This is a genomic window from Chitinophagales bacterium, from assembly GCA_041392475.1.
Classification (GTDB): Bacteria; Bacteroidota; Bacteroidia; order Chitinophagales; family UBA2359; genus JAUHXA01.
In genome coordinates this window covers 438,185-495,855 of sequence record JAWKLZ010000003.1, presented here as the reverse complement: position 1 = coordinate 495,855, position 57,671 = coordinate 438,185, and the positions used below count along the sequence as shown (strand labels likewise).

51 protein-coding genes (2 of these 51 running past the window's edge) are annotated in these 57,671 nt (G+C 37.5%); 31 read left to right on the top strand and 20 right to left on the bottom strand.

What is annotated here, in order from left to right:
• The 8 genes from R3E32_24995 to R3E32_24960 form a co-directional block, all read left to right on the top strand.
• A protein-coding gene (locus R3E32_24995; GenBank protein ID MEZ4888010.1) for a hypothetical protein crosses the window boundary here: on the top strand, positions 1 to 361 show its 3' portion. Its footprint begins 509 nt before the window's first position; 361 of the gene's 870 nt are visible here — the last part of the coding sequence; its start codon lies off the left edge, out of view; it ends in the stop codon at positions 359 to 361.
• Between the two features lie 770 nt (positions 362 to 1,131).
• The gene (locus R3E32_24990) at positions 1,132 to 1,338 is read left to right on the top strand and encodes a hypothetical protein (GenBank protein ID MEZ4888009.1); all 207 of its coding nucleotides are present in this window, start codon (positions 1,132 to 1,134) and stop codon (positions 1,336 to 1,338) included.
• Positions 1,323 to 2,468: a hypothetical protein gene (locus tag R3E32_24985; protein ID MEZ4888008.1), complete on the top strand. Its 1,146-nt coding sequence runs from the start codon at positions 1,323 to 1,325 to the stop codon at positions 2,466 to 2,468. The genes R3E32_24990 and R3E32_24985 overlap by 16 nt, the downstream gene beginning before the upstream one ends.
• A 459-nt stretch (positions 2,469 to 2,927) precedes the next feature.
• Positions 2,928 to 5,087 (top strand): S41 family peptidase, encoded by a 2,160-nt coding sequence (locus tag R3E32_24980; protein MEZ4888007.1) that lies wholly within the window; start codon positions 2,928 to 2,930, stop codon positions 5,085 to 5,087.
• Positions 5,088 to 5,277: 190 nt separating this feature from the next.
• Positions 5,278 to 5,622 carry an SPASM domain-containing protein gene (locus R3E32_24975; GenBank protein ID MEZ4888006.1) on the top strand — a complete coding sequence of 115 codons (345 nt, stop codon included), beginning with the start codon at positions 5,278 to 5,280 and terminating at the stop codon, positions 5,620 to 5,622.
• A 145-nt stretch (positions 5,623 to 5,767) separates the two neighbouring features.
• Positions 5,768 to 8,092 (top strand): peptidase domain-containing ABC transporter, encoded by a 2,325-nt coding sequence (locus tag R3E32_24970; GenBank protein ID MEZ4888005.1) that lies wholly within the window; start codon positions 5,768 to 5,770, stop codon positions 8,090 to 8,092.
• A gap of 217 nt (positions 8,093 to 8,309) precedes the next feature.
• Positions 8,310 to 8,939: a Uma2 family endonuclease gene (locus tag R3E32_24965; GenBank protein MEZ4888004.1), complete on the top strand. Its 630-nt coding sequence runs from the start codon at positions 8,310 to 8,312 to the stop codon at positions 8,937 to 8,939.
• A gap of 83 nt (positions 8,940 to 9,022) precedes the next feature.
• Entirely contained in the window at positions 9,023 to 10,318 is a 1,296-nt protein-coding gene (locus tag R3E32_24960; GenBank protein MEZ4888003.1) for an HlyD family efflux transporter periplasmic adaptor subunit, read from the top strand.
• Between the two features lie 72 nt (positions 10,319 to 10,390).
• Here R3E32_24960 and R3E32_24955 read toward each other — a convergent pair whose 3' ends face one another.
• The 3 genes from R3E32_24955 to R3E32_24945 all read right to left on the bottom strand — a co-directional run bounded on the left by R3E32_24955 (position 10,391) and on the right by R3E32_24945 (position 14,041).
• Positions 10,391 to 11,509 (bottom strand): tetratricopeptide repeat protein, encoded by a 1,119-nt coding sequence (locus R3E32_24955; protein MEZ4888002.1) that lies wholly within the window; start codon positions 11,507 to 11,509, stop codon positions 10,391 to 10,393.
• A 138-nt stretch (positions 11,510 to 11,647) separates the two neighbouring features.
• Positions 11,648 to 13,633, bottom strand: coding sequence for a glycosyltransferase (locus R3E32_24950; protein MEZ4888001.1), 1,986 nt, complete (start codon positions 13,631 to 13,633; stop codon positions 11,648 to 11,650).
• A 129-nt stretch (positions 13,634 to 13,762) separates the two neighbouring features.
• The gene (locus tag R3E32_24945) at positions 13,763 to 14,041 is read right to left on the bottom strand and encodes a hypothetical protein (GenBank protein ID MEZ4888000.1); all 279 of its coding nucleotides are present in this window, start codon (positions 14,039 to 14,041) and stop codon (positions 13,763 to 13,765) included.
• Positions 14,042 to 14,257: 216 nt separating this feature from the next.
• Between R3E32_24945 and R3E32_24940 the strand changes: the two genes are divergently transcribed.
• Both R3E32_24940 and R3E32_24935 read left to right on the top strand, forming a co-directional pair.
• Complete coding sequence (locus R3E32_24940; protein ID MEZ4887999.1) at positions 14,258 to 14,818, top strand: sigma-70 family RNA polymerase sigma factor; 561 nt, start codon at positions 14,258 to 14,260, stop codon at positions 14,816 to 14,818.
• Between the two features lie 51 nt (positions 14,819 to 14,869).
• Positions 14,870 to 15,490, top strand: a complete 621-nt coding sequence (locus R3E32_24935) for a hypothetical protein (protein MEZ4887998.1) — start codon at positions 14,870 to 14,872, stop codon at positions 15,488 to 15,490.
• A gap of 116 nt (positions 15,491 to 15,606) precedes the next feature.
• On the opposite strand, the gene R3E32_24930 is transcribed toward R3E32_24935, so the two are convergent.
• Positions 15,607 to 15,732: a hypothetical protein gene (locus tag R3E32_24930; GenBank protein ID MEZ4887997.1), complete on the bottom strand. Its 126-nt coding sequence runs from the start codon at positions 15,730 to 15,732 to the stop codon at positions 15,607 to 15,609.
• 329 nt (positions 15,733 to 16,061) lie between these two features.
• The gene (locus R3E32_24925) at positions 16,062 to 17,513 is read right to left on the bottom strand and encodes a VWA domain-containing protein (protein ID MEZ4887996.1); all 1,452 of its coding nucleotides are present in this window, start codon (positions 17,511 to 17,513) and stop codon (positions 16,062 to 16,064) included.
• 257 nt (positions 17,514 to 17,770) lie between these two features.
• Here R3E32_24925 and R3E32_24920 point away from each other — a divergent pair, with 257 nt between their 5' ends.
• The 6 genes from R3E32_24920 (at position 17,771) to R3E32_24895 (ending at position 25,225) form a co-directional block, all read left to right on the top strand.
• Positions 17,771 to 19,333, top strand: coding sequence for an alpha-L-arabinofuranosidase C-terminal domain-containing protein (locus R3E32_24920; GenBank protein ID MEZ4887995.1), 1,563 nt, complete (start codon positions 17,771 to 17,773; stop codon positions 19,331 to 19,333).
• A 28-nt stretch (positions 19,334 to 19,361) separates the two neighbouring features.
• Positions 19,362 to 20,348 (top strand): aldo/keto reductase, encoded by a 987-nt coding sequence (locus R3E32_24915; GenBank protein MEZ4887994.1) that lies wholly within the window; start codon positions 19,362 to 19,364, stop codon positions 20,346 to 20,348.
• A 57-nt stretch (positions 20,349 to 20,405) separates the two neighbouring features.
• Entirely contained in the window at positions 20,406 to 21,548 is a 1,143-nt protein-coding gene (locus R3E32_24910) for an endo-1,4-beta-xylanase (GenBank protein ID MEZ4887993.1), read from the top strand.
• 73 nt (positions 21,549 to 21,621) lie between these two features.
• Positions 21,622 to 23,088 carry a glycoside-pentoside-hexuronide (GPH):cation symporter gene (locus tag R3E32_24905; protein ID MEZ4887992.1) on the top strand — a complete coding sequence of 489 codons (1,467 nt, stop codon included), beginning with the start codon at positions 21,622 to 21,624 and terminating at the stop codon, positions 23,086 to 23,088.
• A 22-nt stretch (positions 23,089 to 23,110) separates the two neighbouring features.
• The gene (locus tag R3E32_24900) at positions 23,111 to 24,127 is read left to right on the top strand and encodes a glycoside hydrolase family 43 protein (GenBank protein MEZ4887991.1); all 1,017 of its coding nucleotides are present in this window, start codon (positions 23,111 to 23,113) and stop codon (positions 24,125 to 24,127) included.
• 552 nt (positions 24,128 to 24,679) lie between these two features.
• Positions 24,680 to 25,225 (top strand): DUF3124 domain-containing protein, encoded by a 546-nt coding sequence (locus R3E32_24895; GenBank protein ID MEZ4887990.1) that lies wholly within the window; start codon positions 24,680 to 24,682, stop codon positions 25,223 to 25,225.
• Between the two features lie 7 nt (positions 25,226 to 25,232).
• Here the strand turns inward: R3E32_24895 and R3E32_24890 are convergent, their stop codons facing one another.
• Positions 25,233 to 25,640, bottom strand: a complete 408-nt coding sequence (locus R3E32_24890; protein ID MEZ4887989.1) for a VOC family protein — start codon at positions 25,638 to 25,640, stop codon at positions 25,233 to 25,235.
• 131 nt (positions 25,641 to 25,771) lie between these two features.
• Between R3E32_24890 and R3E32_24885 the strand changes: the two genes are divergently transcribed.
• Positions 25,772 to 26,128 (top strand): hypothetical protein, encoded by a 357-nt coding sequence (locus tag R3E32_24885; GenBank protein MEZ4887988.1) that lies wholly within the window; start codon positions 25,772 to 25,774, stop codon positions 26,126 to 26,128.
• 93 nt (positions 26,129 to 26,221) lie between these two features.
• Entirely contained in the window at positions 26,222 to 27,013 is a 792-nt protein-coding gene (locus R3E32_24880; protein MEZ4887987.1) for a hypothetical protein, read from the top strand.
• A gap of 6 nt (positions 27,014 to 27,019) precedes the next feature.
• Here the strand turns inward: R3E32_24880 and R3E32_24875 are convergent, their stop codons facing one another.
• From R3E32_24875 to trmD, 4 genes are all read right to left on the bottom strand, one after another.
• Positions 27,020 to 28,078, bottom strand: a complete 1,059-nt coding sequence (locus R3E32_24875) for a nucleoid-associated protein (GenBank protein ID MEZ4887986.1) — start codon at positions 28,076 to 28,078, stop codon at positions 27,020 to 27,022.
• A 38-nt stretch (positions 28,079 to 28,116) separates the two neighbouring features.
• Positions 28,117 to 29,157 (bottom strand): cytochrome c, encoded by a 1,041-nt coding sequence (locus tag R3E32_24870; protein ID MEZ4887985.1) that lies wholly within the window; start codon positions 29,155 to 29,157, stop codon positions 28,117 to 28,119.
• 113 nt (positions 29,158 to 29,270) lie between these two features.
• Entirely contained in the window at positions 29,271 to 30,368 is a 1,098-nt protein-coding gene (locus tag R3E32_24865; GenBank protein ID MEZ4887984.1) for a M42 family metallopeptidase, read from the bottom strand.
• Positions 30,369 to 30,653: 285 nt separating this feature from the next.
• Positions 30,654 to 31,343 (bottom strand): tRNA (guanosine(37)-N1)-methyltransferase TrmD, encoded by a 690-nt coding sequence (gene trmD, locus R3E32_24860; protein ID MEZ4887983.1) that lies wholly within the window; start codon positions 31,341 to 31,343, stop codon positions 30,654 to 30,656.
• A 167-nt stretch (positions 31,344 to 31,510) separates the two neighbouring features.
• Here trmD and R3E32_24855 point away from each other — a divergent pair, with 167 nt between their 5' ends.
• The 4 genes from R3E32_24855 to R3E32_24840 all read left to right on the top strand — a co-directional run bounded on the left by R3E32_24855 (position 31,511) and on the right by R3E32_24840 (position 34,288).
• The gene (locus R3E32_24855) at positions 31,511 to 32,242 is read left to right on the top strand and encodes a nucleotidyltransferase family protein (protein MEZ4887982.1); all 732 of its coding nucleotides are present in this window, start codon (positions 31,511 to 31,513) and stop codon (positions 32,240 to 32,242) included.
• Between the two features lie 85 nt (positions 32,243 to 32,327).
• Positions 32,328 to 32,921, top strand: a complete 594-nt coding sequence (locus tag R3E32_24850) for a sigma-70 family RNA polymerase sigma factor (protein MEZ4887981.1) — start codon at positions 32,328 to 32,330, stop codon at positions 32,919 to 32,921.
• Between the two features lie 11 nt (positions 32,922 to 32,932).
• Positions 32,933 to 33,481 (top strand): hypothetical protein, encoded by a 549-nt coding sequence (locus R3E32_24845; GenBank protein ID MEZ4887980.1) that lies wholly within the window; start codon positions 32,933 to 32,935, stop codon positions 33,479 to 33,481.
• Between the two features lie 549 nt (positions 33,482 to 34,030).
• The gene (locus R3E32_24840) at positions 34,031 to 34,288 is read left to right on the top strand and encodes an antibiotic biosynthesis monooxygenase (GenBank protein MEZ4887979.1); all 258 of its coding nucleotides are present in this window, start codon (positions 34,031 to 34,033) and stop codon (positions 34,286 to 34,288) included.
• Positions 34,289 to 34,423: 135 nt separating this feature from the next.
• Here R3E32_24840 and R3E32_24835 read toward each other — a convergent pair whose 3' ends face one another.
• Entirely contained in the window at positions 34,424 to 35,251 is an 828-nt protein-coding gene (locus R3E32_24835; GenBank protein ID MEZ4887978.1) for a tetratricopeptide repeat protein, read from the bottom strand.
• A 152-nt stretch (positions 35,252 to 35,403) separates the two neighbouring features.
• On the opposite strand from R3E32_24835, the gene R3E32_24830 reads away from it, so the two are divergent.
• Entirely contained in the window at positions 35,404 to 35,838 is a 435-nt protein-coding gene (locus tag R3E32_24830; GenBank protein ID MEZ4887977.1) for a MarR family transcriptional regulator, read from the top strand.
• 54 nt (positions 35,839 to 35,892) lie between these two features.
• Positions 35,893 to 36,396, top strand: a complete 504-nt coding sequence (locus R3E32_24825; protein ID MEZ4887976.1) for a DOMON domain-containing protein — start codon at positions 35,893 to 35,895, stop codon at positions 36,394 to 36,396.
• A gap of 256 nt (positions 36,397 to 36,652) precedes the next feature.
• On the opposite strand, the gene R3E32_24820 is transcribed toward R3E32_24825, so the two are convergent.
• The 3 genes from R3E32_24820 to R3E32_24810 all read right to left on the bottom strand — a co-directional run bounded on the left by R3E32_24820 (position 36,653) and on the right by R3E32_24810 (position 42,346).
• The gene (locus R3E32_24820) at positions 36,653 to 39,157 is read right to left on the bottom strand and encodes a transglycosylase domain-containing protein (protein MEZ4887975.1); all 2,505 of its coding nucleotides are present in this window, start codon (positions 39,155 to 39,157) and stop codon (positions 36,653 to 36,655) included.
• A 191-nt stretch (positions 39,158 to 39,348) separates the two neighbouring features.
• Positions 39,349 to 41,925 carry a transglycosylase domain-containing protein gene (locus R3E32_24815; GenBank protein MEZ4887974.1) on the bottom strand — a complete coding sequence of 859 codons (2,577 nt, stop codon included), beginning with the start codon at positions 41,923 to 41,925 and terminating at the stop codon, positions 39,349 to 39,351.
• 91 nt (positions 41,926 to 42,016) lie between these two features.
• A complete protein-coding gene (locus tag R3E32_24810; protein ID MEZ4887973.1) occupies positions 42,017 to 42,346 on the bottom strand; it encodes a cupin domain-containing protein in 330 nt (109 codons plus the stop codon).
• Between the two features lie 143 nt (positions 42,347 to 42,489).
• On the opposite strand from R3E32_24810, the gene R3E32_24805 reads away from it, so the two are divergent.
• A complete protein-coding gene (locus R3E32_24805) occupies positions 42,490 to 43,410 on the top strand; it encodes a M48 family metallopeptidase (GenBank protein MEZ4887972.1) in 921 nt (306 codons plus the stop codon).
• A 126-nt stretch (positions 43,411 to 43,536) separates the two neighbouring features.
• On the opposite strand, the gene mtnC is transcribed toward R3E32_24805, so the two are convergent.
• Positions 43,537 to 44,259 carry an acireductone synthase gene (gene mtnC / locus R3E32_24800; protein ID MEZ4887971.1) on the bottom strand — a complete coding sequence of 241 codons (723 nt, stop codon included), beginning with the start codon at positions 44,257 to 44,259 and terminating at the stop codon, positions 43,537 to 43,539.
• 812 nt (positions 44,260 to 45,071) lie between these two features.
• Between mtnC and dcd the strand changes: the two genes are divergently transcribed.
• Both dcd and R3E32_24790 read left to right on the top strand, forming a co-directional pair.
• On the top strand, positions 45,072 to 45,611 hold the full coding sequence (dcd, locus tag R3E32_24795) for a dCTP deaminase (GenBank protein MEZ4887970.1): 540 nt from the start codon (positions 45,072 to 45,074) through the stop codon (positions 45,609 to 45,611).
• 71 nt (positions 45,612 to 45,682) lie between these two features.
• On the top strand, positions 45,683 to 47,293 hold the full coding sequence (locus R3E32_24790) for a S41 family peptidase (GenBank protein ID MEZ4887969.1): 1,611 nt from the start codon (positions 45,683 to 45,685) through the stop codon (positions 47,291 to 47,293).
• Between the two features lie 484 nt (positions 47,294 to 47,777).
• Here the strand turns inward: R3E32_24790 and R3E32_24785 are convergent, their stop codons facing one another.
• The 3 genes from R3E32_24785 to R3E32_24775 all read right to left on the bottom strand — a co-directional run bounded on the left by R3E32_24785 (position 47,778) and on the right by R3E32_24775 (position 51,083).
• Positions 47,778 to 48,893 carry a transporter gene (locus R3E32_24785; GenBank protein MEZ4887968.1) on the bottom strand — a complete coding sequence of 372 codons (1,116 nt, stop codon included), beginning with the start codon at positions 48,891 to 48,893 and terminating at the stop codon, positions 47,778 to 47,780.
• Positions 48,894 to 49,207: 314 nt separating this feature from the next.
• Complete coding sequence (locus tag R3E32_24780) at positions 49,208 to 50,140, bottom strand: DMT family transporter (GenBank protein ID MEZ4887967.1); 933 nt, start codon at positions 50,138 to 50,140, stop codon at positions 49,208 to 49,210.
• Positions 50,141 to 50,174: 34 nt separating this feature from the next.
• Positions 50,175 to 51,083, bottom strand: coding sequence for a type IX secretion system membrane protein PorP/SprF (locus tag R3E32_24775; GenBank protein ID MEZ4887966.1), 909 nt, complete (start codon positions 51,081 to 51,083; stop codon positions 50,175 to 50,177).
• 139 nt (positions 51,084 to 51,222) lie between these two features.
• Between R3E32_24775 and rpsT the strand changes: the two genes are divergently transcribed.
• Positions 51,223 to 51,477 carry a 30S ribosomal protein S20 gene (rpsT, locus tag R3E32_24770; GenBank protein MEZ4887965.1) on the top strand — a complete coding sequence of 85 codons (255 nt, stop codon included), beginning with the start codon at positions 51,223 to 51,225 and terminating at the stop codon, positions 51,475 to 51,477.
• An 83-nt stretch (positions 51,478 to 51,560) separates the two neighbouring features.
• Positions 51,561 to 52,262: a DNA repair protein RadC gene (radC, locus tag R3E32_24765; GenBank protein ID MEZ4887964.1), complete on the top strand. Its 702-nt coding sequence runs from the start codon at positions 51,561 to 51,563 to the stop codon at positions 52,260 to 52,262.
• 13 nt (positions 52,263 to 52,275) lie between these two features.
• Here the strand turns inward: radC and R3E32_24760 are convergent, their stop codons facing one another.
• Complete coding sequence (locus R3E32_24760; GenBank protein MEZ4887963.1) at positions 52,276 to 54,699, bottom strand: thiamine pyrophosphate-dependent enzyme; 2,424 nt, start codon at positions 54,697 to 54,699, stop codon at positions 52,276 to 52,278.
• Positions 54,700 to 54,925: 226 nt separating this feature from the next.
• Here R3E32_24760 and R3E32_24755 point away from each other — a divergent pair, with 226 nt between their 5' ends.
• Together R3E32_24755 and R3E32_24750 are read left to right on the top strand one after the other, a co-directional pair.
• Positions 54,926 to 55,573 (top strand): 7-carboxy-7-deazaguanine synthase QueE, encoded by a 648-nt coding sequence (locus tag R3E32_24755; protein MEZ4887962.1) that lies wholly within the window; start codon positions 54,926 to 54,928, stop codon positions 55,571 to 55,573.
• On the top strand, positions 55,528 to 57,507 hold the full coding sequence (locus R3E32_24750; protein MEZ4887961.1) for an OmpA family protein: 1,980 nt from the start codon (positions 55,528 to 55,530) through the stop codon (positions 57,505 to 57,507). Before R3E32_24755 ends, R3E32_24750 begins: the two co-directional genes overlap by 46 nt.
• A gap of 7 nt (positions 57,508 to 57,514) precedes the next feature.
• Here R3E32_24750 and R3E32_24745 read toward each other — a convergent pair whose 3' ends face one another.
• Positions 57,515 to 57,671, bottom strand: partial view of a PD-(D/E)XK nuclease domain-containing protein gene (locus R3E32_24745; GenBank protein ID MEZ4887960.1) — the 3' end only. The gene runs 269 nt beyond the window's last position; the window shows 157 of its 426 coding nt (coding positions 270-426); its start codon lies off the right edge, out of view; it ends in the stop codon at positions 57,515 to 57,517.

Sequence of the window (57,671 nt, the reverse complement as noted above, 5' to 3'; positions counted from 1 at the left end):
TGCAGATGGAAGACTCTTTATTTATAGAGAAGATTGGGCAATTTTTTACAATTTGATTGCAGGTTATCAAAAATTGATTTTTTTAGTTTTAACAGGAATAAATCACATATACTTTCCTTTATTTAAGAATATGAATAAGACTATTGAAAGAATGGATATTAAACCTGAAAACACAATAGCCCTGTATAAAAATATCTATACATTTTCACCTGTTGAAATATGGAATAATATAGTCGATTTAAAAATTAATACTCTTAAATTAGTTGAAACATATTATCCAAATATTTCAACATCTCAAATTTACAAACAAAAGTCTTATATGAGAAGAAAACATGCTCACCCTCCAGTTGTGCTAATTTAAATCTCCAAGAATACAGATTATTCGCATTTTTTCATTAAAATACTTGCACGATTTGAGTTATGAAATAGTTAAATAAAAGGGCAGATGTTCCCAAAGAATCCCAAACAAATTCCTTACATGGCACTTAAAAAACGGAAGTTTTGGAAACTTCCGTTTTCTGTTTATATCCCAAAAATTCCCTGCCTTTATCCTACCACCAAATCATCCAAAATTTTGGTATCAAAATTGAGTACTCAGCCTTGAACACAGCAATCTAAAAAATGCCCCAAAAATTCCCATTCTATAAACAACTCCATGCAATGGACTGCGAATGATTGCCAAATACTACGGCAATCACTATTCGCTGCAAACCTTAGCCCTTCGATTGGACTTCAAATAAGCTCCTCAATACATTCTCTCCAACACTAAACCATAGATTCCCAAACAGCCCCCTTCCTTTTATCAAAAAACACATACCTTTTAGCTGAAATTCATTTTTTAAGCAAAAAACTAAATAATTTAATAACAATACTATTTAGTGTTACAACATTGAATAATCGGTTGTTACTGCAATTGTAGGTTTTTGTTAATTGGAGGTTTTTGGGGTAATTGATATGATTTTGGAGTATATTTGTAATGATTTTGTCATTTTTTGATAAAAACGCTGTTTTTTTAAGTAGCTGATACACAGTGTTTTTTTTGATAAATTTTTGTTATATTTGAAGCGAGTTCAAAAGAATGATTGCTAATATTTTTTTGAACAATTTTTTAACCTTTTAAAATTATGTTTTATGGAATCTTTAACATTAAAAAAGTTTCAAGATTTTGAGATAGAAAAAATTAAATTAACAAAAATTGTTGGAGGCGAATGCACTGGTGGAGGTTTCACTTGCATTGCAAGAGATCAAGATACAGCTATATGGTTTACTTGGGGGAGAGATGATGGTACAGCTACGTATGAGGAAGACTATGAAAAAACTAATTGGGAACAGGTTTAAGTATGAAAACTAAATCGCTTTATAAAAACTCAATCAGCAAACTTGTTTTTTTGCTTATATATACGAACTTATTAATTAGAAACATTTCAAAAAAAATAACCAATAATAAGTTTAACTTATTATTGATTATTTTTTTTAGTGAAACAGCTTGTGATAGAATGCCTATAAGAAACTATTCTACTTATTATAACTTTATTCACATAGCAGAAAATGAAATATTATTAAAAAAATATGAATCATCTCTTAGTAATTATAAAGAAGCATTTAAGTCTGTTGAAACCCCTTTTGCAATTGACTACTATAATGCTGCTATTTGTGCAATCCATACCAATAGTATTGATTTATCCTATAAATACATGGATAAATTAGTTCAGAAGGGCTGCAATATTAACTTTTTCAATCAAAAAGTATTTGATACTTTACGAAAAAATAGCAAAGGGTGGCAACAATTTAAGTCGAATTATAATAGAAACAAACATATTTTTGAACAAAAAATAAACTTAGAATTACGAGAGCAAGTAATTAATTTGGTTAAGAGAGATCAGCAACAATACTGCAAACCTAATCGAGCACTTCACATAGACAGTATTCACTATGTAAATGAAGTTGTTAAAAATGAATTTAACGAATTGATACAACAAAAAGGATTTCCAAGTGAGCACCTAATAGGATTGGAAATTATAAATGATACTATAATTAGTACCTCTATGACTCATGTTCTTTTATTACATCAATACCAAGATGGAGATTTTGAAATGAATAAAGATTTGAGACAGTATATATTAGATGGTAAAATTAGAAATAGGGAAGCTGCAGCAATATATGAATTTTTTGATGAGAGAGCATTTGGAACTCAAGTTTTACAAGAGTGGGATAATATTTTATATGAGCGAACTTGTTCTTCTCAAGAAAAAGATAGGATTGATTTTAATCGAGAATATTTCCTAATGGAAAGTTACGAATCATATAAAAAAAAGGTTTATTATCAATATGTGAGTGGTAATTCGCTCCAGTTTGATTTTGGTTTTTATTGGGCAAAAATGAAAGCTGACAATAGTCCGCCCAAAGATATTTTACAGTATCTAACTGAGAATAACTTTTATATTGAAGTAAAAAATTGTGATAAATAAATTATGATTATTATACTTAGTTCAAGTTATGACCAAACTACAAATGAAGTAATTGATTGGCTTAACTTCATAAATGTTAATTATTTGCGAATAAACAAGGAAGATAATATTTTAAAAATAAAAATTGTACTCAATAATGAAGAAGTTGATTTTGAAATAGTGTTTGAAGGATACTCTAACCCTTTATAGAAACACGAGGTTATTTTTTTAACCTCGTGTTTTTTATACATTATTTAAAATAAATTATCATGCTAAAGCAAAAAATCAAATTTAAAAATTCATAGTTTTATGTCAAATGAAGATATAAAAAAATGGAAACTATTAAGGGAAGAAAGGAACAACTTATAAGTCACGAAATGGAATCAGTGATTGATAGTTGTTATTTCTAAAATCCTTATCAAAACACATAGCTAAAGAAATTTAACCTCGGGTCTTAATCACTAAAATTTTAATTTAAAATTGAAATTAAATTCAAATATATTCATTATATCTAAAATATATGGGTATGTAAAATATTTTTATCCTTCTTCGAAAGTACAAGATGTATGTTGGCACAAAATTCTCATTTATGCTTTAGATAAATATTCTGAAGTCAATGATACTGATGCTTTGATAAAGTCAATTTTGGAGTTTTTCTCTCCTGTAGCTCCGCTTATGTTAATTAAAAAAAATGAACATTTATCTAAATATTCCAACACAAAAAAAATAAATAGTTTAACACCTATATACTGGCAACATAAAGGTGTACAATCATGCATTCGTAAAGAATTGTATAGGAGTCTATTGATAGAAAATTTGAATCCGAATGATTTTTCTTTGAACTTGAGTTATCCTTTTCGAAATATTGAGAAGGCAAAAAGAATTAAGATTTCATTAAAAATAATGAACATCGATATTCAAGAGGGAATGCTGAATGTTAATTGCTATATATATCAAGGAATAAACAAAAAAGAGCTTCATAAAAAAAATATAGTTTTAAATAAAGAAAATAGTCAAACACTAACAAATATAGAATCTAAAATTTACTTAAAAGAGTATTATCCTCATCTATTTTTTGAAATTAGTATTAGAGGAGCTGTAAGTATTGTTATTGAAAACATTAATCTTTATTATTTGCAAGATAAAAGTAATGTTTGGGAAGAAGTCACACGGGTAAGTACAGATTTTAAAGAAATGGAAAGCGGCAATTCTCCTGCCGTTTGGCTGCTTTCAGGTGATTATAATAGCTATACATATGGATTTAGGACAACGCCAAAAGATTCAAATGTCTTCCTCATTGAATTCAATAATTATTTGCAGTTATTTGAGAATACCTTAATATCTAATAGGCATTTCACTTCTAAACTTACTGATGAGTTGGCAATTACATTCCCTTTATTAGTAGAAAATAATGAACTGGAAAATGAAATAGAATTCAAAAAATTCAAAACTAAAATAGATAGAGTAGAAATCTCAAAGACAATAGAAAACGAAATAAATCAAATCGCAAGTATCATCATTCTATGGAATATTTTGCAACATTTTTTTCCTTATCGGGAGGTCATGAACAAGTGGAACAAACACTTAAAAAAATATATAAATATATTATTAGGAAAAAAGTATAACAGTGATGAATTTTATTTTTTATTAAGATCTTTTATTGGTGTTTTAGAGGATGGTCATAGTTATGTCGTTTACCCTAATAAACCTAAAATAGGTAAGAAATTACCTATTCAAGTTGGAAAAATAGAGGAAGATGTAATAGTATTGGCTTCAAAAGATAATAGCCCTTTTAAAAAAGGAGATAAGATATTAAAAATGGAAGAAGAAGACATTAATATATATGTAGAGAATAATTATAGAAACTATACCTTTGGAAGAAAAGAAAGGAGGATAAATGAATTTTTGAAGTATAACTTTAGTATGGGGGAAAAAGATAGTCTTGTAAAAGTGCTTATAGAGCGTGAAAACCGCCAAATAAATATTACCACTTATAGAAGTATGAGTGTAATGGAGGGAGTTCACCTTACAGAATGGAATTATGATTCAATTGCACTCTTAGAAAATAATATTTATTATGTCAATTTGACAAAAGTCTATATGGAAGATATTACCAAAAAAATTGATGATTTGGTTAATGCTAGAGGTGTCGTTTTTGATTTAAGAGGGTATCCTAAAGACAACTTTTCAAAACTATTAAGGCACTTATTACATAAAAAGGATACTGTGGATTGGATGCATATTCCTTGCATCAGTAACCCTAATTTTCAAAATGTGCAATTTGAAAAGTCAGGATGGAAACTATTGCCCTGTGCTCCAACTTTTAAAAATAAAATAGTGTTTTTATCAAATAGCAGAGCTATTAGTGCTGCTGAGTCTGTATTAGGTATTGTCAAACACTATAAATTGGGAACAATAATAGGTACTAATACTGCGGGAACTAATGGCAATGTTAATTGCATTGATTTAATTAATTCTATCCAAGTTTATTTCACTGGAATGAAAGTAACAGATTTGGAAGGGGATTCTTACTATAGAATTGGTATTCAACCTGATTTATATATAGAGCGAAGTATTGAAGGAGTATTGAGAGGGGAAGACGAATATTTGATGGCAGCTATTGAATTTATTAGTGTCTGAACGGAATCTTGCAAGGAGTTCACAATCAAACTATTGGATGCAAAAAATCATTTGAACTTTTTTGGATTTTCAAGAATACCAATAAATTCCTAATGAATTAGGAACAAGTTATTACAAGAATATAGAATCTTCGTGAAATATAGGCAAAAAGTTCGCTTGTTTAAACAATTAGTTATGTTTTGATAGTCAAATGATTGAGAGTTTCCGTTCAGGCACTACCTACTTCAATCGAAAAATCAGCATCGACACCGAAGGAAACATCAAAAACTGCCCATCCTTAGACCGTTCCTTTGGCAATATCAAAAATACTACTCTACAAGAAGCCATCGACAAACCAGGATTCAAAGACCTTTGGTTTGTCCGAAAAGACGATACCCGAATTTGCCGAGATTGTGAATTTCGCTATATGTGTGTAGATTCCAGAGAACCACTTTGGGACGAAGAAAAACAAGAATGGTACCACAAGATAGCCTGCCCTTATGACCCTTATACTGCAACTTGGGCAGATATGCCTAAAGAAGCAACTGTTATGTAAGAGAAAACGGAAGTTTCCAAAACTTCCGTTTTCTGTTTATATCCCAAAAATTCCCTACCTTTATCCTACCACCAAATCCCCCCAAAAAACTTTGGTATCAAAATTGAACAGTAAGGCTTGAATACAGCAACTATCAATCTAAAAAATGCCCCAAAAATTCCCATTCTACAAACAACTCGATGCAATGGACTGCGGTCCAACCTGCCTACGGATGATAGCCAAATACTACGGCAAACACTATTCACTGCAAACACTGCGAGAAAAAAGCCACATAGATAGGGAAGGGGTGTCCTTGATGGGCATCAGCGATGCAGCCGAAAATATTGGATTGCAGACCTTAGCCGTTCGATTGAGCTTCAAACAATTGAAGGAAGAAGTACCACTTCCTTGCATTGCTCACTGGAAGCAGTTGCACTTTGTGGTCGTTTATAAAATCAAGGGCGACACCGTTTATGTAGCCGACCCCGCTTTTGGGCTGGTTCAATATAGCAAAGAAGAATTTTTGAAGGGTTGGATTTCGACCAAAGACAGCGCAAATGCTCAAGAACTTTTACCCACACTCCAAGAGTACTTCGACCAAAAAGGCATCAAATTCCCAATGAACAAAGAAAAATTGGGAAAACACCTCGACCATTTTTTCAGCAACTACAATTTTGACAACACTTCTTCCGATGCAGGGATATTGATGTTGTTGGACACAACACCCGAATTTTTCAAGGCAGATGACGAAAAAATTGACAAACAGAGTTTTGGCTTCCTATTTCGCTATCTCGGCAAATACAAAGCCTATATTCTGCAATTGGTTTTGGGGCTTTTGTTGGGGAGTTTGCTGCAATTGGTATTCCCGTTTTTGACACAGGCAGTTGTCGACATCGGTATCAACAATCAAGACATCAACTTTGTCTATCTCATCCTCATAGCCCAATTGATGCTTTTTGGAGGACGGACAGCCGTTGAGTTCATTCGCTCATGGATATTGCTGCACATCAGCACCCGCATCAACATTTCGCTGATTTCGGACTTCTTGATTAAGCTGATGAAACTCCCGATAGGTTTTTTCGATACCAAAATGATTGGCGACCTTTTGCAGCGCATCAATGACCACAAGCGCATCGAAAATTTTCTGACCAATTCTTCCCTCAACACACTTTTTTCGATGATTAACCTGATTGTCTTTGGAGTCGTTTTGGCGATTTACAACTGGGTCATTTTTGCCGTATTCTTGGGCGGCAGCATTTTGCACATTGCTTGGGTAGCCTTCTTTTTGAAAAAAAGACGGGAGTTGGATTTCAAGCGTTTCGACCAATTGGCAGCCAATCAAAGCAGCTTAATTCAGTTGGTGACGGGAATGCAGGAAATCAAATTGAACAACTACGAAAAGCAAAAACGATGGGAGTGGGAAAAAATACAAGCGGCTTTGTTTCAGGTGAATGTAAGCAGTTTGAAGTTGGAGCAGTACCAACAGATTGGGGCTTTGGTCTTCAATGAGGTCAAGAATATTCTGATTACCTTCATTGCAGCCGCAGCCGTTATTGCAGGAGACATGACCTTGGGGATGATGATGGCAGTTTCGTACATCATTGGTCAGTTGAATGCACCGATTGCCCAATTGATTCAGTTTTTGCAGTTGGGTCAAGATGCCAAAATCAGTTTGGAGCGTTTGGGCGAAATTCACAACCAAAAAGACGAAGAAGACGACGAAAACAAAGGCATTACGATTCTTCCCGAAAAAGGCGATTTGAACCTCGAAAACCTATCCTTTCAATACGGTGGACCTCAATCCGAAATGGTTTTGAAGGACATCAACCTGCAAATTCCCGAAAAGAAAATCACTGCAATTGTCGGCACAAGCGGCAGCGGCAAAACGACTTTGGTTAAATTATTGTTGAAGTTTTACGACACGACCAAAGGAAAAATTCGATTGGGCGACATTGGTTTGAACAACATCGAAAACCGTGTGTGGCGGGACAAATGTGGGGCGGTGATGCAAGATGGTTTCATCTTTTCGGACAGCATCGCCCGCAACATTGCAGTAAGTGACGAAATCATTGACAAACGCAAGTTATTGAAGGCTGTAAAAGCGGCTAATATCCAGCAGTTTATTGAAGGTTTGCCTTTGGGCTACAATACCAAAATTGGACAAGAAGGAGTAGGTTTGAGTGGCGGTCAAAAACAGCGCATTTTGATTGCCCGAGCGATTTACAAAAATCCCGACTACATTTTCTTCGATGAGGCGACAAGTGCTTTGGATGCGAAAAATGAGCGCATCATCATGGAGAATTTGGAGGAGTTTTACAAGGGCAGAACGGTGGTGATTGTGGCACACCGATTGAGTACCGTACAGAATGCCGACCAAATTGTGGTTTTGGAGGCGGGTGAATTGGTGGAGTTGGGAACGCATGAGGAACTGGTGGCGAAACGGGGAAATTATTATACGCTGGTAAAGAATCAGTTGGAGTTGGGAAATTGAAACAGGAATTGGGGTTTCGGAGGAATTTTTCTTGTATGGAGTGAAACTTTGACAACGGTTGCAAAACCTTGTCAACAGTTGAACGGAGGATGGGAACAGGAATTGGGGGGGGCGTAGGAATCTATACCTCAACTGTTGCCAAAATTGGAAATTGTTGGCAAAGTTTTCTTAAAACCATCACATTCAGTTCAATGTTAACCCCTAAAACACAAAAAATATGTCAGCAGTAAAATTAAAGGAACAATACATAAGCATTGAAGAATATTTGGCTTTTGAAGAAAAATCAGAAGCAAAGCACGAATATGAGAATGGACAAATTTTTGCCATGTCAGGAGGAACGCCTAATCACGCTTTTATAGGAAGCAGTACCGTTTCTGCCCTACGCAATGCTTTGAAAGCAAAAGGAAGCAAATGTAGAGTTTCGGGAAGTGAACTAAAAATACACATCGAAAAATACAATTCGTTTGTCTATCCCGATGCAATGGTGATTTGTGGAGAATTGGAGATGAAAGGCAAAGATGCAATCAAAAACCCTTTGTTGATTATAGAAGTTTTATCAGAAAGCACTGCATCTTACGATAGAGGAAAGAAATTCAAAAAGTACATTTCGCTGCCTTCTTTTGTGGAATATGTATTAATCGAACAAGACCAACCTGTGGTTCATGCCTATCACCGCAAAACCGAACAAGGAACAGGGCGAAAGGATTGGACGATGCGATTTGCTTATGGATTGGAGGAAAAAATTTATTTGGAGTCCATTGATTGTGAAATAGCTTTGGCAGATATTTACGAATATGTGGATTTTCCAGAAGGGCAAGGGATTCAAGGGGAGTTGTTTAATGGTTGAATTGTTGCATGGCTATAGTACATTAACACCCCAAAACACCAACACATCAAAACATCAACACCCCAAAACATTAACAAAAAAAAGTGAGTACAGAAGCACAAGAACTGAACCGCATACAAATTCGCAGCGACGAAGTACAAGCCATATTGAGCTACATCCCACGATGGATCATTCGATGGGGCATCACCGTCATTTTTGTGGTAGTAGCGATGTTATTTGGTATGGCAGCTTATGTCCAATACCCTGACATTGTGTATGGTCGAGCAGCTTTGACCACTCAATCCCCACCTACTGCCGTCATTGCCCGCACCAATGGCAAATTGACCAACCTAAAGATTGAAGATGGCGACGAAGTACAGAAAGACGAGGTCTTAGCGGTGATAGACAATCCCACGACTTATGAGGCTTTTTTGAAGCTGCAAAAACAGGTCAATGCTTGGGAAAAACTCAAGGTAACAGCTTTCAGTACTGCTTCAAAACCATCCATCAAAGGGTTAGGAAATCTGCAAACTACGTATTCTCAATTGTTGAAGGGCATCAGTGACTACCAAGATTGGGCGCAGCTCAAAACCAATAAGAAAAGGAAAGAAGCGATTGAAGAAGAAATTGAAAATTACAAAAAACTTCGAGATGATATGAATCGTCAATACCAATTGATTCAAGAGGACATTGCGCTTATCAAAAAAAACATGGATCGCTATGAAACGCTGGCAGACAGCGGTGATGTCTCGAAAATGGAAGCAGAAGCAGAGCGCAGTCGTTGGCTACAACAAAAGCGAATGGCAGAAAACATCAAAATGCAGCAACAGCAATACAATTCCCAAATCGCTTCGCTCGAAACCCAAATCGTCACTTATTCTTCTGATAGCGACCTCCGCAAACTGCAATTGGAATCCAATATCACCACCACACTCAATAGCCTAAAAGGTGAGCTTGAAGCATGGGAAGTCACCTTTATCGTGAAAGCCCCCGTGAGTGGAAAAGCCTCTGTACCACCTACTTCAAAGGAACAAAAAACGGTTCAATCAGGAGAAGAAATCCTCACCATCGTTCCCAAAAATGCAGGCAAAATTTTCGCTTTGGTGCATTTGGAAGCCATGGGATTGGGCAAAGTCGAAACCGACCAAGATGTGAACATCAAACTCGATGGCTACCCACACAGTAAGTTTGGTCTATTGAAGGGCAAAATTGCTACCATTGACCCCATTCCTCGTGACAATATGTACCGCACCGAAATCGAATTGTCAAAAGGATTGATTACCACCTTCAATGATACACTTGTTTTTAAACAAGATATGACAGGAACTGCCGAAATCATCACCAAAGACGCTACGGTGATGGAGCGGATTTTGGAGCAGTTTATTGAATTGACGCAGTAGATTCATTTCCATAAGTTTATCTCTACAGATTACAGAAGTTCCAAAAACTTCTGTAATCTCAGCTCTCTAATCTTATTCATACTGCACCCGATGAAACATATAATCCTCACTGATAACTATGGCATTTTCATCAAACCATTTGAAAAATTCATCAAATGCAGCCTCATTCGCTTCAAAATAAGTCTTGAACTCTTCGGGAGCACCCATTGCGAATAACCAATAATTGTAGGGTTCAAAATAACCCTCGTCCATCAGTTTTTTGTGCCAAGTAAACAGGATGTTCGTGTAGTCTTTGTGGTGTTCTTTTTCGTACCAATTGTTGATAAAACTAGTTCGATATTGATTCAATTTTTTGATAGTCAGCCCAGTAGTATCACTTTCAATACTGTCGGTAAGCGACGGCAATCCCACACTAACAGACATAATAGCACCGTATGTCAAGGGAAAAGGAAGTTTCATGTTTTCTACACTGCCCATCAAACTTTCAACAGTCATATTGATTTTCTGGACAAAACTGACAGACATAGAAGTATCTGAGGTAATGTTAATAGATTCATCATAAGCATTGAACAAATCTTCACTAAAGCTAAAAGAACGGTCAGAAATAGGCTCTAAATTTCGGAACAATTCGCCATACATCACCGCCCAAAGCCGTTCTGGGGTTTTGGCATATATTTGAGCCGTTCGGTAGTAGTTAGGGGCATACGAAGGATCAACTGCAATGCCTCGTTCCCAATATGTCAATGCTGCATCATAATCGTTTTGAAGTAGTTGCATCATACCCATTTCAACATGCAGCATCCCGCTTTTGGGAAAAATCTTCAATCCTTCTTCGTAGGTTTCGATGGCCTTTTTCGGTTGTCCGTTGTAATCATAATTGTTGCCGAGAAACTGAAAGTATTGACCAACTCTATCTTTGGCTTTGATGAGTTGTTTCCCAATTTTTATTGCTCCCTTATAGTCCTTTTGTATGGCGTGGGCATAGCCAATTTCGTAGAGGTAAGCACTGTTTTCAGGATCCAACTCAAGACATTTTTCCAACATCTCAATGGACTTTTCAATTTGACCTTCATCCATGATTTTGATGGCCTCCATACCCAATTCTCGTGCTTTTTCTTTGTCAGCAGCACTCTGGGCAAAAATGAAAGAAGAGGTGGAAAATAAAACAACAAATAAGCAAAAGTTTTTCATAAAGGAGTATTTATAAGGCTTAAAAATTTATTATGCACATTGTCTGCAATATAAATTATTTTATCTAAACTGCAAAATTTATAAGTAGCATCAACTGTGTAGATAACAGAAGTTTTGAAAATTCTGGCATCTCAACTCTTAGTTCCCTAATTTTCGTATCCCCTTCCAAAAAATCTTCCAATCCATACTTGTATGGTAATCCCTGGCGTACAACCAATTCAGGCGGTTTCGAGTAGCTTCATTGTAGGAATATGCTGGTAACAAATCGGTAGGATTCAGCACACCATTTTTGATTTTTGGAAGGCGTTTTTGGCTTTTATGCACCAACACAGGTGCATAAGCCACCCAAGAAAGGCGATTTATCAACACCCTCCACCAGTTTATCCACAGCCCTTTGCGGTTTTCCACCAAAAACAAAAACACAGGAAAACCTACCAAAACAATGATACACAACAAAATATCCAACATTCGCTTGTTGCGGCGGTAGCGGTTTTGGTGCATAAGTAGCGAAGCATCCACTGTGTATAAGTCACCCGCCGTATTTTTTGAATTGCTGCCGATGATGCTATTGCTATTAGAAGGTACAATTTTGAAGTCTTTTTCTTGTCCAAAATCCACCATCCATAGCATGATTTGTTTGGCTGAAATGCTTTTGCTGCAAAAGATAATTTCTTCAATGCCATAAATTTGCACCATTTCCTTCAATGCATCAATAGAAGATAAAAAAGGTAATTTTTCTTCAATTTGTGCCTCATCTCCTCTCCTTTTCCCTTCAATACCCACATAGCCCATCACTTCAATAGCTGCACCCACTTGCTGCAAAATTGCCTTCACCCGTTTGGCTTCTTCAAAATCTCCCACAATAACCGCCCGTTTTTCGACGGTTTCGCCCAAACGAAAATCACCCTTTCGCAAAAAATGAACCGCCAAGCGCCAACCAACCGTCGTAAAAGCCGCCCAAGCCGTTCCCAACAAAATCATCCCCCTCGAAAAACGCATTTCTTCAGGCAAAAATCCATACAAAGCTGCAATCAAAACACTGCCCACCAACACACCCCGCACAATCTTTGAAGGCTGCGTAGGTTTGTCATAACCTCCACTGAAAAAAATCGCTGCCAACCAAATAACAATATAAATCGGCACATTCACCAGCATATATTCCAATGGATAAGGATTCAAATGTATCCTTGTTTGCCAAAAATACTTCACCCAATACATTCCTCCATACATCACCACTGCATCTGCAATCGGTACGATGGCACGTCCCAAAAAATTTTGAAGCAAAGTCAAAGCAGCATGTAGATAAATCGCCACTTTGATACCTGCAATATATAGCCATGCCTTTTGAGATTTGAAATGTTTTTGGGCAAAAATAATCATGGCATTGTAAAACACCCGCACATAATTGAGGCTGCCTTTCTTGGTGCTTTCTCCTTTGTAATGAATGATTTGTGTATATGGAAAAAAGTAGTTCTTATAGCCCGCCTGCAATATGCGCCACGACAAATCAATGTCTTCGCCATACATAAAAAACGTCTCGTCCAACAAACCCACCTCGTCCAACACCGTTTTCCGCATCAACATAAACGCCCCCGCCAATACCTCCACTTCTTGTGTTTCGGTTGGGTCCAAATGCCCCAAATAGTACCAATTGAAGGTTTGGGATTTGGAAAACAGTTTGGACAGACCAAACATTTTGCAGAACGCAACACTCGGACTCGGCAAGCCTCGCTTCGATTCGGGCAAAAATTCTCCTTTCCCGTCAATCATTTTTACCCCCAAACCACCCGCATCTGCATGAGCATCCATAAATTCAATCACCTGCTCAAAGGTATCTTCCGCCACCACGGTATCAGGATTCAACAACAATATGTATTCACCTTTCGCCAATCGAATCGCTTGATTGTTGGCCATCGAAAAGCCCGTATTTTTTTGATTCGCAATTAGATGTACTTCGGGAAATTGGTTTCGGACGAGTTCTACGGAGTTGTCTTTGGAGTGATTGTCCACCACAAAAACCTCTGCCTCCCACGACTTTCCTTCAATCGCTGCTCGCACAGATAGCAATGCCTGTTCCAAAAAATAGGCAACATTGTAGCTAACGATGATGATGGAGAGTTTCATGAAACAGATTGGTGAAATGTATGATTAATTGGAACAAATTTAAGCAATTCGTTTCAGCATTTTTCACTTGAATATAGGAAAGACAAAATGTGAAAAAGTAACCCGTTTTCCTTCAAGGAAATGAATAAATCAATATTCTGCATGAATGTTTTCTTCTTTCAACAACAACTCATACCTGTTTGCGTGTCCTGTAAAGTGAAAAATGGAAATCAGTTGTTGGCTATCATTAAAAACAGCTTGTATCTTACTCACCGTTGTATCCGCCAAAGTAATCACCTCACACAATCCCGCCGCTTTCGCTTCCTGCAATGCCGCCACTATTCCGTCTTGTTCTGCGCCCAATTCTCGAAGGTGGTCGTCAGTAGTGTGGTAATCTGCGAAGGCAAGGAAAATGAGAGGTTTCGTCATAATAAAAATATACTATTGCTATTGTGAAATTCACAAGATATTTCCAGTATGACACGTTTAGCAATGATTTACTACAAAAATAACCAAATTCACCCAAAGCGACAATTATCTCTGCAAAGCACATTTTGCTTCCTTTTTCCTATCCATTTTGATTTATTTCTTATATTCGAGGCGGTAACATTCCTACTAACCTACACATTAATTGAATGAATGAAAATGGAAAACAGTTATCAAGAGCGAATGAAATTGTTGGAAGACATCAAGCAAGGCAACGAACAGTTGCTTGAAAAACTGTATGCACAGTACAGAAGTGAATTTATTATTTGGGCAGGTCGCCGTTACAACTGTTCGGATGATACCTCGGCGGAAGTCTATCAAAAGGCATTTATCATCTTGTATTACAACATCAAGGATAGCAAAATCACTGAAATGAAAAGTAGTCTAAAAACCTATTTGTTTGCCATCGCCAAAAATGTGTTTCGAGAACGATTTCGTGACAAACACCAGCAAACAACTGATATTGAAGAAGGTGCAGCTGTTCAGGAAATGGATTACAATATTGATGAAACATATAAAAAAGACCATCAAAAAAAAGTTGTTGCTGCGCTTTTGCAGCGCATTGGCGACCCTTGTAAAACCGTTTTACACCTCTTTTTCTTCAAAAGTTATTCTGTTGAAGCAATCGCTACGACGATGGGCTACAAAGATGAAAGGGTGGTCAGCAAGCGCAAAAGTGTTTGTTTGAAACAGTTGAGAGAAATGATGGCAAAATCTTAGATTCATTCACCCTTATTGAAGTTCAGCACTACTAAAAAACTTAATAACAATATGACACCACAAGAACAACACATTGACCGTATTCAAAAATACCTGCGGGGTGAATTGCCTCCCAATGAAATGATTGCTATGAAAACAAATATAGAACAAAACTCCATTTTGGCGCAAGAGGTCGCTGATTACCAATTTTTGATTGAAGGAATTGTAGCGGCAGGTGCATTTGATTTTGAAGCCAAAGTTGCATCTTGGGAACAAAAATACACTTTGGACAAAAGCGGTTTTGAAGAAAAAACAAGTCAGGACGAAACCTATACTTTGGATGATCTTTTGCTTATGTTTCAACCCGTTAGCATCTATGAAAAAAGAATTGCAAATGAGTTGGTCGGTACTCGAAGCATAGGAGGATTGAAGGTTGTTAAGCCCGAAAATGAAGTAGATTGTTTGGGGCAACTCACTTTTGAGTTGGAAAGTCCTGTTGATGATGTATTGAAGTTGACTATCGAAAATAATGAGGAAGATGAGGTTTTGCAACAAAATATTTCAGCGAATACTCTTACTTTTACTATTGATTTAAAAGAACTTAGGCCAGGTCGTTATTATTGGAAGCTTCGTTCTAAACAACATGGGATGATTCTGCGGTCGTTTTTTGTACAAAAACACCTAATGCCTTAATGCCTTAATGCCTTAATGCCTTAATGCCTTAATGCCTTAATGCCTCAAATTACCTAAAAAAGAATAGCCTCCATATAAATACATATATGGAGGCTATTGTAAAATAAGGACTCAGATTACAAGTCTACAATAATAATAAGGGCTAATTGTGTTTCATAACCTCCTTTTACTGTTGCAGATTGCTGTTTGGTAATGACAGCACTTTTAAAATCATTGATACTAATTTTCTTTTGTGTTTTCATCTGGTTTCAAAATTTATGGTTAGTAAAAACTTAATGGTAATGCAATTTACTACTATTATTTTGCATAGTCAAGTTTTTATTACAACAATTTACTAAAAAAGCATCTGTTATGGCATATTTTCTATGCAAGTTCGTTACACCAATCACTGCCCTTCGAAGCAAAGACAAACACATTAAATAGTATAGATGTTAATTTTCTGAGCGAAACACAGTTGAGAAATACATTAATTGTGATTCATCATTTTATTTAGGATCTATATTCGTATTGATTTTCGCATCAAAAACCCATAAGAATATAGATTCTACAAATTGCAAAAAAATTATCCCAACTAAAAAGTCATGGTCTTATTGACGGTCTGCCCAGCTTCAATCGTAAAATCAAGAGTTTGGTAATCCGCTTTTATCTTTACAGGTCGAACTTTTACTTGGTATTTTCCGGGGTTCAAAATGAATTTTCGAGGATTGCTGCTTTCCGAAGTATAAGTCCGAGAACCTCCAACACTTGTGCGACTTTCGAGGTGAATAACATTGGTTGTTGCATCCAACAACTCTCCATTGTGCATCACCTTGATGAAGAACACCCCTGTTTGGTAATCATGTGCTACCTTTGAAGTTTCAGAAGGTTTCACCACCACATTTTCTATTTTATGGGTGTGGTCCATACCCTCTATACTTATTCCTCTGACGGTGACATCATAAGTGCCGGGAGGTATTTCATACACAGCTGGATTACTGTTTGGACTTGTATAACTGCGCCCACCTGCTACATTTTCGCCTGTCACTACATTCACCACTTTTACGGTAGAATCCCACAAATCTCCATTATTGGTAATGCCAATCGAAATTTTACCCGTAGAAAAATCCACTTCTTTCTCTACAATACCTTCTTCAGGAATGACAATATCTGGTATTTCAATAACCACTCCACGCGCCTTGATCAGTGTAGCCTTGATTCGGTATTTACCAGGCTCCAACAAGATTTTAGTAGGATTTGAATTTTCAGAATCATACGTACGTCCACCTCCAACAGACGCGTCTTCCCCTTCTCTAAATACCTGAACCCATGTATCCACCAATTTACCATCCTGTACCCCTCGAACAGTAAGATTGTAAGCATCATTGTCCACATTTTCTTCAACAGCTGTATTCAAGGCATTGCTGAGTTCCTCGCTGTTGGTCGCATCAAAATACTGTCCTTGTCCAGCAGCAGCAGCACATTCCAAATTCGCTTTTGCTTCAGGTTCTAAGTCAAAACCAACAATATGCATTTTAAATTCAATGCCATTCTTCTGCGCTTCTGCCACCAATTCACAAAGATTCCCCTCGCAGGTTTCTATGCCATCTGTGACTAAAATAATCGTTGCTTTTGTTTTGGTGGCCATCAAATCATCAATCACCATTTTCACCGAAACTGCCAAAGGAGTTTTTCCTGTCGGGTTGATTTTATCAAGCGTATTGGTAATACTTGCCTGACTACCAGCAGTTGGTTTGACCATGTATTCCACATCTGCACAATCGCTTTTCCTTCGATGTCCATACACCACAAGTCCCAATGGTCTTTCACTCGATATATTTCCCACTAATTCTTTCATCACAGTTCGGGCAATCACAATCTTAAATTCGTCCTGAACCTTTCCCCACATGGATCCACTTCCATCTACGATAAAAATGATAGGTGTTTCGCCTTCTTGTCCTTCAATGATTGAGTTGTTGAAAGTTGTTGCTTGTAGAGATAGCTGAAAAAAAACAATGAAAAGAGTAAATACAAATTTTTGTACCATGACTTAAATTTTTTGTTATAATAAAAAGGTTAAACTACATCTAAGTTAGGAATCCTATAAAGTACGATAATTTAATGAAATAATTTGGAGAAATGTTCTTCAATTGCACAGACTGAATATTTTTGCAGAAAACAAATACAAGCCATTTTTAAAGAATTGAAATTGGAAGATGCCATAAAAGTAAATAACTTTAAGGCAAGGTAAAGACCAAGAGTCCACCCTACAACCTACTTCATCACTCTTAAACCTTCAAAAGAATGCAAAAACACTACTTACTTTCTATCCTCACACTTTTGTTAATCAGTCAATTAGGTGTCGCCCAAACCAATACAAGCACCGTCATCTATCACCTCGACTCGGCTGAACACCAAATCAGCAAACACATCTACGGCCACTTCGCCGAACACTTAGGGCGGTGTATTTACGATGGTTTTTGGGTAGAAGAAGACTCGAAAATTCCGAATCAAGGACGCATCCGAACAGATATAATCGAAGCATTGAAAGAGTTATCCATACCAAGTTTGCGTTGGCCAGGAGGTTGCTTTGCAGACACATACCATTGGAAAGATGGTATTGGCCCACGAGAAGACCGCCCAACAATGGTGAATGTCCACTGGGGAAATGTGACAGAAGACAATAGTTTCGGCACACATGAGTTTTTTGAACTTTGTGAATTATTAGACTGCGAACCAATTATTTGCGGAAATTTGGGAAGCGGAACAGTTCAGGAAATGGCGCAATGGGTAGAATATATCAACTCCAACAACATTAGCCCAATGACCAAACTACGGGAGCAAAATGGGAGAAAAGAACCCTTCAAAATCAAATATTGGGGAGTTGGCAATGAGAATTGGGGATGTGGCGGAAATATGACTGCACAATACTACACTGACAACCTCCGACGGTATTCGAGTTATCTAAAAGATTATGGCGACCAAAAGTTATACAAAATTGCTGGCGGCGGATATGGCGATTATTACGATTGGACTGAAACACTGATGAAAGACGAAAAAGGAAGAAAATCATTTGATGGGCTTTCTCTCCACTACTATACACTGAATAAAACTTGGGCAAAAAAGGGTGATGCAGTAGAGTTTGGTGAAGCCGATTGGTTTTCTACCATGACCAAAACCCTTTTAATGGAGGAACATATCCAAAAACATACGGCCATCATGGACAAATACGATCCCGAAAAAACCAAAGGTTTGATTGTCGATGAATGGGGCAATTGGCACGATTCTGCACCTGGTAGCAATCCCGCTTTTTTGTACCAGCAAAACACCTTGCGGGATGCACTTGTAGCTTCGGTGAACCTTGATATGTTCAACAATCACTGTGAAAGAGTCAAAATGGCAAACATTGCTCAGGCAGTCAATGTGCTGCAAAGTGTAATTTTGACCAAAGGAAACGAAATGGTTTTAACTCCAACTTATTATGTCTTCAAAATGTACAAAGTACACCACGATGCAACCCTCATTCCACACCAAAAAAAATCTGCCTCATATACCTTCAATGACAAAAAAATTGAAGCAGTGCATACTTCCTGCTCAAAAGATGCAAACGGTAAAATTCATGTCACGATTACCAACTTAGATCCCAACAATGGCCAAGTTATCAATTGTAGTTTTGAAGGAGCAACTTCAATGAAAGCCTTGAAAGGTAAATACATCACAGCTTCTAAAATGAACGATCTCAACGATTTCGGAAAAAAAGAAACCATCATCATCCAAGACTTCATGGATTATTCCTTCAAAAAAGGAGAATTGCAGATAAAAATGCCTTCTAAATCCATTGTAATGATTGAGTTGGAGGAAAAATAATAATAAATTTTAAACCAAATAAAAGCAAATGCAATACAGAACATTAGGTAAAACGGCTTTCCATATTTCAGAAATTTCACTCGGAACATGGCAGGTAGGCGGCAGATGGGGCGCACCCTTCGATGAAAAAAGTGCCAAAGAAATACTACATACAGCCATAGACAAAGGCATCAATTTCATTGATACAGCCGATGTATATAGCGACCAAATGAGTGAAAAAGTGGTGGGTAAAGTCGTGCGAGAACGCAGCGAAAGGGTATTTGTCGCCACCAAGTGTGGACGGTTTATCAACCCTCACATTAGTGAAAATTACACCCCAAAAGTATTGCGAGAATACGTTGAAACAAGTCTAAAAAATACAGGTTTAGAAGTCCTCGATCTGATACAGTTGCACTGCCCTCCAACAGAAGTATATTACCGTCCTGAAATTTTTGGTCTGTTCGATGATTTGAAGCAAGAAGGCAAAATCCTCAACTTGGGGGTAAGTGTAGAAAAAGTGGAAGAAGGATTGAAGGCAATTGAATATGAAAATGTTGCAACGGTTCAGATCATCTTCAATATGTTCCGCCATCGTCCCGCCGAACTTTTTTTCAAAGAAGCGGCAAAAAAAAATGTGGGTATTATCGCCAGAGTACCTTTGGCAAGTGGTTTATTGACAGGTTTGTACACCCAATCCACTACTTTTGGAAAAGACGACCATCGCAATTTCAACCGAGACGGTGAAGCTTTCGATAAAGGTGAAACGTTTTCGGGTATTCCCTACAACAAAGGTTTGGAAGCTGTGGAACGCCTCAAAGCACTTTTTCCAAATATCCAAAACTTAGCTCCGCTTGCATTGAAGTGGATTTTGCAGTTTGCAGAAGTGAGTACTGTTATCCCAGGGGCTTCAAGAGTAGAACAACTACATTCTAATCTTTCAACCTACAATTATCATGATTTTTCAGATGAATTAATGCAATCGATTGCGTACATTTACAACGATTACATTAAGCCAGAAGTACACCATTTGTGGTAAAATTGATTGGCAATAATTAAAACATGAGAATTATTCTCAATTAAACCGTTAATAAAGATGAAATCAACCAAACTATTCTATTTGTTATTTGCCTTCTTGATTTTTTTCACTGCTTGCAAAGAAAATATACAAAAAGAAGAAGCGGAAACCGTTGTAACAACTCCTCTTTCTCTAAAAAGTGCTTACAAAGATAATTTTTATATAGGTGCTGCCGTCAATGCGGGGCAAATCAATGGCGAAAATACCAGTGCCTCGGCAGTTCTCGAAAGAGAATTCAATTCTATCACCCCAGAAAACGTCATGAAATCCATGAATATTCACCCCAAAGTGGATACCTTCAATTTTGAATTACCTGACAAATATGTGGCTTTGGGAGAGAAAAATAACATGTTTATTGTCGGACATACATTGGTATGGCACAGTCAATTATCGCCGTGGCTGGAACAAATCAAAGACAGTACCGAAATGGCCAATCAACTAAAAAACCATATTCAAACCATTGTTGGACGCTACAAAGGTAAAATCAAGGGTTGGGACGTGGTTAATGAAGCCTTGAATGAGGATGGAACTTTGCGGGAATCTGTATTTCTCAAAGTCTTGGGAGAAGGATACTTAGCGCAGGTATTTGAATGGGCAGCAGAAGCCGACCCAAATCTGGAATTGTACTACAATGACTACAACCTTTGCCAATCCGCTAAAAAAGATGGAGCGGTTGCTTTGGTGAAAAAAATTCAAGATAGTGGTGCTAAAATAGATGGCGTGGGCATACAAGCCCATTGGAGTTTGAAAGAGCCATCTATTGAAGAAATTGAAAACAGTATTTTGGCTTATTCAACATTGGGAATGAAGGTGATGTTTACGGAGTTAGACGTAACGGTTTTGAAGAATCCTTGGGATTTACAAGGAGCAGATGTGAACCAAAATTTTGAAGGTGATCCTACGATGAACCCTTATCCAGAAGTACTTCCCGATTCGATTCAAATGCAATTAGCGAAAAGATACGAAGACATCTTCAAGCTGTTTTTGAAGCATCAAGATAAAATCACACGAGTCACTTTTTGGGGAATAAACGATGGGCAGTCGTGGTTGAACGGTTGGCCAATCAAAGGTAGAACCAATTATCCTTTGTTATTTGATAGGGATTTCCAGCCCAAAAAAGCTTACCACAGCATTATGGCATTGAAGGATAGCAGAAAATGAGTTTTGAAGATCACCTACTTTTGATGCTACAAATTCAACGACATAAAACAAACCAATTAAATAAAAGAAAACGATGAGTACAAATACCACTTCACATAAATTGTCCGTCAAGGAAAAAATTGGATACAGCTTAGGGGATTTAGCTGCCAATCTTGTTTTCCAAACTTTGATGACCTATTTGGCCTACTTTTATACAGATATTTATGGGCTTGAAGCCAATCATGCATCGGTGATCATACTTACTGTAGGTCTTGTTGCTGCTTTTATTTTTAATCCTATCATAGGCGCAGTTGCAGATAGGACAAACACGAGATGGGGAAAATTTAGACCATGGATTTTATGGACGGCCATTCCGCTTGGCGTGGTATCTCTGCTGGCATTTAGCACACCCGACTTTGCGTATAAAGGAAAAGTAATTTATGCAGTAGTGACTTATACACTATTATTGCTGTTGTATGCGGCTAACAACCTACCGTATTCTGCTTTGAGTGGGGTCATCACAGGTGATATGGGAGAAAGAAACAGCATTTCTTCCTACCGTTTTGTTGCAGTTATGGTTGCTCAATTCTTTGTGCAAGTGTTTATGTATCCAATCATTGAGTATGCAGGTGGAGGTGATAAAGCCATAGGAATTGAAAAAGTAATGACCTACTTGGCCATCATTGGAACGATATTGTTAATCATTACTTTTCTGACTACCAAAGAACGAGTTGTTCCCAAACCAGAACAAAAATCAACTCTCTCGCAAGATTTGGCAGATTTATTTAAAAATAAACCTTGGGTCATTATGTTGGTGCTTACCACTTTGGTTTTCATTACACTTGCGATGAAAGGGGGATCATATTTATTCTATTTTGAAAATTATGTAAGCGAACAACAACTAAAAAGTTTCATCCAACCTATCTTAGATTTCCTTTCCAGCGTTGGTATCAATTTTTTTGGTGAAAATCCAGTTTCTGCTGGTTTTGGGCTTTTTAATGCAGGCGGAATTATTTTTATGGTCGTAGGAATTACCCTATCCAAACCGTTAGCGGATAAATACGGAAAACGTGATATTTTTGCAGCGGCCTTGTTTGTTTCTACTGTTTTTATCTTCCTCTTTTACTTTTTTCCCTCTACTTCAATTGGACTTATGTTTGGTTCTCAAATTTTGCACGGATTCTTCTACGGCATTACCATCCCATTACTTTGGGCCATGATTGCCGATGTTGCCGATTATTCAGAATGGAAAAACAACCGCCGTGCCACAGCCATCATCTTTTCGGCCATGATGGTGGGACTCAAAGGAGGATTGAGTATCGGAGGAGCTTTGGTAACGTGGACTTTGGGCATGTATGGATATGTCACACATCAAACTGCCGATTTCACTCAGTCCGAAAGTGCTATTCATGGAACAAAAATGTTGGTAAGTGTTTTCCCGTCCATACCTTTTCTTATCGGAATTGCGCTGTTGTTTTTCTATGAAATCAACAAAAAAATGGAAACAACCATTGAAACAGAATTGAAAATCCGTAGAATGGAAACAAAGAATATTGTCTAATTTTTTTAACTTAAATAACAAAATGTCTGAAAACATAGAAAATACAAACTACGATGAAATTCAATCCAAAGCGATTTCACAACCTTTGGTCACTCATATTTATACAGCCGATCCCTCGGCACATGTCTTCAATGGTAAAATCTATATTTACCCCTCACATGATATTGATGCAGGAATTCCCTTCAATGATAACGGCGATCATTTCGGAATGGAAGACTACCATGTTTTGTCCATGGACAGTCCAAATAGCGAAACTGTGGACAATGGAATAGCATTGCACATCAAGGATGTAGCGTGGGCAGAACGCCAAATGTGGGCTCCTGATGCTGCTTACAAAGACGGCAAATATTATTTCTATTTTCCTGCCAAACGCAAAGACGGAATTTTTCAAATTGGTGTTGCAGTAGGCGATTCTCCAACTGGAACTTTTATAGCCGAACCCGAAGCCATTGAAGGAAGTTATTCGATTGACCCCGCAGTTTTTGAAGACGAGGATAGTGTATTTTACATGTATTGGGGAGGAATTTGGGGTGGTCAACTTCAAAAATACCGCAACAACAAATTCCATGCTGACAATGAAGAACCTACAAAAAATGAGCCTGCATTAGGCCCTATCGTTGCTCGCCTGAGCAATGACATGAAGCAATTTGCAGAAATACCAAGAGAGATTCAGATTTTTGACGAAAACGGCTATCCACTTTTGGCAGGCGACAATGACCGCAGGTTTTTTGAAGCTTCATGGATGCACAAATACAAGGGCAAATACTATTTTTCTTATTCCACAGGCGATACGCATTTTATTTGTTATGCAAAAGGAGAAAACCCCTACGGACCTTTCACCTATCAAGGTCGAATTTTGAATCCCGTCATAGGCTGGACTTCTCATCATTCTATTTGCCAAATTAATGATAAATGGTATTTATTTTACCATGATTCTGTTTTGTCAAAGGGAGTTACACACTTGCGCTCGGTGAAAGTAACCGAACTGACCTACAATGAAGATGGTACAATCCAGACAATTGAACCGTACAATGATTAATGGAATGGAATTGAAGGGTTGATAGATTAAATGTAAGTTCAAATCAGCAAGCAACTAATATAACCTTCCCTGATTGGAATGCGTCTAAGATGTCCTTCTATTTACTTAACATTCAGCAAAAACGCTATATCAAATGTGTGTTGACTTCTATTGAAGTAATTTCCTGTTTGTTTAAGTGTTGCGCCTTACAATCTATCGTGAATCGCATAAGGATAAAAATTCTAAGTAGTTACAGGACTGGAGTATTGTCAAAGCAGAAACTTGACTTTCATTTCAATACGTCTTACTGTTTCTTCAGCCAAAGTAGCTTATCATCTCAACAGGCCCATATAAAGGTTAGAAATTTGTGCGAAATTTACCAAATGGTGGCTTAATTTTACCTCCTTTTTGGTGTTTTGACAAAAAATAAACATCATTTTACTTCAATATCTTGTCGAATTCTTAAAAAATAGTTCTCGGCATTTAATTCTTATGTATAAATTTACCACGAACTATTGATACCTTTGAAGTAAGTAACAAAGTCCGATGTCATTCTATTAAGCGAATAAACAAATGAAAAATACTATCTTATATCTTACCATACTTTTCTTTTTGGCTCAATCTTGTGTGGATATAAATCCAATTGTGGATACACAAGAAGAAAACTTAATCAATGTTAATCACATAGATACAAAAAATATTGAATTGGCATATAGGGATACCGTTTATATTCCTATCTACTCAGATATTTACAGCAAGACCAAAGATGTGAAGTTTAATCTGACTGCCACATTGAGTATTCGAAATACGAGCCTTAGCGACACTATTTATATTGAAGACATTGACTATTATAATTCTCACGGACAAATGATTCGTCAATACATTGACAGTGCCCTCTTTCTCAATCCAATGCAATCTATTGAATATGTGATTGAAGAAGATGATAAAGCAGGAGGCACAGGTGCAAATTTTATTGTCAACTGGGCAGCCAATTCACCTGATCTTGTCCCCATGTTTCAAGGGGTGATGATTTCAACGCATGGGCAACAAGGCATTTCTTTTTTGACGGAAGGTATTTCTATCAGTAAAAAAAGGGTGGACATCAAAATAGTTGAATAACATCTTTTTACGATGCACTATTCTCGCTTGATGGTTGAATTACATCCCACAAATTGCCATATAAATCTTCAAAAACTGCCACTATCCCATAAACCTCTTCTTTTGGAGGGCGGATGAAATGTATCCCCTTTTTGACCATATCGTGGTAATCTCTCCAAAAATCGTCGGTAAACATAAACAGAAAAACACGCCCACCTGCCTGATTTCCAATCCTACTAGCTTGTTCTTCATTTGCAGCTTTCGCCAATAACAAATTGCAGCCTTTTTCACCTTTTGGCGCAACAACTACCCAGCGTTTTGTTTCGCTCATGATTGTATCTTCAATAAGAGTGAAATTCAGTTTTTGGGTGTAAAACTCAATAGCTTCGTCATAATCCTTGACAACGAGCGCAATCTGTGCAATGCGTTGATTCATTTTATTTTTTTTCCCTTTTATTAATCTGACAATGATAAGACAATTTATCTATACTGGAAAATTAACAAATAGGAAAAAATCTTGTTTAAATTATTGGTAAAACATATTTTCAATTTCCAAATCCCTTTTCTATGAAACTTACTTCTAAAATTCACGGCATCATTGACTACATCGTAGTAATCTTTTTGTGGTTATCCCCTACCTTATTTAGCCTACCCGAAACGACCAGCCTATTCACCTACCTTCTAGGAGGAATACACCTCACACTTACTGTATTAACCAATTTTGAATATGGATTATTCAAAATCATTCCATTGAAAATACACGGTACGATAGAATTAATTGTTTCTATTGCCTTAATTGGAGTAGCGTTTTATTTAGGTGGTTTAGAAGGAGATTTGGCCCGCAATTTCTATATTGGCTTTGCAGTAGCGGTATTTTTGACTTGGTTGTTATCAGATTATCAATCTGTTAAGACTATTTCGTAGAAAAAACTCATAGAAGGATAAATTTTATTTTAGTTATTGTGTTAATTTTGATTGACTGCTCATCAATTCTCTGACCGAACAACCCTTTTTAAGATGAAAACCTTATCAACACCATGTATTTGCTTTCTATTCTTCCTTTCTACAAGTTTCTTTTTCACCACTCAAAGCACTGCTACAGTAGGCGGCCCTCAAATATTGGAAATTATCGGTTTTGATGCCCAACAAAATTCCGTTGTATTCGTGCGCCACAAAAACGATGCAGAAGGGCTTCCTCCACAATTGTGGGCATATCGTTTGGGTTTGGGTGAAATTGAAGTGATGGCCGATGCTACAAAATACTACAACAATGGACCGATTACCAAAGGTATAACTCCTCTGAAAAAAATGGATGTCATTACCGATAAAATGCTCAAAGTGAATTGGCACCCACCCGTTGAAGTAAATGACACCATCCTTCAATTTGAATACACACTCTTTCCTGCAAAGGTGCAATTGGCAGACCATCAATTTGATATCGTTCAATGCTTCAAAAAAGACAAACCTATTGAAGTAGCCGAACAATATTATTTTGAACAATCAGATTTGGTATTTGTCATTTTCCGATATTTAGGTGTTTGTTTTGAAACGGGCTACATGAAAGATACACTTTTGGTTTCTACAATGAGTGCCATACAAAATATCGAAAAGGAACAAAGTGAAGATACCCCTACTGCAATGGATACCTTGGCTGAAAACGAAAATACTCCTACTTCAACTGAAACTGAACCGATTGAAACCGACTATTCACTTCTTTGGACGCTATCGATAATGATTTTGCTGGCAGTTGTGTATTTGTGGCTTCGCTTGAAAAGTGGACGAAATCGAGTGGGGAAAAGACGGAGGTGATTGATTTTACTCCTGATTAAAATAGACCTTATAATACGCCATTCCTCTTTGTTCATCAAACCCTCTTTCGACAAACTCATGGCTCGTTTCAGAATTGAGTTTGATGTCAATACCCGTATCTAAGCGGATGAAATTCTTAAACTTGCGCTTCATACTTTTCACCGCTTTTTGTGAAATCCCAAAATCTTCACTTCCTGCAATGCCTTTATCCTCATCAAAAGCCCGTTTGAAGGCTTTGAATTCTTTGATGCGCTCGGGTTCTTCAATGACTTCATTGGCGAAATCATCCAAATCAAATGCTTCGTTTTTGGTGAAGTAATCCAGCGATTTGTTGAGAAATGCCACTTGGTCTTTGGGGTCATCTTGGTGTACTTCTGCAAAAACTTCTTCACAAAAATCCTTGCACAAATTCAAGTAGTTGGCTGTGTGAAAAGAATCGTCTTGAATACGGGTTGTACCCAAAAAATCGTTTTGCCAATATTGCGCTTCCGTTTTGCTACGACTCAAAGCATCTACCACAATCAAACGATAGCCATCCTCTTGATAAGTATTGAAAATCATACAGGCTTTGTCCAATCTGCGTAGATTCGTCCCTTCTGAAATCTGGATTTGCAATCCTCCTTGTTCTGTTGACTCTTGCAGGCTAAGGTAGCGGTCTTTTTTTTCGGCTTTGAAAATGCCTACTGCATCTACCAATTCGTCTTCAATCAAACAATCGGTCAAATATGCCACAAACAATTCCCCTTCTTTGATTTTGGGATGTGCAGCTTGTTCATATAGGTGCTTCAAAATGCTGATAGATTGGTCATATAACCGCTGTTCGTCTTCAAAGATGTTTTTGGCGTAGGTGTAAATTTCATTCAAATTCAAATCCTCGGCATGACTGAATTTGTAAAATTCTTCCGATTCGATTGACTTCGCAAAATAGCTAAACAAACTATCTCTTACCGCTTCATTCTCAAATTTGTATAAACTTTCTGAGACAACAATTCCTTCTTCTCTACTTTTGTTGCCAACTTTGTGTACAACAAGGTTTTCTAAATTAGCTTGTGAAAGGTTGATCATGTTTTTGTTTGTTTCGTTATATTCTCCTTAATTTTAACTTATTGATTATCATCACTTCTCACCTCAATATACGCCTTCAAATCAGCCATTTGTTGGTGACTCATGCGCTCCAAAGTATAATTCGGCATATAAGGACGGTAGCCCATCATGGGTTTCGTTCCAAAACGTGCCAATTGAAACAAAGAAGCATGGTTGTACTTACCGAAATTGTTGCGTAAATATCTGAAAGTCATCTTAGAATCATCGAGCGTGAATTGGGTGATGTGCGTTTGAGGTGCGTGACAATGCAAACAACTCAACTCATAAATGCTTCTGCCCCGTTCGGGATTGCCTTCTAATTTATCAGAAGCCACAATAGAATTGTAGGCATCAATAAATGTAGCAGGAGAAGCCTGAAAATATTGCTGTTGCAGCCATTTTCCAGTTGTCGCATCAGCTTTCCCGTCCTTCAATCTCGTCCAATCTGATTCTGACAAATTCAAATCCTCAGCCTTCAATTGAAGTGTCCACAAATAAGCAATTACCGCATCCAATTCCCACTCCTTCAATTTTCGCCCTTGTGAACATTCTATGGCACAAAGTTGTACAGCTTCCCGCAAATTGTTGCGGGCAGGTGTCACCAAATCACCATATTTTTTTTCATAATCCCCATTGTACCAAGAAGTTCGATTCACCACACCATACAAAGTCGTTCCCTGCAAAAAAGGCAGTTCGTTTTCATCGGCATAACTTAGTCTATCTTCTGGATTGGGCAATGCCAAATTAGGATCTTCTTTCTGAACATTGTGGCAATGAGTACACACAAAATTTTTGGATTGTTTGGCGGTTTTATTACCATTCGGTGCAATAGTGATTCCCTTCAAAACCAAATCTTTGCCTTGCTCTACCATTGCAGCAGTAAGGTTTGTGACACCATGATTGGCTACTTCTACGCCCAGATTCCTCAATATTTCGGCAACAGGTGTAGCACCGTCCCAAGAAGCTCGAACTTCCAGTCTTGCTTTTTCGGAATCAGAGAAACTTGTTGCAGAAAAAAAAATGATGGACAGTAAGACGAGAATAATAATGGCTTTGTACATTGCTTGCAGGTGCTTAATAAAGTTAGGATATTTTGTCGAATTGCTTGATTGTTAATTAGATATTGATTCATCACTTCAATGAATAGCGTTTAACAATCAAGCAATTCATAAACTCACGAAAAATACCGAAAATCATGGTTATTTTCAATTTTCTGCAAGGTGTAATACATCAGTTTGATGACACTTTCCACATCTTCTTTGTGTACCATTTCTACTGTTGTGTGCATGTATCTGAGTGTGAGCGTCAACAATGCAGAAACAACACCTCCATTGGAGTAGGCAAAAGCATCGGTATCTGTACCCGTAGAACGGAAATTGGCTTCGGGTTGGTAAGGGATATTATTTTCTTTTGCCGCTTCAAAAATCAAGTCCAAAAATTTGTTGTGAACCGCAGGCGCAATCGCCAATTGGGGGCCTAACCCCGCTTTGAATTCACCAAATTTTATTTTGCTAATCATCGGTGTAGTCGTATCGTGTCCTACATCAGTCACCAAAGCCACATTGGGTTTGATGGTTTCGGTAATCATTTGTGCGCCACGAAGTCCCACTTCTTCTTGCACTGAATTAACGACATACAAACTATAAGGAAGTTGAATGTTGTTTTCCTTCAATAATCGAGCAACTTGTGCAATCATGTATCCTCCCATACGGTTGTCCAATGCACGGCCAACAAAATAGCGATCATTGAGGGTCATAAATTCGTCTTCAAAGGTAATCACACAACCGACATGAATCCCCAAGGCATCTACTTCTTCTTTGGAGCTACATCCTATATCAATGAAAATATTGTCAATTTTTGGTGTGATTTTACTCTCTTCACCATGGCGTAGGTGAATTGCAGGCCAACCAAATACACCTTTAACCACTTTCCCATCTCTTGTATAAATATTGACACGTTTTGAAGGAGCAATCAAAGGATCAGAACCGCCATTTCTAATCACATAGATAAAGCCGTCACTCGTCACATGATTTACAAACCACGCAATTTCATCTGCATGAGCCTCAATCACTACCTTATAATCTTGTCCCGGATTGATTACACCATACACTGTACCATAGTTGTCAACCTGATATTCGTCGATATAAGGTTTCATATATTCCAACCACACTTTTTGACCTTTGTGTTCAAAACCTGTTGGGGAAGATGTATTGAGGTACTTTTCAAGAAACTCTAAGGATTCAGGACTTAAAACGTTCTTTAATTCAGCCATATTAATTATCAAAATTTTTGTGTTATGTGTCTTTCATTCGTGGGTTTTACGAAAAAAATTGGTCAAATCTACCATTTTTTTTTCGGTTTTGTTTGTGTTTTATTGCCATTTTGTTGTAGATAACTAGGTTAGTAAGCAAACATTTACAATTGGTGTGATAAATACTTTTTACCATTCTTTTCACTTAAATTATGCAGATAAAATCCCTGTGCTAAACAGGCTACTAACCGTCTGAAAATCAGTATGTTTTCACAATTGAGTTTATACTTTGAATTTGAAGTTGTACTATTGATTTTTCCATTTTTTGAAGATATCAGGTCGGCGTTCTTCTGTTCGCTTCAATGCTTGCTGTGTGCGCCATTCATTGATTTTGGCCTCATGACCAGACAGCAAAATTTCGGGAACTTTCCAGCCTTTGTAGTCGGCAGGACGGGTATAGACAGGTGGTGCAAGGAGATCATCTTGAAAAGAATCCTCCAAAGCAGAGGTTTCATTGCTCAAAACACCAGGCAGCAATCGTCCAAGTGCATCTACCACTATGGCTGCTGCCAACTCTCCTCCCGAAAGCACATAACTACCGATGGATATTTCTTTGGTAATCAAATGTTCTCGCACCCTTTCGTCAATGCCTTTGTAGTGTCCACAAAGCAAAATCAGGTTTTCACAAAGCGACAAACGGTTTGCCATTTTTTGTTCAAACAGTTCACCATCGGGCGTGAGGTAAATCACCTCATCATACGTTCTTTCCGCCTTCAATGCTTCAATACAGTTCAAGATAGGCTCAATCATCATCACCATTCCTGCGCCTCCTCCAAATTGGTAATCATCTACTTGTTTTTGATTGAAGGTACTATAGTCTCGGAGGTTGTGACATCGAACAGTCAGCAAGTTTTTCTCTTGCGCCCGCTTCATAATGGAGTGATTGAAAGGGCTTTCTAAAAGCTCAGGTAGTACAGTGATGATGTCTATTTGCATGGAAAGGAATTGATTTGCTGAAGTTTTGAGTAAGCAGCAAAGGTAATAAAGAACAGAAAGATTTTTGTAGATTTACATTGAAATCATACTTCGCTCAAAACCAAATGCCTACCTCTTTTGTCTTTGTACTTGTGTCTTTTGTCTAAAAATTCAAAACCCCACACAAAATGAAAGCAATGATTTTTGCAGCAGGCCTTGGCACTCGCTTGCGTCCTTTGACCAATCACAAACCCAAAGCACTCGTTGAAGTCAATGGCACTCCCCTACTCGAAATGGTCATTCAGCGATTGAAGCAGTTTGGCTTCAATGAAATAGTAGTCAATGTTCATTACTTTGCAAAACAAATTGTATCGTTTTTAGAAGCAAAAGACCATTTTGACATCAGCATTCACATTTCAGACGAAACCGATTGCTTACTCGAAACTGGGGGCGGACTTCAAAAAGCACAGGCATTCTTTGCAGCAGACGACCAACAACCTTTTCTAGTACACAATGTAGATGTCTTGTCAGACGTTGATTTAGCGACTTTGTATCAGACACATTTGCAAACCAATTCTTTGGCAACTTTGGTGGTTCGGAATCGAAAAACATCTCGGTATTTGTTGTTTGACGAAAAGGATTGTTTGTGTGGCTGGCAAAATGTGAAAACGGGTGAAGTGCGAATGGTGCGAGATTTTGCAGCGTCATTGCAGCCTAATGCACTGGCTTTTAGTGGAATTCAGGTGATTAACCCCGCTATTTTTCAATACATGCCTGCTGGCGAAAGTGCTTTTTCGATTATTGAAACTTATTTGCAGGCTGCAAAAACGGAAACGATTATGGCCTATTCTAGTGACGATTCGACGTGGCTGGATGTGGGCAAGCCTGAAAGTTTGGCGCAAGCGGAGAAATTATTTTGACTTTTTTAATCAAACAATTGAACCTACTTCAACAAGGCGTGTAAACCCTTTTGAAATTTGCCAATTAGACACCGAAATCTTCAAGATGTTTTTTAAAAACAAATACAAAAAATCGGACGATGAAAAATTGATGCAGTGGATTCGCTTGGGCGATGCCAAAGCATTTGATACGCTCTACGAAAGGTACAGTCAGCGAATGTTGCATTATTTCTATCGGATGTTGGGAAAAAATGAGGAAAAGGCGCAGGATTTCTTGCAAGACCTTTTTTTGAAGGTAGTCGAAAAGCCTCATCTTTTTGATGAAAGTCGGCGATTTTCGACTTGGATTTTCACCCTTGCCTCCAATATGTGTAAGAATGAGTACCGCCGTTTGGAGGTTCGCCGAAATGGGAGTGCCTATATCGGTGACTTCAATGCGACATCGGAAGACATTGTACTGCCACACATTGACAAACAAATGGACTGCGATGCTTTCAAAACGCTGCTATACGAAGAGTTGGCGCAAATGAACGATACCAAGCAAACTACTTTTTTGCTACGTTATCAAGAACATTTTTCTATCAAGGAAATTAGCGAGGTGATGAACTGCTCGGAAGGTACAGTAAAATCAAGGTTGTTTTACATCACCAAATGCCTTGCAGAAAAATTGGAGGTCTATAATCCATCTTACCAACATTAAAAAATACGGACATGAAACATAAACAAACCATACTTGATATTGAACCTCTATTGAAGGAAAAATCCTTTGAGGAAATGGATATGACAGAAAGAGATTTCCTGTTCCAACATTTGGGCAATGAATCACAAATCAAGCAATACCAAGCATTACTGCAATGTTATTCAAAGGCCACAATTATCAACCCAAAGCTTCGCCCCAAAGCGGCTATTCAGAGCCATCTGAGAAATAAATTAGAGGCTCAATCAGTGGTGAGGAATGGTCTGGAGAGCATTTTTGTAGCCATTGCTAGTTTGTTTGCAGTGCGTTCTTCTATGAATTCGGGCATTGCCTTGGCGATGTTGACCCTTGCTTTTTGGTTTGGTAGCAACATGGAGCAAAGTCTCCAAAACAACTTTGAGTACATGCAAGATAGTTTGGCAATGGCTGCTTTTCCCGACACAGCTATGTATAACCAACCGCTTCAAAATGATTCCAATACGGCTATCGTAATGCCTAAAACCTTTTACCATACCACTATGTTGGCAGACAGTTTTACTATCAGAGGAATTTTGAGGCAGTAAAATATACAGATAATGGAATGATAAGGTGATATCGTAAACAACTAACTGCTTAAAGTTTGTTATCCGACAGTTCACTATTGATGCCTAATATGGCGACAGCAAACTTTAGTAACCCTATCTCTTTCAATTGTTTGAAAAGAAATGTTCATTTTAGATATTCTCACCCTCTAATTTTTTAACATGAAACAAAGGCAAAACAAAAAAAGAAGTTAACGAAATGATTGATGACCTAGATTCGATTTTACATGAATTGGCGGATAAAATATAAAGAAGGAAGTTAAAAGAAAAAGAAATCAGGCTATAAATAGTTCGTGTGCGAAATGACGCCACCCAATACATTCTTAATCAAATCATTACCCAATATCAGTATTAAACTGTTTCACCACCAAACTTACTGCCCCAAAAATGCAAATCGTTCATAGTGACTGTGCACTAATAGACCGATTGCACAGAACATCAGTTAAAATGCTATTGTCAATTGAAAATAGACTACAACTATTTAAACAAAAATCTTATATTAGCTTTTTTAACTTTAATAAAAAATCGAACATGATTAAAACACTTATGTACCACAAAGTACAAGATTTCAACAAATGGAAAGAAGCATTTGAAGGTTTTGCAGATATTAGAAAAGCCGCAGGTGAGCTTAGTTACTCAATTGGCACTCTGCACAATGAACCCAATACAGCCTATGTTATAAATTCATGGGAAAGTATCGAAAAATTCGAAGCCTTCGTTGGGACTGACGATTTAAAAGCCGTAATGGGCGATGCTGGCGTATTAGAAGCGCCACACACAATTATCTAGGAAGAAACAAACAATGGATAATCAATAAGATAGACACAATTTTAAGAGAAACGGAGTAACACATGTTACTCCGTTTCTTTATCCCATTTTCCTAAAATTCATTTCTTGATATTCCTGATTACTATCACAGCAATCTCACTTCCTCACCTTATCCTGCAATGAATTGTCCAACTCCAATGCCTTTCTAAAATACTGCTGTGCAGTAACAGTATCTCCCTTTTGATTCAGAACATGTGCCAAATTCACATAAGCCTTTGAATAATCAGGTTTTATTTTGATTGCTCCTTGATAATAAAAAGCAGCAGAGTCCAACTGTTTGGTTTCCAAAAAAGTGTTGCCAATATTGTAGTACGCTGTATAATATTTTGGATCAGCTGCAATGGCTTGACGATACTGTTGCAGGGCTTTATCAAACTGCCTTTTTTCATCGTAGAGAATACCCAAGTGTAGATGCCCTTTTTTATCATTGGGCGCAATTTTTACCAATTCTTCAAAAGCTTCCATTGCTTTTTGTTTCTCATTGATTGTTTGATAAACCACTCCTAAGCTGTAATGAGCAGCCTCAAAATCACTCTTCAATGCAATGGCTTTTTGATAATACAAAATAGCATTTTTCCAATCTTGCTTCTTACCATACACAATGCCAATGTTGTGAAGTGGAGCGGGTGCATCTGGAAATTCTTTTGCAGCTTTGGTGAAAACAGCCAATGCTTCCTCCAATTTTCCGTTCTCCAACAATGCCGCACCTTCTTCGTTCATTCGCTTCAATGGGTCATTTGTTGAAGGTTGAGTTGTTTGATTTTGATTCGTTGATTTTGAAGTGGCGGTGGTATTCGATTTTTCACCACCTGACTGACTGTTTTGATTGACAAAAAATAAGAACAGCAATAGAAAACCAACCAATCCTAAAAATATTTTCAGGGTTGGATTGCTCTTTTTGGAGGAATTCGGAGTATCACTCATTATAAAAGAAGATTTTACGCTCAAAACCTCAAATATCGCTAAATTTGGAGATTTGAAGTAGGGATAGAGCAAATCAAAAGTTTTTTTGGAAGTCTCTATTTTTTATTTTAATTTTGTTGATAAATCAACGTTTAATAAGTCAACGAAACAATATGGAGCATCAAAACTTAAATGAAATTTACCTTTTTCACTTGGAAAAAGCCTACAAGCAATTCAAAAAATACAAGAATGATTGCTTCAAAAAAGAAGGAATTGACCTCACAGGTGATCAATGGGTAGTGTTGAAAAGCATCCATGAAAACGAGGGCATTCATCAAATTGAACTCGCCAAAAAATGCTTCAAAGAACCCGCTTCTGTCACTCGAATATTGGATGTTTTGGAGCGAAAAACTTGGGTAGAAAGAAGAAGTATGCCCAATGATAGAAGAACCTATGAGTTATATACTACTGATTCTGGCAAGTTATTGATTGGTAAAATCTTACCATTGGCAGTTAATATCAGAGCTAAAGGAATGGAGGGCATCGCAGCAGCAGAATTGGATAATCTCTCCAAAATGTTGGTAAAAATATTCGATAATTTTAGTTAGAAAATTTTTTTGCACTAAAAATTGATGTATCAATAATTGATTAAACAATATAACATGAAAACATTCTCTCTTTTTTTAATCACCTTGTATGGATTAATGGCAACTATACCTGCAAATTTTAATCCAGTGAAACAAATTGAAAAAAACGGCATGAAAATCTGTTGGCAAATCAACGGTGATAAAGTTGATTTTGAAGTCTTTGCACCAACAAAAGGGTGGGTAGCGATTGGCTTCAATGAAACATCACAATTGGTAGGTAATAACCTCATCATGGGCAAAGTGGAAAACGGAATTACGGTTAGCGATCGGTACATCGTGGGTTTTGGCGACCACCAGACAGTAGAAAGCATGGGCGGCACAAATCACCTATCGAATATTGAAGGCAAAGAAGATAATTCAGGAACTACTATTCGGTTTTCTATAAATGCTGATTCGCTGGACAAATACCATTATGATTTGCTGAAAGATAAACCTTTTACACTTCTGATAGCCTACTCCCAAGAAGACGATTTTTCGCATCATTCAAGGATGCGTACTTCAATTGATATTGTTCTTTAATCATTTAATTTCTACAAATATTTGAATAGTAACAATGCCATTATTCAAACCATTTTTATGAAAAAGAATTGATATTCAATACTTTATCCAACTAAAGAAAGATACTTCTAATGATTGGAAGGTGACTGACCTAGTACAATTTGCACTAAACTATGTGGTATATCAAAAAGGTGGTTCTATGTATGATAAACGATATTTGAAGTTTGATTTGCCCAATAGTGATTAAAGAACTACCACGTTTTTGATTTTTGTCGTGCTAGTCTTTCTTCTTTTTCCCAAATATATTCCGCAAATGGTCAAACACATTTTCCTTACCCTCTTCCTTTCTTTCTTCTCTTTTGCGTTCTCGTTCCAATCGTTTTTCTTCCTTTTCAGCCTCCTTTTCTGCTTTTCTCAAGTCTTTGTCTTTTTGGCGTTCCAATTTGAACAAGGTCTCTCGATCTATGCCCAACGAATCAGGTTCGATTTCAACCAACAAAGAATCAAATTCGGGAATAAACATAGGACAAGCCATCACAAAAGCCAGAGAATCGTTCAAGCTAGCAAAAGTAGCCTGCTCCAATTTATCAAAACCTCCATCTGCATATATTTTCCGCATGTATTTCGCCCAAATAGGCAAGGCAGTATTTGCTCCTTGCCCTAATTGCAGGCTTCTAAAACGAATCTGTCGTGCTTCACCACCGACCCAAACACCCGTAACCAATTCAGGAGTAAATCCAATAAACCAACCATCCGTATTATCTTGAGTAGTACCCGTTTTTCCTGCCACATCCGTTTTAATGCCATACTTGCTGCCTCTCAATCGCTGTGCCGTTCCCATATTCACCACATTTCGCATCATTTCCACCATCATGTCTGCGGTTTCTTTTTTTAGCACCCAATTTTTGCTGGCAGGTTTGCGAAAATCAGCCACCAAATTACCCTCAGCATCTTCAATTTTGAGCAAATAAACAGGCTCTGCCACAAGTCCCCGATTGGCAAAAGTGCTGTAAACCGATACCATTTCCAGCAGTGAAATATCTGCCGCACCAAGCGCAATTGCAGGTCCATCAGGAAGTTTGCTTTTCACTCCCATATCGTGTGCCAATTTGATGGTTTTCGGCACACCTGTTTGCCATACCAATTCTGCCGAAATGGTGTTCACCGATTTCACCAAACCACCTTGCATAGAATATTGACCACCATACTCACCATCCGCATTTCCAGGAGTCCAGTTGTCTTCAGTCGGATACGTTCTTTGAATATTTTCGATAAATTCACAGGGATTTCTACCGCTTTCCAAAGCAGCAGCATACACAATTGGCTTAAAAGTTGAACCTACTTGTCGGGTTGAAGTAACATGGTCATATTGAAAATATTTGTGATTTATACCTCCCACCCAAGCACGCACATAGCCCGTTTTGGCTTCCATACTCAGCAGTCCTGCATGAAGAAATTGAAGGTAATGTGCCACAGAATCCAAAGGACTCATTTTTGTTGTTTTTTCTCCTTCCCATGTGAAAATCTCCATTTCGACAGGTGTAGCAAAAATCTTGTTGATTTCTTTCCAGTCTAAGCCATTATCTTTCAATTGCTTGTATCGAGGAGATTGTTTTACTGCAAACTCAATCAAACTCGAATTTTTGCCCCACGGTTTTTGGTCTTTCCAGTGTGCGTCAAACACTTTTTGCAGATCTTTGAGGTGTTCTTCCATCGCCAACTCTGCATATTTTTGCATACGAGAATCAATTGTTGTGTAAATCTTCAAACCATCGGTGTAAATGTTGTAATTTGTTCCATCGGGTTTTTGATGGGTTTTACACCATTTGTTCAATTCTTGCCTCAAATATTCTCGAAAATATGTTGCCAAACCTTCATTGTGAGTTGTTGCATTGTAGTTGATTTCCAGTGGTTTTTCCTTCAATGCAGCCGTAGCCTCTTCCCCCAAATAGCCGTATTTCAACATTTGATCCAATACTACATTGCGCCTTGCCAACGATTTTTCAGGATACAAGCGGGGATTGTAACTCGTTGTAGCTTTCAACATACCTATCAAAACGGCTGCTTGTTCGGGCTTCAATTTTTTTGCAGAAGTATTAAAAAACCGTTGCGCTCCTGCTTCAATGCCAAACACATTGCCGCCAAAAGGAACGGTATTCAAGTAGAGCGTGAGTAGGTCTTCTTTGTTGTAAATATCCTCCAATCGTTGTGCTACAATCATTTCCCGCATCTTGTTGATGACAATGCCAATGATAGGAAAATCTTGTCTGGGATAGAGATTTTTGGCAAGTTGTTGGCTGATGGTGCTACCACCACCTGATTTTTCTTTCTGCAACAAGATGGTTTTTACCACCACACGCCCCAAGCTGCGATAGTCAATGCCGCTGTGCTCATAAAAACGGGCATCTTCAGTAGCGACCAAAGCATTGACAACAGAAGGCGCAATGTCACTATATTGAAGTTCTGTTCGATTTTGAATATAATATTTGCCGAGGAGTTTGTTGTCAGCAGTGTAAATTCCTGAAGCATTGGCATTTTTGATTGCCTTCAATTCGTTTTGACTGGGAATCTCTCCAAAACTACCACTTAATACCATGAAATACAGCATCAAAATGGCAAAACAACCCAACAGAAAAAATATGCCTAAGTACTTCAATATTTTCTTGAAGTTGATATTGAAGCGTTTGTTATTGTTTGGCTGCTTAGATTTCTTAGGCTTTACTTTGTCTAGATAACGTTTGGCAAATTCTTCGTAATCGTCTGATAAGTTCTTTGTCTCCACTTGTAATTTGTTTTGCTCAATGTTAGGAATCAAGCCTCATATTCAATATTTTATCTGGGTCTTGGCGAGCATCAAAAATATTAGTAATATAATTTAGATAGTCAATACTTAAACGCACTTTTACCTAGTTTCAGTTCAAAAACTCCTAAAATATTTTGAAGAGAATCACTAGAGAAAAGGACTATCATACATTAACCGCCATTTGAGGATGAACTACCTCCTTCTGAATCAGGAATAAACAAGTTACCGCCTTCATCCTCATTTTCATTGCGACCTTCATTGATAGGAGGATTGGTTTGAGGAGAATAATTGTTGTTATTTGAGGTATCTGCTTCTGGTGAAACTGGCTCATACTGCAAAATAATTGGTTCAGTCGCATATTTGCGCCCATTCCGATATTCGATGCCATTGTCAATCTGCACACCAGGAACGATATAGCCACCTCGCTGATGCCTTGTATTGACAGGAATGATGCTATATGTATTGTTGTCGAAGTAAATAGTATCGTAATAAATAGAGTCACTTGGAATAAACATCGGACAGTCCATCGCCCAATCAAGGGTGTCGGGCAGAGCTTTGAAGTAAGATTTCTCCCACGGTTTAAATTCTGATGTTTCGTAGAGTTTCTGAAAGAATTTACCGAAAATAGGTAATGCAGTACTTGCTCCCTGTCCCATGCTCAAACTTCGGAAACGAACACGGTTGTCCGCACCTCCTACCCACACACCAGCCACCAAATCAGGTGTAAAGCCCATAAACCACCCATCTGTCTGGTCTTGGGTTGTACCTGTTTTCCCTGCAATGTCTGTCCACAATTTGTATCTAGTTCGCAGCCTTGTTGCTGTTCCTCTTTTGGTCACTTCTTGCAACATTCTTTGCATCTCATACGCCGTAGCTTCCGAAAATGCCAACGTATCGGCAGGTGCTACGCTATCCTCAAAACTTGCAATTACATTTCCGTTTCGGTCTTCAATACATTCCAAGTAAACAGGGAGAATGTGTTTACCCAAATTGGCAAACGTTCCATACACCTCCACCATTTCCATGAGTGACAATTCTGCTGTTCCCAAAGCCAAAGAAGGCACTTCGGGAATCTCTGATTTTACGCCCATTGCTTTGGCGAGGTTTACTACCTTGTCAATGCCCGAAATCATAATCAACTCTGCCGAAACAGTATTGATAGAATTGACCAGACCTCCCATCAATGAGTATTGACCACCGTATTCTCCATCTGCATTTCCTGGTGTCCAATCATCGTAGAGTTCATAGGTTCGTTGGTAGTTTTCGATGTATTCGCAGGGCGGAATCCCACTTTCAAGCGCATTTGCATAGACTAAGGGTTTGAAGGTAGAACCTACTTGTCGGGTTGAAGTGATGTGATCGTATTTGAAATAACGGTGCTTAATCCCTCCTACCCATACTTTTATTTTACCAGTTGAAGGCTGCATCGCCAAAAAACCTGCATGTAAAAATTGAATGTAATATTTGACGGAATCCAAAGGAGTCAAAACGGTATCTCGATTGCCTTCCCAATGAAAAATGCTCATTTCACGGGGTACTTCAAAGGTCTTCAAAGCATCTTCTGGTGATAATCCCGATGCTCTCAAATTACTGTACCTATCCGACTTCCTCACTGCCAAATCCACCAAATCGGTATCATTTCCCCACGGCATTTTGCCATCCCAATGCTTGTTGAAGATGTTTTGAAGCTCAGTCATGTGTTCTTCAACGGCTTCTTCTGCAATCCTTTGCATGGTTTCATTGAGAGTTGTATGAATTTTCAGACCATCGGTATAAAGATTGTAACGACGACCATCTGGTGTGAGGTGTTTTTTGCACCATTCCACCAACTCTAATCGAAGTTGCTCTCTAAAATAGGTGGCCAATCCTTCATTGTGATTTTCACTTGTATAGTTGAGTTTCAGTGGCAGAGCCTTGTATTTTTCAGCTTCTTCGGCAGTGAGATAGTCGTATTTTGCCATCTGCCCAAGAACCACATCTCTTCTGTCTTTGGCACGTTCTGAGTGAAGTCGGGGATTGTAGTAAGTAGTAGCCTTCAACATTCCGATTAACAAAGCAGCTTCTTGTGCTTGCAAATCTCCTGCTGTTTTCCTGAAAAATCGTTTTGCAGCCGCTTCAATACCAAACACATTACCACCAAATGGAACTGTATTGAGGTACAATTCCAATATTTTATCCTTGGGATACATTGCTTCAATGCGTTGAGCAACAATCATTTCTTTGATTTTCCCGACAGGTAGTGTAAACAATCCATGTCTCTGTCGTGGATATAAATTTTTGACCAATTGCTGGCTGATGGTACTACCTCCGCCTGAACTTTCTTTTTGTAGCAAAAGGGTCTTGAAGGCAACTCGAATCAAACCAATGAAATCTATGCCTCCATGTTTGTAAAAACGTACATCTTCAGTAGCAATCAAAGCATTGATCACATTGGGTGAGATATTGTCGAGGGTCATTGAAGTACGGTTCTCGACATAATATTTGCCAATCAATACATTGCCTTCTGCATAAATCTCGGAGGCTTGTGCATTGTCAATCTGTTGTAAATCTACTGTATGTGGAAGTTTTTCAAAGGCTTCAAAATAAACAGCCAAAATTAAGCCTACCACCAATATCCACCCAACAAGCATCGCAATAGCTATACCTTTTGTTAGTTTAGCAAGTCGGGGGTAATTCTCCTGAAAGTATTGTAACTTTTGTTGGATGAAGGCTTTTAATTTCTGCAATTTTAATAAGAATGCTTCCAAATTATTGTTTTTTGGTATAAAGCACAAAGATACCAAGATATTACATTAAAAGCTATGAGTAGGGGAAATGTTTAGGGGTCGTTAGAGGAATTTAAAAATGAACGGCAAGCCAAATACAAGGCGGTTCTATACTGGTGTATATCACCCGATGTTTGCGCCTAGCTGCAATGAAAACCGAATCTCCCTCCTTCAATTTCATTGTTTCGCCATCTGTATCATCAAACAACAAAGTTGCTTTTCCCTGCAACAATACGACCCATTCGGACTTTGTCTGGTCATACCATTCGTTTTCAGGGGTTGTTTGCCCTGTTGAAATAATGCGCTCTATGAGTATATCTCTTTCCGTGTTTTGAAGTAGGGTTTCAAAAAGTTCTTCTTTTGAAGTTGGTGGAAGATGGAAGATATTTTTTTTGGAGTTCATGTATGTGCATTTATTTGATGGTGATACAAATAGTAGCTTTGATTGGAGAGATAAATTCAATTCCTTTTTTGACTATCCACCTACGAAGGTAAATTAAAATGCTTATTTTTATTTTTTTTTGACTCGATTTATACTATTTCGCTATGTCCAAATTCCGCTTCTTGACCTTATTCTTGCTGACATTTATTGGCGGTACTTTGATTGTATTTTTATACTTACAAAAAATACAACCTCCTGTGAATGTTACACTTGCTCCTGCTTTTGAAAGAGTGGGCAAACCAATCAAAGCAATTGACCATACACTTGGTAAAATGATGTCTATCAAGGATGTAGATGAAGCCTTGTACGGCGAAGCAATTGCAGTAAATTATATACATGGCACTTATGGTGAAGCCGATAGTTTGAAGTCTGTGTACCTCAATTATCTAATGGATAGTCTGCAAATTTATAAGAAAAAGACATTTGACTATCAAGTGTTTTTATGGAATTCATCTATGCCCAATGCTTTTGCTTTGCCTGGAGGAATTATTGTGGTAACCAATGGACTTTTGGATATTATGGAGAATGAGGCGCAGTTGGTTTCGGTTTTGGCGCATGAAATGGGACATATCGAAAAAGGACATTGTTTGGATGCGGTGAAATACGAGTTGGCATCGAAGAAGATAGAAGCAAAACCTTTGGGAAAACTGGCTGATTTTGCCAATTCGGTTTTATTGCGACATTCTTATAGCAAAACACAAGAAAATGAGGCGGATGAATATGCGTATTCATTGATGCTACAAACAAAATACGATCCTCGTGGAGTGGGAGGTGCATTTGGGCAGTTAGAAAAGTATCTTCATGATAATGAAATGATACAGCACAATGAGAAGGAGTTGAATGTTTTGCGTGATTATTTTTCTTCCCATCCTCCTTTACCTATTCGAAAGGCAAGGTTTATGGGGAAAGCAAAGGTTTGGTGGCATCAGAATGAACACAGCCCTCGATATATGGGAGGCAAAAATTTGAAGGAGTTATCGTCTTTTTATCAGGTAAAATATGAAGATGAGTGGTGTATGAAATAAGAAAAGGATACGGCTTCAACTATTGAAGGTGAAAACCATATCCTTATATTTTTCCATGGTTTGTGTAAGAGGGTTCTTGAAGAGGGTTCTTGGGTTAACAAAAGGCGAAAAGCAATAATGATAACCCTATTTTCTGGAAATTGATTTGATATTTCTTAATTCATGCAGTATATTTATTTGCGAAAATTCTTTGACATATTGATGTTTATGAGTAGGTTGTATTCCAGGTCTTAGGAATTGAATGGTTTTTAATCCTACCATTTTTGCTGTATTTAAAGCAATTTCGTCAATTGATAAGAACAAAATCTGATTAGCGGGGATCCCCAAAACTCTTTCTATTTTTTGATAGGTATAGACTTCATGGTTCTCTCCTATTTCTCGGTCAAAGCAGTTACTTATATAAGGATTGAGGTTTCCATATCGTGTATGCTCCAATATCGATTGAATGGATTCTATCGTTTTATCAGTATATATACCTACTGGAATACCTGCTCCACTCCATTGTTTGAGTACCTTGGGTACATCCTCATAAATATGTTCGTGGTATTGTCCAGTAGTGTAGCCCTTCCTCCAGATTTCGGATTGCAAAAACTGTATTGCAGGATGTTGTCGCTGGGTATCAATCCAATAAAGAAGTATGTCTATCAACTCCCCATTCGTAGGTTCTGCACCTTCTTCCTTGGTTATGGTCTTTTTGGCTTCAGCCAAATATTTCCATAAGTAGGTTGTGTGAATGTGGTTGTATATATAATCAGCTAAATTTTCTTTGGCATAAGGCATCAAAACCTTCAATAGAAAATCGTTGGAAGACAAAGCACCTACTTTGTCTATCAATATGTAATGAATCATAACCTTCTACGATTTTTTCAATTTTGTTTAATAAAAACAGTTCCCACGTTTTTATTTAAAACTATAGAAAAATTTCCCATTAGTAGAAAGTACACATCCATAAACGCAATAAATACGTTTATAGTAAATGGATTCGGGAAGGATGATAGTTGGAGGACTAGTAGAGATTTACCTACAATAAAAAAGTTGCCTTTGAAAATTGAGGCAACAGAGAGTTATTATTTGGTAAATTTATAAGTAGAGATGTATGTATGCTTGTTTGCGTAAACAAGAACTTAAGGGCTTTTTTGATTTGCACAACGAGAGCGGAGAACAAATGCTCTCCGCATCCCGAAGTGACTAAATCCACCCAAATCTATTGAAAAGTAATCTTTCGATTATCCTTTCAATGCAAAAATACATATTTTTATGTTATTTGACAATTTTTTCATAAAAAAGTGTAACTTTTTTTTCAAAATAACGTAGCGATTGTACCCTGATTACCTTTGAACAGTATTCAATAGTATTAGAAAAAAAGTATTTATTGTAATAAAGAATTGATTTTAATATTTTTAAACATATCGAATTAAAAATTTTAGTTATTTTTTGAAACAACCAAGATTTTTAAATGTAAAAAATATAATATAAGCTTGACTACGAAATAACTGGTTTGACCACCAAAACTAAAATTCGATTGAAAAAACGGAAAATATTCTATTTCTGAATTCAGTTTATCATCATAATTAATTTATTATTTTTTATCTTTCACCTTCAGCAAAGAAAATCTAATTTTGTTATTTTTTCCTCAATCATATAACTAGTTGTAAATTACGATGATATTAACAGATACAGAAATCCTAAAAGAAATTGAAGAAGGCAATATTGTGGTAGAGCCATTTCGTCTAGATTGCTTGGGTACGAACTCTTATGATGTACATTTGGGGCGATATTTGTGTACTTACAAAGACCGAGTGCTTGATAGCAGGAAGCACAATCCTATTGAAGAAATAATAATCCATCCTGAAGAGGGGTTTTTATTGCAGCCTGGGACTTTGTATTTAGGAGTTACCGAGGAATATACCGAAACCCACCGTCATGTTCCTTTTTTAGAAGGCAAATCTAGTATTGGACGTTTAGGTATCATTATACACGCTACTGCAGGTAAAGGTGATGTTGGTTTTTGTAATACATGGACATTGGAGATTTCTTGTATCCAACCAGTGAGGGTATATGCAGGAATGCCTATTGGACAATTGATTTATTTTGACATAAAAGGAAATGTAGACAATTTGTATTACAAAAAAGTAAATGCCAAATATACTAACAGAACAATCAAACCCGTCGAATCAATGATGTGGAAAAATAAATTTTAAAGTTTGCGTTTCCTTTTTTTTACATTACTATGAAAATATAGTATATTGTAGTACCAAATTTAAACACACATATGCCAGTATTGAGATATTACACCACTCTCTTCGCATTACTATGCTTTTTCTCTTCTATCCAAGCTCAAGTCGATGAACAAGAGGTTGGAAGTGCTATTGCTAAATTAGAAAGTGTAATAGAAATATTAAATGACTCGTATATAGAGAATATTGATGTAAAAAAAGCATCTGAAAATGCGATTGTTGCTATGCTTCAAGAGCTTGACCCTCACTCTGTTTACATTCCTGCTGATGAATACAGTAAAATGCGTGAGCCTTTGGAAGGAAATTTTGAAGGTGTCGGTATTCGTTTTGATATTTTGCGTGACACTATTATTATAATTTCCACTATCAATGATGGCCCCGCTGAGAGAGCAGGTCTGAAACCTGGAGATCAAATAGTAAGTATTGGGCATGAAACCGTTGTGGGTTTGGGGCTTAGCAACAAAGAGGTTGTTGAAAAACTGAGAGGGGTGAAAGGTTCTGGAGTTGATGTGGGAATTCATCGTGACAATGTAAAAAGTGTATTACACTTCAACATTATTAGAGAAAAAATTCCGCTTTACAGTGTTGAAGCCGCATATATGGAATCTCCTACTATTGGTTATATACGCATCAATAAGTTTTCTGCAACTACTATTCAAGAATTCCGAAAGATTATTGGCCAATTGAAGTTACAGGGCATGGAAAGTTTGATACTTGACCTGCGAAACAATGGCGGAGGTTATCTAACCGCTGCTGTTCAATTAGCTGATGATTTTCTTTCAAAAGACCAGCTGATAGTTTATACACAAGGACGCACTTTTGACACAAAAGAATATAAAGCTACTTCAAGAGGTGCTTTTGAAGAAGGCAAATTGGTAGTGTTGATAAATGAAGGTTCAGCATCTGCCAGCGAAATTGTGGCTGGAGCGATTCAAGATTGGGATAGAGGCTTAATTATTGGTCGTCGTTCTTTCGGCAAAGGCTTGGTTCAGAAACCATTTAATCTTTCTGATGGATCGGCCATTCGACTTACCATTGCTCATTATTACACACCTTCTGGTCGTTCAATCCAAAAACCATATAAAGAAAGCAAAACAGAGTATTACAACGATATTGCCAGTCGCTATCAAAATGGAGAAATGCTGTCGGCGGATAAAATAGCTGTCAATGATACCGAAAAATACTATACAAAAACAACTCATAGAGTAGTATATGGTGGTGGTGGCATCACCCCAGACGTTTTTGTACCTATAGATACACTACTTCAAAGTCCCTATTTTAAGAGTTTGATGTACGGAAGTGTTATCAATCATTTTGCATTGAAGTATATAAATGAAAATCGTAATAAAATTATCTCCAGATATGAAAATGCAGATGATTTTTACAATACTTTTCGGATTGATAACCGCACCTTACATGAATTTACAGCCTTTGCTGTCTTAGAGAGAATCAAACACGATGAAGAAGAATTTAAGAAAGTCAAGGAATTACTAAAAAACAAAATAAAGGCAGATATCGCTCAAAATATTTGGGGATTATCAAGCTATTACAAAATTGACAATCAATGCAGTCATGCTTATCTAAAAGCAGTAGAGGTGCTTCAAAGAAATGATCAGTATGTAGATTTACAAGTGATAAATGATTGATTAAACACTATTTTTTTTTATTAGAACTGTTATTTCACTCCACAATAAGGTTTAACCCAACTTGCGCCTAAATATATGTAATTGTTTGAAAAATCATTTATTATCAATATCGTGCAAGTTTTCGGGGACTACATATTTATATGTTTGAACTTTACTTAACTTAAAGTGTAAAAAATAATTCTACTTTCATTATTCCAATTTACGTTAACAATTAATATCTTTGTATGTCTAATAAAGAATTGTAGAGTGTTGTATTACGAAAAGGAAGCTTTTATATAAAGAATTTGTGTTCCCCTAAAAACGAATCCTCCAAAAACAACCATTTGGTTATCATCTAACTACAATCTGCAAGTTGGGTTAAATAAATTTTCGCTAAAACAAATAAAAGACTTTTGAAGTTTGTACTACCACACATAGAAAACAAACAATTAGGTTAAACTTCAAAAGCCTTGTCCCATCATTTTACCAAAGTCTTCTATCTATCCTAATTTATATTAGAATTTTCGGGAAGTTTATGATGCCCTCCAAATCGATAAGAAAAACTAACGTTTAGTAAGTAATCTGCAAAAGCAGCATCTCCATGCTGATACACACCTGTTTGAATGGTTCGTTCTTTATCTTCGTAGCTCTGTGTTCTGTTTCGCTTTACTGCAATAGGAACATTGAGGTTAAGCGAATAGTTATTTTTGAAATATCCAATACCTGGCTCCACCGAAACTACATATCCAGGTCTTCTATAGCCCGAACTGTTTCCAATCAAATCATCTGAAGGCACACCCTCCATTCTTGCTCCCAAGTAGGCATTGAAGCCATACATACTAGTATAATTTACTCCAGCTCTAAGCCCAAACTGATCTGGACAAGAAAATTCACTTCTTCCATTCCGAGTAAGCACACCGTTGGTATCCTGATAATTGAAAAGGTAAAATACATTGGCAGTAATCATAAAAGCATGAGACAATGAATGATAGCCTTGCATTTCTACTGTAAGTCCAGTTCCGCCGTCACCAGGTTGGATAGATTGATCCACAACTGACTCAATGTTTTCATCTCTGTTTTCTCCTTGATTGTAGAAAGTATCGGTGTAATCGTATTTACCTGTGGGCAATTTTATACCTAAGCCTACAGAATAATTAAATTGTCGACTATTAGGTTTTAATAGCCAATAGCCCAAACCCAATCTCATATCAGATAAACCTTTTGAGGCAGTTTCATGTCTTTCTCCCAACCCATTTGGCGGATTACCTCCATGTTCGTACATAGAAGAACGGTTGTGAAAAACAAATGGCAGAACCACATTGGCAAACAACCTATCTGTTATACCGTAACTCAAGGACAAGTCCAAAAAATAAGAGCGATTGATTACTTCGGTTCCATCTTCCACCCGATTTGTTTCTTCAGTAGCACCTCTAAAATGACGGAAGGATTTGAAGTGTCTTAGTCCTGTCTGAGAGAGAAATTCTCCTTTCATAAGATTGAAAGAACTTCCCTGCATTGCACTGCAACTTGAATTTCCTCTAATTGCTACACAACCTTGTGAATAAGCCTCTTGCACAAAAAAAATAAAAAAAATAACTGTAAGTAATTTTAGAATTTGCATAAATATTAAATTTAGGGTAACAAGTTTTTTAGGAACGCAATACAACCAACAGGTTACTGTTGGTTTATTAGAAAATGATTGTACCGTTTGATATTGCTTTTATTGTCATTTTAATCTTCATTTAATACTTGTATTGAGTATATTTTTTTATTTATCAAAAAATTACATAAATGAACTCTATTCCAATATCTGTATAATTTAAATTTTAAAATATAAAGCAAACAAAAATAACAAGTTTATTAACGGAATTCCTTTATATCTGACAATAAATCTACCACTTTTTGCAGGAAAAATGCAAAAGAAAAGGCAAGTTTTTATACAATTTTATGCGCTTTTCTTCTCTGCAAACTGATCATTAATACTCCCACAATCACTAAAAAAGTCCCTCCCCATTGCAGCCATCCCAATCGTTCATCCAAAAATAGATAGGCCAACGCAACCGTAGAAATCGGCCCGATGCTGCCAATAATAGAGGCATTGCTTGATCCAATGATTTTGATTCCTTGCATGAATAAAAAAGAAGGTAAAACAGTAGAAAAAACAGCCATCATTATTCCCAATACATAGACTTGTGGTGCAAAATCAAAAAGTTGTAGTTGATTCACCACCGCATTGTGCAACAAAACTGCAATGCAAGCAATCATCATAACCAAAGAAGTATAGCGCAAAGTGCCTACTCTTGGCAATAAATTACCGCTTCCTATAAGGTGAATTGCATAACTCAATGCAGACATAAATACCCAAAAAGCCCCCAACCAAATCTGACTTTCCTCATTCACGTTTCCTTTATCAAAAAAAGCCATCCCAATACCAATGTAGGTTAACAATAAAGCTAAATATTGGCGTGTATAGATTTTTTGCTTCAAAAAAATGGCAGAGAGAATCACTACCAAGGTCGGATAAATGAACAACACAAGTCGCTCTAAACTTGCTGTAATATATTGAAGACCAATAAAATCAAAAAGGCTGGCGAGATAGTATCCCATCAATCCAAATAATAAAATATAAGCACCATCTCTTTTATTGAGAACATAGGTTTGAGTCATTCTACGGTTTGACCAGTAGGCAATTACCAAAAAAAAAGGAAGAGAAAACAACATCCTGAGAGCCAGCAAAGAAATACTATCTATACCATAACGATAGGCCAATTTCACCATCACTGCTTTTGCAGAAAAACCAATAGATCCTACTAATATCAACAAAGCTGCAACCAAATAGGAGCTATTGAAGGAAGCTGTATTTTTCATAAGTTTCTCATATCACGTATATTATCCTTTTATCTCAAAAAAATCGAGGGCTTTGTACTTTCTGCAATTTGTTTTTTGGCAAATCCAATCCCACCATGATTTCATGAGTACCGGAATGTTGGTCTGCAAAACTGGATAAATCTAGGTCAAACGAATAACCTATACGCAGTTTATCCTGTTGGTATTCAAGCATAAACAAAGCAGCTTGACTACTTCTATACCCTAGCCCCACTCTAAATATATCATTGATAATCAAGCTGACATTCGCATCTACGTTAATAGGCGCAATAGAAGGCACCATTCTGACCAACAAAGAAGGTTGAATTTTTAAAGTCTCATTGATGGGAATAGCGACTCCAGCAGTCAACCAATAATGTCGGTCATAAACCGCCAACTCACTAATGTCATCAAGGCCACTATCTAGCAAATGGGGTACGGACACGCCAACAAAGTACTGCTCTGTATAATAATAAATGCCCAATCCAAAATTGGGTAGAACTTTACTGTTATCTGCTGCAAAATTGGGATCATCTGGATCTAAAACATCCGGCAACTCCGACCAATCTGAAGTATATTGAAGCACCCCCGCTTGAAGTCCCAAAGACAATAACCCACTTCCAAGTGCAATTTTGTAGGAATAGGCAGAATAAAGACTTAGCCGTTGATGCACACCAATCTTATCTGATTCTAAAAACAAACCCAAGCCAATTTTTTCACAAATTGGACTGTGGATACTTGCGGCAATACTCGTAGGGGAACCATCAAAACCAGCCCATTGATTGCGATAAATGCCTAAAATACTCACCACATCTCTACTTCCTGCATAAGCAGGGTTAATAACCAAAGTATTGAACATATATTGTGTGTACTGTGCATCTTGCTGAGCAAAAGCACTTTGCACGCAAAAGAAGCCCAAAAAAAGCAGGAAATAGTATTTTTTCATGTAACCTAAAATTTATTAGCAAATGTAAACCTTTTGTAAGTCCTATACAATTTGTATATTTGCGGTTCTAAAATCAAAAAAGCTATTTTAAGCGTTCAATTTGATACAAACATAACAATAAAAATAGATAAATAGACTTATGGCACATCATAAATCGGCAAAGAAAAGAATTAGACAGGCAGAGAAGAAAAGATTGCACAATCGTTATTACAAAAAAACGACTCGTAATGCCATCAAAAAACTGAGAGAAGCTACTGATAAAGCAGAAGCGGAGGAATTGTTTCCAAAAGTAGCGGGTATGATTGACAAACTAGCGAAGCACAGCACTTGGCACAAAAGTAAAGCAAACAACCTCAAATCTAAGTTGGCAAAGCATATCAACTCTTTGGCATAAGCCTCTAATTGGTCAGTTAATTGATTGATCAAAAAGGGCATATCTATTTGTTAGATATGCCCTTTTTATGTACATTTACCTCCATGGAAAAACTAAACCACAAACTCGCCATCACCTCATGGGCAGTCGAAGACCGACCAAGAGAAAAATTAATGCTGAAAGGCAAACAAGCCTTATCGGATGCCGAATTGTTAGCAATTTTGATTGGTTCGGGTTCGAGAGAAGAAACGGCAGTGGATTTGTGTAAACGCATTATGAGGGATATGGATTACAACCTCAATGAATTGGGCAAAAAAAACATTGAGGACTTTATCAAAAACTACAAGGGCATCGGTGAGGCAAAAGCTATCAGCATTATAGCGGCATTGGAATTGGGACGTAGGCGTCGGGCCAGTATTGCCAAAGAAAGAAAACAAATCAAGGGTAGCAATGATGCTTTTGAATTGCTACATCCTAAGATTGCAGATTTACCACACGAAGAATTTTGGGTGATTTTCCTCAATCGTGCCAACAAAATTACAAGCACAGAGCGAATTAGTAGTGGGGGTGTTGCAGGAACAGTGGCAGATGTCAAACTTATTTTCAAACGTGCTTTGGAGCATACTTCTTCGGGAATTATTCTCGCCCACAACCATCCTTCGGGCAATCTACGCCCAAGTCAAGCAGACATTACATTGACCAAAAAAATGGTAGAAGCTGGAAAAGTGTTGGAGATAAATGTATTAGACCATGTAATTGTAACGGATATGGGATATTATAGTTTTGCAGATGAGGGGATGATTTGAAAATTCACTCACATCATAACTCCCCCTCAAACCGATTCGGTTCGGCATCATACATTATTTCATATATCACTTCAAAAACATCCTCCGCATTTGGTTTACTAAAATAATCACCATCAGAACCATAAGCAGGCCGATGAGCTTTGGCTGTCAATGTTTGAGGAGCAGAGTCGAGATAGAAATAACCTTTTTGTTTTTCTAAAACCTCCTGCATCATATATGCAGCAGCTCCTCCAGGAACGTCTTCATCCAAAAATACAATACGGTTTGTTTTTTGAAGGGACTGAACGATTTGATGGTCAAGGTCAAAAGGCAAAAGTGTTTGCACATCAATCAATTCTACTGAAATACCTTTTTGCATCAATAATTTTATACCTGCTTCTGCAATGCGTACACAAGATCCATAAGTCACCAAAGTAACATCAGTTCCTTCCTGCAAAACCTCCACTTTTCCCAACGGAACCGTATAATCTCCCATATTGTCAGGTAGCGTTTCCTTCAACCGATAACCATTTAAGCACTCTATTAAGACAGCAGAATCATCCGATTGAAGCAAGGTATTGTACATTCCTGCTGCTTGTACAAAATTGCGAGGTACACACAAGTAAAGTCCTCTAAGTGAACTCAATAAAAGACTCATTGGAGAACCAGAATGCCATATCCCTTCTAATCTATGTCCTCTTGTACGAATAATGACAGGCGCTTTTTGGATACCATTTGTTCGATAAGTAAGTGTTGCCAAATCATCCGAAAGTGGCACTAAACCATATAGAAGGTAATCAAGGTACTGAATTTCAGCAATCACACGCAAACCTCTCATAGTCATCCCAATAGCTTGCCCTACAATCGTCCATTCCCGAATCCCAGTATCAAAAATTCGTTCTTTACCATATTTTTCCTGCAAACCTGCAAAGCCCTGATTCACATCTCCTATTTGCCCCACATCTTCGCCAAAAGCGTATAAATTTTCGTGCTTTTCAAACATGAGGTCAAAATAAAAATTAATCACTTGATAGGCATTCATTTCCTTTGATTCCTCAGAAAAGGTAGGGTCAATCACTGGAATTTTCAAGGCAGAATTGGGAAAATCACTGTATAAGTTGGTGCTATATTGACGCTTGGCAGTCACATTGAGTTTGTTGATCCATTGCTTCAACATTCGTTTGGCAGGTAGATTTTCTTTTATGAGTGCATAATAAATTCTGCGTGCATTGCTCATCAACTCTGCTCTAAAAGGAGTAATCAATTGATTGAGTTCATCTACGTAAGACTGAATGACTACTTCATTACTGCTCTCCTGCAATAAATGCTGGTAAATATGTTGGAGTTCTTGAACTTGTTGGTCAATTGGATGACGGTATTTTGCCCATGCTCTATTTTTGCAGTCTTTTACATATTTTTTAGCATCTTCTTCAATCTGTTCTATTTGTTCAACCTTAGCCAATCCTTCCTCCAATATCCACTCCTTAAACTTTTTGTTACAATCATGCGCTCTCTCAAATGCCAATCTATCTGATGATTTATAACGCTCATGGGAACCTGATGTAGAATGACCTTGTGGCTGAGTAAGTTCTTGTATATGGAACAAAGCAGGACTGTGGGTTTCTCGCATTTCTGCAATGCCTTTTTTGTAGGTTTTCACCAGTTTAGGATAATCCCAACCATTGACGGTATAGATTTTCATTCCCAAATCATCTGAGTCGGTTTCAAACCCCCTTAATGCCTTTGATATGCTTTCCTTTATGGTTTGATATTTCACAGGAACTGAAATAGCATATCCATCATCCCACACCGAAACAGCCAAAGGAATCTGCAAGACACCTGCCGCATTGACTGCTTCCCAAAATGCCCCTTCAGAAGTACTTCCATCGCCTATATTGCAGAAACAGACTTCATTACCATTATCAGAAAAAAGAGTATTGTACCGTAGCTTTTCACTTTGACGGTATTTTTTTGAAGCAAAAGCTAAACCAACTGCTCTTGCCATTTGACCTGCAGTAGTCGAAATATCGGAAGAAATGTTGATGCGATTTTTTAGATCCAACCAATCTCCATTTTTATCAACCAAAGAAGTTGCATGGTGATTTACCATTTGACGACCTGCCGAAAAAGGGTCATTTTCTGGATCAGCATACAATTGTGCAAAAAAATCTTCTACTTTTGCCAAACCCAATGCCAACAACAGGGTGTTGCCTCGATAATATTCTGCTCGAAAATCACCTTTTCGATATGCATGTGCCATCGCTACTTGTAGCACTTCTTTTCCGTCGTCTGACACGCCAAATTTAGCCTTACCTGTTAATACTTCCTTGCGAATATGAATACTGACTTCTCGACTGATGCAACAAATTCGATAATCATTTAGAATGGTTTCTACATCTATTGAAGAATTTTGCCCAACGGGTAACTTTTGAAGGTCAGTCGTTAATTCGGAGTCCATAGTAGTAATAATTGAACAAAATGTTACTTAAAGGTAATCATCTAAAAATGTGCGCTCTGAACCAATATAGGTCTTAGATATTATAGAATCAAAAATTGAGTGCAAATATAGCGTATTATGGGTACATTTCAAAAAAACAGCAATAAACCAAAATGTTCTACAAAATTCGATAACTTTGTAAGTTAACGTTCGAAATATACCTAATTTTTCATCCAATAAACAGAGTATGATTACCGTTTTAAAAGCCGACAATATCTACCCTACTCCTCAACTACAAACAACACTGCCCATAATGGAACAATTCTATACCATTCAAGGAGAGGGGTTTCATCAAGGCAAGGCGGCATACTTTATTCGTTTGGCAGGTTGTGATGTTGGCTGTCATTGGTGTGACGTGAAAGAATCTTGGAATGTGAATGAACATGGTTTCCAAGAAATTGAAGAAATTGTTGCAGAAGTGGTTAAACATCCGTCCGAAATAGTAGTTATAACAGGAGGAGAACCTTTGATGCACCATTTGGATGAATTGTGTTGGCAATTGCAGAAAGCGGGAAAACAGACACATATAGAAACCTCTGGCGCACATCCACTTTCTGGATTTTGGGATTGGATTTGTCTTTCTCCAAAAAAATTCAAATCTCCTTTACCAGAAGTTGTTGCTGCAGCGAACGAGTTGAAAGTAGTCATTTTTAACAAAAGTGATTTCGAGTGGGCTGAACAGTATGCAGCAGAGGTGCCTAAACATTGTCAATTATTTTTACAACCAGAATGGAGTAAAATGCATCAAATGATGCCTTTAATCGTTGAATATATAAAGCAGCATCCTCAATGGCAGGTTTCTTTGCAGATTCACAAATACATGGAAATACCATGATTATAAGATTGATTATCACTTTATTTTTATCCTTTTCGTGCTTAAGCTTCGGCTTCTCGCAGGAAAGTGATGTCCCTAAAAAAGCCCAAAAACTCTACCAAAAAAGCCAAGAAAGTTATCTGTATCAACACTATCAGGAAGCAAAGGAATGGCTTGAGAAAGCAATCGATAAATATCCTACCTACACCACTGCTTATGTACGCCTTGGTGAAATACAACTTGAATTGAAGGAGTATGAACAGGCAAAAAAGACCTTTCTCAAAATCCTTGAATTTGATGATAGCCCTCGCAATCAGTTTCAAGTATATTACACGGTTGGTAATATAGAAATGGAATTGGCAAATTATACCGAAGCCATTGCCTACTTTGAAAAAGGCTCGGAGGTAAAAGACAAATCGCAAAAAATGACAGAAATGCTTTCTCAAAAATTGGAGGAAAGTCGTTTTGCGCACTATGCGGTTACTCACCCTGTCGACTTCAATCCCGTCCGTTTGGATTCGACCGTCAATTCACAATATGATGAGTATCTTCCTGTTGTGACAGCAGATGAAGCGATGATGGTCTTTACCCGCCGATTTGACAACGATACTACTCCCAATGAAGATTTTTTTATTAGTCGTCGTATGAAAGATACCCTTCAATGGCAAATGGCATTGGACTTGGCAGAACCTATTAATTCTAAAGACAATGAAGGTGCAATTTGTTTGTCACCTGATGGCAAACGCATGTTTTTTGCTGCAAAAAATCGCAGGGATGCTATAGGTGGTTTTGATTTGTTTTACTGCATCAAAGTAGGTGAAGATTGGCAAGGTCCCTACAATTTGGGAGAACCAGTAAATACTTATGGGTGGGAGTCGCAACCTTCAATTTCTTCTGATGGCAAAGCACTTTATTTCAGCAGTCGCCGCAAGGGTGGTTATGGAGGTATTGATATATGGGTCAGTTATTTGAAGAACAATTATTGGAGTGATCCTGTAAATTTGGGACCGAATATCAACACCAAAAAAGACGAACAGACACCTTTCATACACCCCGATAATCATACGCTTTATTTTTCCTCCAACGGACATATTGGCATGGGTGATGCAGACTTATATGTTGCCCGAAAAGACGATAATGGAGAATGGAGTAAGCCCGAAAACTTGGGTTACCCCATCAATACACGTGGCAATGAAAATGGTCTGATTGTAACAGCAAGTGGAGAACGTGCTTACTTTTCCTCCTTCAATGAAGGCTATGGCTTAGATTTGTACTATTTCCCCTTACCCAAAACGGTTCAACCTACTTATGTAACTTATGTAAAAGGAATCGTATTTGACTCGGAATCAAAGAGCAAGCTGGCTGCAACGATTGAGTTGATTGATTTGGACACAGGCGACACAATTTTAGAAACGATTTCCGACCGCATTTCAGGTGAGTTTTTGGTGACTTTGACGGTCGGCAAAAACTATATGTACAATGTTTCCAAAGAAAATTACCTCTTTTTCTCCGAAAATTTCTCGCTCAAAGACGTACAACCCAATGAACCGTTTTTGATTGACATTCCCTTGAAAAAGGCCTTTATCAAGGAAACCTTCGAATCGAATGTGGGTCAAACGGTTGTCTTAAAAAACGTGTTTTTTGAAACCAATTCTTTTGACCTCAAACCTGCTTCTTATACCGAATTGGATAAGTTGGTTGACATGTTGAATCAATACAATTTGTTACATATCGAAATTGGCGGACACACGGACAGCATAGGTACAGCTGAATACAATCTCGAACTTTCTGAAAATCGGGCGCAATCTGTTCATTCTTATCTTATTGACAAAGGAATTGCTGCTGACCGCCTTTCTTATAGAGGTTATGGTAAGTCGCAGCCTTTGGCGGGCAATGAAACGGAAACGGGAAGGGCAATCAATAGGAGAACGGAGTTTAAGGTGATTAAGAAGTAGATTTTTTTCATTGCTCATCCAATAAACAATCAATCTCCAATTCGGGCACTCTACCTTTCCGATTTTTCTCCAAAAAACCGACTTCAATGCACAATACAGGACGGCTATCTCCTTCAAAAACAGCCGCATAGCGATTGTCTTCAATTTGACGAATTGCCTTATTC

Coding starts and splice junctions, on each gene's coding strand:
- R3E32_24865 (MEZ4887984.1), bottom strand. CDS start 30,368: ATGGCTGAATTAAAGAACGTTTTAAGTCCTGAATCCTTAGAGTTTCTT.
- mtnC (MEZ4887971.1), bottom strand. CDS start 44,259: ATGATTCATTACATATTGATAGACAAAGTAGGTGCTTTGTCTTCCAAC.
- rpsT (MEZ4887965.1), top strand. CDS start 51,223: ATGGCACATCATAAATCGGCAAAGAAAAGAATTAGACAGGCAGAGAAG.
- R3E32_24835 (MEZ4887978.1), bottom strand. CDS start 35,251: ATGAGTGATACTCCGAATTCCTCCAAAAAGAGCAATCCAACCCTGAAA.
- trmD (MEZ4887983.1), bottom strand. CDS start 31,343: ATGCAAATAGACATCATCACTGTACTACCTGAGCTTTTAGAAAGCCCT.
- R3E32_24780 (MEZ4887967.1), bottom strand. CDS start 50,140: ATGAAAAATACAGCTTCCTTCAATAGCTCCTATTTGGTTGCAGCTTTG.
- R3E32_24920 (MEZ4887995.1), top strand. CDS start 17,771: ATGCAAAAACACTACTTACTTTCTATCCTCACACTTTTGTTAATCAGT.
- R3E32_24950 (MEZ4888001.1), bottom strand. CDS start 13,633: ATGAAACTCTCCATCATCATCGTTAGCTACAATGTTGCCTATTTTTTG.
- R3E32_24875 (MEZ4887986.1), bottom strand. CDS start 28,078: ATGATCAACCTTTCACAAGCTAATTTAGAAAACCTTGTTGTACACAAA.
- R3E32_24845 (MEZ4887980.1), top strand. CDS start 32,933: ATGAAACATAAACAAACCATACTTGATATTGAACCTCTATTGAAGGAA.
- dcd (MEZ4887970.1), top strand. CDS start 45,072: ATGATATTAACAGATACAGAAATCCTAAAAGAAATTGAAGAAGGCAAT.
- R3E32_24790 (MEZ4887969.1), top strand. CDS start 45,683: ATGCCAGTATTGAGATATTACACCACTCTCTTCGCATTACTATGCTTT.
- R3E32_24895 (MEZ4887990.1), top strand. CDS start 24,680: ATGAAAAATACTATCTTATATCTTACCATACTTTTCTTTTTGGCTCAA.
- R3E32_24890 (MEZ4887989.1), bottom strand. CDS start 25,640: ATGAATCAACGCATTGCACAGATTGCGCTCGTTGTCAAGGATTATGAC.
- R3E32_24900 (MEZ4887991.1), top strand. CDS start 23,111: ATGTCTGAAAACATAGAAAATACAAACTACGATGAAATTCAATCCAAA.
- R3E32_24930 (MEZ4887997.1), bottom strand. CDS start 15,732: ATGAAAACACAAAAGAAAATTAGTATCAATGATTTTAAAAGTGCTGTC.
- R3E32_24870 (MEZ4887985.1), bottom strand. CDS start 29,157: ATGTACAAAGCCATTATTATTCTCGTCTTACTGTCCATCATTTTTTTT.
- R3E32_24915 (MEZ4887994.1), top strand. CDS start 19,362: ATGCAATACAGAACATTAGGTAAAACGGCTTTCCATATTTCAGAAATT.
- R3E32_24855 (MEZ4887982.1), top strand. CDS start 31,511: ATGAAAGCAATGATTTTTGCAGCAGGCCTTGGCACTCGCTTGCGTCCT.
- R3E32_24880 (MEZ4887987.1), top strand. CDS start 26,222: ATGAAAACCTTATCAACACCATGTATTTGCTTTCTATTCTTCCTTTCT.
- R3E32_24750 (MEZ4887961.1), top strand. CDS start 55,528: ATGGCAGGTTTCTTTGCAGATTCACAAATACATGGAAATACCATGATT.
- R3E32_24805 (MEZ4887972.1), top strand. CDS start 42,490: ATGTCCAAATTCCGCTTCTTGACCTTATTCTTGCTGACATTTATTGGC.
- R3E32_24945 (MEZ4888000.1), bottom strand. CDS start 14,041: ATGACGAAACCTCTCATTTTCCTTGCCTTCGCAGATTACCACACTACT.
- R3E32_24830 (MEZ4887977.1), top strand. CDS start 35,404: ATGGAGCATCAAAACTTAAATGAAATTTACCTTTTTCACTTGGAAAAA.
- R3E32_24905 (MEZ4887992.1), top strand. CDS start 21,622: ATGAGTACAAATACCACTTCACATAAATTGTCCGTCAAGGAAAAAATT.
- R3E32_24935 (MEZ4887998.1), top strand. CDS start 14,870: ATGACACCACAAGAACAACACATTGACCGTATTCAAAAATACCTGCGG.
- R3E32_24925 (MEZ4887996.1), bottom strand. CDS start 17,513: ATGGTACAAAAATTTGTATTTACTCTTTTCATTGTTTTTTTTCAGCTA.
- R3E32_24760 (MEZ4887963.1), bottom strand. CDS start 54,699: ATGGACTCCGAATTAACGACTGACCTTCAAAAGTTACCCGTTGGGCAA.
- R3E32_24825 (MEZ4887976.1), top strand. CDS start 35,893: ATGAAAACATTCTCTCTTTTTTTAATCACCTTGTATGGATTAATGGCA.
- R3E32_24970 (MEZ4888005.1), top strand. CDS start 5,768: ATGCCCCAAAAATTCCCATTCTACAAACAACTCGATGCAATGGACTGC.
- radC (MEZ4887964.1), top strand. CDS start 51,561: ATGGAAAAACTAAACCACAAACTCGCCATCACCTCATGGGCAGTCGAA.
- R3E32_24955 (MEZ4888002.1), bottom strand. CDS start 11,509: ATGAAAAACTTTTGCTTATTTGTTGTTTTATTTTCCACCTCTTCTTTC.
- R3E32_24850 (MEZ4887981.1), top strand. CDS start 32,328: ATGTTTTTTAAAAACAAATACAAAAAATCGGACGATGAAAAATTGATG.
- R3E32_24840 (MEZ4887979.1), top strand. CDS start 34,031: ATGATTAAAACACTTATGTACCACAAAGTACAAGATTTCAACAAATGG.
- R3E32_24810 (MEZ4887973.1), bottom strand. CDS start 42,346: ATGAACTCCAAAAAAAATATCTTCCATCTTCCACCAACTTCAAAAGAA.
- R3E32_24785 (MEZ4887968.1), bottom strand. CDS start 48,893: ATGCAAATTCTAAAATTACTTACAGTTATTTTTTTTATTTTTTTTGTG.
- R3E32_24990 (MEZ4888009.1), top strand. CDS start 1,132: ATGGAATCTTTAACATTAAAAAAGTTTCAAGATTTTGAGATAGAAAAA.
- R3E32_24940 (MEZ4887999.1), top strand. CDS start 14,258: ATGGAAAACAGTTATCAAGAGCGAATGAAATTGTTGGAAGACATCAAG.
- R3E32_24885 (MEZ4887988.1), top strand. CDS start 25,772: ATGAAACTTACTTCTAAAATTCACGGCATCATTGACTACATCGTAGTA.
- R3E32_24975 (MEZ4888006.1), top strand. CDS start 5,278: ATGATTGAGAGTTTCCGTTCAGGCACTACCTACTTCAATCGAAAAATC.
- R3E32_24910 (MEZ4887993.1), top strand. CDS start 20,406: ATGAAATCAACCAAACTATTCTATTTGTTATTTGCCTTCTTGATTTTT.
- R3E32_24755 (MEZ4887962.1), top strand. CDS start 54,926: ATGATTACCGTTTTAAAAGCCGACAATATCTACCCTACTCCTCAACTA.
- R3E32_24965 (MEZ4888004.1), top strand. CDS start 8,310: ATGTCAGCAGTAAAATTAAAGGAACAATACATAAGCATTGAAGAATAT.
- R3E32_24775 (MEZ4887966.1), bottom strand. CDS start 51,083: ATGAAAAAATACTATTTCCTGCTTTTTTTGGGCTTCTTTTGCGTGCAA.